This window comes from Clostridium ganghwense (genome assembly GCF_026735165.1).
GTDB classification, from domain to species: domain Bacteria; phylum Bacillota; class Clostridia; order Clostridiales; family Clostridiaceae; genus Clostridium_H; species Clostridium_H ganghwense.
The window spans coordinates 1-57,671 of the sequence record NZ_JAPQES010000007.1 but is presented as its reverse complement, the minus strand read 5'-3'; the positions used below and the strand labels follow the sequence as shown (position 1 = coordinate 57,671).

The 57,671-nt window shown below is 27.7% G+C and carries 55 protein-coding genes and 1 other annotated feature (1 of these 56 running past the window's edge); of the genes, 11 read left to right on the top strand and 44 right to left on the bottom strand.

From position 1 onward, the window contains the following. From ftsZ to OXH55_RS16945, 26 genes are all read right to left on the bottom strand, one after another. On the bottom strand, positions 1–162 hold the start of the coding sequence (ftsZ, locus tag OXH55_RS17065; RefSeq protein WP_268051296.1) for a cell division protein FtsZ. The gene continues 981 nt to the left of window position 1, outside the view; the window shows 162 of its 1,143 coding nt (coding positions 1–162); it begins with the start codon at positions 160–162; its stop codon lies beyond the left edge, outside the window. 16 nt (positions 163–178) lie between these two features. Then, positions 179–1,435: a cell division protein FtsA gene (ftsA, locus tag OXH55_RS17060; RefSeq protein ID WP_268051295.1), complete on the bottom strand. Its 1,257-nt coding sequence runs from the start codon at positions 1,433–1,435 to the stop codon at positions 179–181. A 269-nt stretch (positions 1,436–1,704) separates the two neighbouring features. Next, positions 1,705–2,760 carry a type IV pilus twitching motility protein PilT gene (locus tag OXH55_RS17055; RefSeq protein ID WP_272509103.1) on the bottom strand — a complete coding sequence of 352 codons (1,056 nt, stop codon included), beginning with the start codon at positions 2,758–2,760 and terminating at the stop codon, positions 1,705–1,707. 196 nt (positions 2,761–2,956) lie between these two features. Continuing rightward, on the bottom strand, positions 2,957–3,661 hold the full coding sequence (sigK, locus tag OXH55_RS17050; RefSeq protein WP_268051294.1) for an RNA polymerase sporulation sigma factor SigK: 705 nt from the start codon (positions 3,659–3,661) through the stop codon (positions 2,957–2,959). Between the two features lie 66 nt (positions 3,662–3,727). Further along, entirely contained in the window at positions 3,728–5,386 is a 1,659-nt protein-coding gene (locus OXH55_RS17045) for a penicillin-binding transpeptidase domain-containing protein (protein ID WP_268051293.1), read from the bottom strand. A gap of 62 nt (positions 5,387–5,448) precedes the next feature. Further along, positions 5,449–6,075 carry a uridine kinase gene (gene udk / locus OXH55_RS17040; protein WP_268051292.1) on the bottom strand — a complete coding sequence of 209 codons (627 nt, stop codon included), beginning with the start codon at positions 6,073–6,075 and terminating at the stop codon, positions 5,449–5,451. 5 nt (positions 6,076–6,080) lie between these two features. Beyond that, positions 6,081–7,304, bottom strand: coding sequence for a peptidase U32 family protein (locus OXH55_RS17035; protein WP_268051291.1), 1,224 nt, complete (start codon positions 7,302–7,304; stop codon positions 6,081–6,083). Continuing rightward, a complete protein-coding gene (locus tag OXH55_RS17030; RefSeq protein WP_268051290.1) occupies positions 7,297–7,953 on the bottom strand; it encodes an O-methyltransferase in 657 nt (218 codons plus the stop codon). Before OXH55_RS17030 ends, OXH55_RS17035 begins: the two co-directional genes overlap by 8 nt. A gap of 44 nt (positions 7,954–7,997) precedes the next feature. Beyond that, positions 7,998–9,011, bottom strand: a complete 1,014-nt coding sequence (mltG, locus tag OXH55_RS17025) for an endolytic transglycosylase MltG (protein ID WP_268051289.1) — start codon at positions 9,009–9,011, stop codon at positions 7,998–8,000. Between the two features lie 22 nt (positions 9,012–9,033). Further along, entirely contained in the window at positions 9,034–10,857 is a 1,824-nt protein-coding gene (typA, locus tag OXH55_RS17020) for a translational GTPase TypA (protein ID WP_268051288.1), read from the bottom strand. 142 nt (positions 10,858–10,999) lie between these two features. Next, positions 11,000–11,188, bottom strand: coding sequence for a YlbF family regulator (locus OXH55_RS20065; protein WP_272509099.1), 189 nt, complete (start codon positions 11,186–11,188; stop codon positions 11,000–11,002). Next, a complete protein-coding gene (locus tag OXH55_RS20145; protein ID WP_336296793.1) occupies positions 11,175–11,351 on the bottom strand; it encodes a YlbF family regulator in 177 nt (58 codons plus the stop codon). The genes OXH55_RS20065 and OXH55_RS20145 overlap by 14 nt, the downstream gene beginning before the upstream one ends. 20 nt (positions 11,352–11,371) lie before the next feature. Further along, a complete protein-coding gene (locus tag OXH55_RS17010; RefSeq protein ID WP_268051287.1) occupies positions 11,372–13,039 on the bottom strand; it encodes a ribonuclease J in 1,668 nt (555 codons plus the stop codon). Positions 13,040–13,085: 46 nt separating this feature from the next. After that, a complete protein-coding gene (locus OXH55_RS17005) occupies positions 13,086–13,544 on the bottom strand; it encodes a Fur family transcriptional regulator (protein WP_268051286.1) in 459 nt (152 codons plus the stop codon). Between the two features lie 149 nt (positions 13,545–13,693). Further along, the gene (locus OXH55_RS17000; protein ID WP_268051284.1) at positions 13,694–13,948 is read right to left on the bottom strand and encodes a DUF1292 domain-containing protein; all 255 of its coding nucleotides are present in this window, start codon (positions 13,946–13,948) and stop codon (positions 13,694–13,696) included. A gap of 17 nt (positions 13,949–13,965) precedes the next feature. Beyond that, positions 13,966–14,373: a Holliday junction resolvase RuvX gene (gene ruvX / locus OXH55_RS16995; RefSeq protein WP_268051283.1), complete on the bottom strand. Its 408-nt coding sequence runs from the start codon at positions 14,371–14,373 to the stop codon at positions 13,966–13,968. A 61-nt stretch (positions 14,374–14,434) separates the two neighbouring features. Then, on the bottom strand, positions 14,435–14,689 hold the full coding sequence (locus OXH55_RS16990) for an IreB family regulatory phosphoprotein (RefSeq protein ID WP_268051282.1): 255 nt from the start codon (positions 14,687–14,689) through the stop codon (positions 14,435–14,437). 86 nt (positions 14,690–14,775) lie between these two features. Further along, positions 14,776–17,415 carry an alanine--tRNA ligase gene (gene alaS / locus OXH55_RS16985; protein ID WP_268051281.1) on the bottom strand — a complete coding sequence of 880 codons (2,640 nt, stop codon included), beginning with the start codon at positions 17,413–17,415 and terminating at the stop codon, positions 14,776–14,778. Positions 17,416–17,474: 59 nt separating this feature from the next. Next, positions 17,475–17,672: a binding site (T-box leader), on the bottom strand. 85 nt (positions 17,673–17,757) lie between these two features. Beyond that, a complete protein-coding gene (locus tag OXH55_RS16980) occupies positions 17,758–18,792 on the bottom strand; it encodes an AI-2E family transporter (RefSeq protein WP_268051280.1) in 1,035 nt (344 codons plus the stop codon). Next, positions 18,789–19,280: a PRC-barrel domain-containing protein gene (locus OXH55_RS16975; RefSeq protein ID WP_268051279.1), complete on the bottom strand. Its 492-nt coding sequence runs from the start codon at positions 19,278–19,280 to the stop codon at positions 18,789–18,791. The genes OXH55_RS16980 and OXH55_RS16975 overlap by 4 nt, the downstream gene beginning before the upstream one ends. A gap of 171 nt (positions 19,281–19,451) precedes the next feature. Beyond that, entirely contained in the window at positions 19,452–20,489 is a 1,038-nt protein-coding gene (mnmA, locus tag OXH55_RS16970) for a tRNA 2-thiouridine(34) synthase MnmA (RefSeq protein ID WP_268051278.1), read from the bottom strand. A 29-nt stretch (positions 20,490–20,518) separates the two neighbouring features. Next, on the bottom strand, positions 20,519–20,950 hold the full coding sequence (nifU, locus tag OXH55_RS16965; protein ID WP_268051277.1) for a Fe-S cluster assembly scaffold protein NifU: 432 nt from the start codon (positions 20,948–20,950) through the stop codon (positions 20,519–20,521). 2 nt (positions 20,951–20,952) lie between these two features. Further along, positions 20,953–22,143: a cysteine desulfurase NifS gene (gene nifS, locus OXH55_RS16960; RefSeq protein WP_268051276.1), complete on the bottom strand. Its 1,191-nt coding sequence runs from the start codon at positions 22,141–22,143 to the stop codon at positions 20,953–20,955. Positions 22,144–22,148: 5 nt separating this feature from the next. Next, positions 22,149–22,580 (bottom strand): RrF2 family transcriptional regulator, encoded by a 432-nt coding sequence (locus OXH55_RS16955; protein ID WP_268051275.1) that lies wholly within the window; start codon positions 22,578–22,580, stop codon positions 22,149–22,151. A gap of 104 nt (positions 22,581–22,684) precedes the next feature. Then, complete coding sequence (locus tag OXH55_RS16950) at positions 22,685–23,953, bottom strand: replication-associated recombination protein A (protein ID WP_268051274.1); 1,269 nt, start codon at positions 23,951–23,953, stop codon at positions 22,685–22,687. 125 nt (positions 23,954–24,078) lie between these two features. Next, the gene (locus OXH55_RS16945) at positions 24,079–25,311 is read right to left on the bottom strand and encodes an EAL domain-containing protein (RefSeq protein ID WP_268051273.1); all 1,233 of its coding nucleotides are present in this window, start codon (positions 25,309–25,311) and stop codon (positions 24,079–24,081) included. Positions 25,312–25,595: 284 nt separating this feature from the next. Between OXH55_RS16945 and OXH55_RS16940 the strand changes: the two genes are divergently transcribed. Then, entirely contained in the window at positions 25,596–26,669 is a 1,074-nt protein-coding gene (locus OXH55_RS16940; protein WP_268051272.1) for an NAD(P)H-dependent flavin oxidoreductase, read from the top strand. 39 nt (positions 26,670–26,708) lie between these two features. Here OXH55_RS16940 and OXH55_RS16935 read toward each other — a convergent pair whose 3' ends face one another. Both OXH55_RS16935 and OXH55_RS16930 read right to left on the bottom strand, forming a co-directional pair. Continuing rightward, positions 26,709–27,380: an MBL fold metallo-hydrolase gene (locus OXH55_RS16935; RefSeq protein ID WP_268051271.1), complete on the bottom strand. Its 672-nt coding sequence runs from the start codon at positions 27,378–27,380 to the stop codon at positions 26,709–26,711. 16 nt (positions 27,381–27,396) lie between these two features. Beyond that, a complete protein-coding gene (locus OXH55_RS16930) occupies positions 27,397–28,722 on the bottom strand; it encodes a DUF5050 domain-containing protein (RefSeq protein ID WP_268051270.1) in 1,326 nt (441 codons plus the stop codon). Positions 28,723–29,053: 331 nt separating this feature from the next. On the opposite strand from OXH55_RS16930, the gene OXH55_RS16925 reads away from it, so the two are divergent. Beyond that, on the top strand, positions 29,054–29,887 hold the full coding sequence (locus tag OXH55_RS16925; RefSeq protein ID WP_272509098.1) for a methyl-accepting chemotaxis protein: 834 nt from the start codon (positions 29,054–29,056) through the stop codon (positions 29,885–29,887). A gap of 46 nt (positions 29,888–29,933) precedes the next feature. Here OXH55_RS16925 and OXH55_RS16920 read toward each other — a convergent pair whose 3' ends face one another. Both OXH55_RS16920 and OXH55_RS16915 read right to left on the bottom strand, forming a co-directional pair. After that, positions 29,934–32,189, bottom strand: coding sequence for a type IA DNA topoisomerase (locus OXH55_RS16920; protein WP_268051269.1), 2,256 nt, complete (start codon positions 32,187–32,189; stop codon positions 29,934–29,936). Between the two features lie 126 nt (positions 32,190–32,315). Beyond that, on the bottom strand, positions 32,316–33,641 hold the full coding sequence (locus OXH55_RS16915) for a hemolysin family protein (protein WP_268051268.1): 1,326 nt from the start codon (positions 33,639–33,641) through the stop codon (positions 32,316–32,318). A 224-nt stretch (positions 33,642–33,865) separates the two neighbouring features. Here OXH55_RS16915 and truA point away from each other — a divergent pair, with 224 nt between their 5' ends. Continuing rightward, on the top strand, positions 33,866–34,603 hold the full coding sequence (truA, locus tag OXH55_RS16910) for a tRNA pseudouridine(38-40) synthase TruA (protein WP_268051267.1): 738 nt from the start codon (positions 33,866–33,868) through the stop codon (positions 34,601–34,603). A 45-nt stretch (positions 34,604–34,648) separates the two neighbouring features. Here truA and OXH55_RS16905 read toward each other — a convergent pair whose 3' ends face one another. Together OXH55_RS16905 and OXH55_RS16900 are read right to left on the bottom strand one after the other, a co-directional pair. After that, a complete protein-coding gene (locus tag OXH55_RS16905) occupies positions 34,649–35,614 on the bottom strand; it encodes a YbgA family protein (protein WP_268051265.1) in 966 nt (321 codons plus the stop codon). A gap of 133 nt (positions 35,615–35,747) precedes the next feature. Further along, a complete protein-coding gene (locus tag OXH55_RS16900) occupies positions 35,748–36,071 on the bottom strand; it encodes a thioredoxin family protein (protein ID WP_268051263.1) in 324 nt (107 codons plus the stop codon). A 259-nt stretch (positions 36,072–36,330) separates the two neighbouring features. Between OXH55_RS16900 and OXH55_RS16895 the strand changes: the two genes are divergently transcribed. Beyond that, positions 36,331–36,549: a hypothetical protein gene (locus OXH55_RS16895; RefSeq protein WP_268051262.1), complete on the top strand. Its 219-nt coding sequence runs from the start codon at positions 36,331–36,333 to the stop codon at positions 36,547–36,549. A gap of 112 nt (positions 36,550–36,661) precedes the next feature. Here the strand turns inward: OXH55_RS16895 and trhA are convergent, their stop codons facing one another. Then, on the bottom strand, positions 36,662–37,312 hold the full coding sequence (trhA, locus tag OXH55_RS16890) for a PAQR family membrane homeostasis protein TrhA (RefSeq protein ID WP_268051261.1): 651 nt from the start codon (positions 37,310–37,312) through the stop codon (positions 36,662–36,664). Positions 37,313–37,638: 326 nt separating this feature from the next. Between trhA and OXH55_RS16885 the strand changes: the two genes are divergently transcribed. Next, entirely contained in the window at positions 37,639–38,232 is a 594-nt protein-coding gene (locus tag OXH55_RS16885; RefSeq protein WP_268051260.1) for a DUF1836 domain-containing protein, read from the top strand. Between the two features lie 37 nt (positions 38,233–38,269). Here OXH55_RS16885 and OXH55_RS16880 read toward each other — a convergent pair whose 3' ends face one another. From OXH55_RS16880 to OXH55_RS16860, 5 genes are all read right to left on the bottom strand, one after another. Then, on the bottom strand, positions 38,270–40,474 hold the full coding sequence (locus OXH55_RS16880) for a DNA topoisomerase III (RefSeq protein ID WP_268051259.1): 2,205 nt from the start codon (positions 40,472–40,474) through the stop codon (positions 38,270–38,272). A gap of 65 nt (positions 40,475–40,539) precedes the next feature. Further along, positions 40,540–41,193 (bottom strand): HAD family hydrolase, encoded by a 654-nt coding sequence (locus OXH55_RS16875; RefSeq protein ID WP_268051258.1) that lies wholly within the window; start codon positions 41,191–41,193, stop codon positions 40,540–40,542. 164 nt (positions 41,194–41,357) lie between these two features. Continuing rightward, on the bottom strand, positions 41,358–41,996 hold the full coding sequence (locus tag OXH55_RS16870) for a CAP domain-containing protein (protein WP_268051256.1): 639 nt from the start codon (positions 41,994–41,996) through the stop codon (positions 41,358–41,360). A 143-nt stretch (positions 41,997–42,139) separates the two neighbouring features. After that, positions 42,140–43,678: an MBL fold metallo-hydrolase RNA specificity domain-containing protein gene (locus tag OXH55_RS16865; protein ID WP_268051255.1), complete on the bottom strand. Its 1,539-nt coding sequence runs from the start codon at positions 43,676–43,678 to the stop codon at positions 42,140–42,142. A gap of 176 nt (positions 43,679–43,854) precedes the next feature. Beyond that, a complete protein-coding gene (locus tag OXH55_RS16860; RefSeq protein ID WP_268051254.1) occupies positions 43,855–44,925 on the bottom strand; it encodes an undecaprenyldiphospho-muramoylpentapeptide beta-N-acetylglucosaminyltransferase in 1,071 nt (356 codons plus the stop codon). 265 nt (positions 44,926–45,190) lie between these two features. On the opposite strand from OXH55_RS16860, the gene OXH55_RS16855 reads away from it, so the two are divergent. Next, the gene (locus OXH55_RS16855) at positions 45,191–45,370 is read left to right on the top strand and encodes an alpha/beta-type small acid-soluble spore protein (protein WP_268051252.1); all 180 of its coding nucleotides are present in this window, start codon (positions 45,191–45,193) and stop codon (positions 45,368–45,370) included. 301 nt (positions 45,371–45,671) lie between these two features. After that, the gene (locus OXH55_RS16850; protein WP_268051250.1) at positions 45,672–45,851 is read left to right on the top strand and encodes an alpha/beta-type small acid-soluble spore protein; all 180 of its coding nucleotides are present in this window, start codon (positions 45,672–45,674) and stop codon (positions 45,849–45,851) included. A gap of 111 nt (positions 45,852–45,962) precedes the next feature. Here the strand turns inward: OXH55_RS16850 and OXH55_RS16845 are convergent, their stop codons facing one another. After that, positions 45,963–47,546 carry a sensor histidine kinase gene (locus OXH55_RS16845; RefSeq protein WP_268051624.1) on the bottom strand — a complete coding sequence of 528 codons (1,584 nt, stop codon included), beginning with the start codon at positions 47,544–47,546 and terminating at the stop codon, positions 45,963–45,965. 153 nt (positions 47,547–47,699) lie between these two features. Continuing rightward, a complete protein-coding gene (gene recJ / locus OXH55_RS16840) occupies positions 47,700–49,469 on the bottom strand; it encodes a single-stranded-DNA-specific exonuclease RecJ (RefSeq protein ID WP_268051623.1) in 1,770 nt (589 codons plus the stop codon). A 79-nt stretch (positions 49,470–49,548) separates the two neighbouring features. Here recJ and OXH55_RS16835 point away from each other — a divergent pair, with 79 nt between their 5' ends. Together OXH55_RS16835 and OXH55_RS16830 are read left to right on the top strand one after the other, a co-directional pair. Further along, the gene (locus tag OXH55_RS16835) at positions 49,549–50,367 is read left to right on the top strand and encodes a TIM barrel protein (protein ID WP_268051249.1); all 819 of its coding nucleotides are present in this window, start codon (positions 49,549–49,551) and stop codon (positions 50,365–50,367) included. 391 nt (positions 50,368–50,758) lie between these two features. After that, complete coding sequence (locus tag OXH55_RS16830) at positions 50,759–51,355, top strand: flavin reductase family protein (protein WP_268051248.1); 597 nt, start codon at positions 50,759–50,761, stop codon at positions 51,353–51,355. Between the two features lie 57 nt (positions 51,356–51,412). Here the strand turns inward: OXH55_RS16830 and OXH55_RS16825 are convergent, their stop codons facing one another. Then, positions 51,413–53,299 carry a DUF5050 domain-containing protein gene (locus OXH55_RS16825; RefSeq protein WP_268051247.1) on the bottom strand — a complete coding sequence of 629 codons (1,887 nt, stop codon included), beginning with the start codon at positions 53,297–53,299 and terminating at the stop codon, positions 51,413–51,415. A 160-nt stretch (positions 53,300–53,459) separates the two neighbouring features. Here OXH55_RS16825 and OXH55_RS16820 point away from each other — a divergent pair, with 160 nt between their 5' ends. After that, on the top strand, positions 53,460–54,089 hold the full coding sequence (locus OXH55_RS16820; protein ID WP_268051246.1) for a L,D-transpeptidase family protein: 630 nt from the start codon (positions 53,460–53,462) through the stop codon (positions 54,087–54,089). A gap of 55 nt (positions 54,090–54,144) precedes the next feature. Here OXH55_RS16820 and OXH55_RS16815 read toward each other — a convergent pair whose 3' ends face one another. Continuing rightward, positions 54,145–55,362, bottom strand: a complete 1,218-nt coding sequence (locus tag OXH55_RS16815) for a M16 family metallopeptidase (protein ID WP_268051245.1) — start codon at positions 55,360–55,362, stop codon at positions 54,145–54,147. Between the two features lie 105 nt (positions 55,363–55,467). Between OXH55_RS16815 and OXH55_RS16810 the strand changes: the two genes are divergently transcribed. Continuing rightward, positions 55,468–55,911, top strand: coding sequence for a GtrA family protein (locus tag OXH55_RS16810; protein WP_268051244.1), 444 nt, complete (start codon positions 55,468–55,470; stop codon positions 55,909–55,911). A 140-nt stretch (positions 55,912–56,051) separates the two neighbouring features. Here OXH55_RS16810 and pgtP read toward each other — a convergent pair whose 3' ends face one another. Next, positions 56,052–57,398: an MFS transporter gene (gene pgtP, locus OXH55_RS16805; RefSeq protein ID WP_268051243.1), complete on the bottom strand. Its 1,347-nt coding sequence runs from the start codon at positions 57,396–57,398 to the stop codon at positions 56,052–56,054. An 85-nt stretch (positions 57,399–57,483) separates the two neighbouring features. Further along, positions 57,484–57,671: DUF1667 domain-containing protein (locus OXH55_RS16800; protein WP_268051241.1), on the bottom strand; the 188-nt coding region annotated here is incomplete at its 5' end.

Sequence of the window (57,671 nt, the reverse complement as noted above, 5' to 3'; positions counted from 1 at the left end):
TTGAGAAACTGCTAATGCTTGTTTATCTGTATTTATACCTATAAACTCAACATTTTTAAGTCCTTCTTTAATCATTCTATTAACAGCATTGTTCCCGCCGCCACCACAACCTATTACTTTTATTTGAGCAAATTGTTGAACATCAACATCAAAATCTAGCACAATAATAACCTCCTTACTAAAAAAACTCTGTGAAAAATTCTTTTAGTTTTGACACGAAACTGTCTTCATTTTCTTTTTTATTAATATTAGTTTTTATCTTTGAATTACTACTTACTTCTTTTTTTGCTTCATCTGAATTCTTACTTATTCGTAAAGAACTAACAACATCTTTAATAATACCTACAACTGTAGCATATACTGGACTTGCAGCACCAATGTAATTTGGAAAACCAATCTTAACTGATTTTCCTAATATTTTAGAAGCATACTCATCAATACCTTTGAATAAAGCTAATCCACCCCCAACTATAACTACTCCAGAAATTTCATCATTATACTTACTTTGTTCTAGCTTGTCCTTAACATAATATAAGATTTCTTCAGTCCTTGCTTCAATTACATTCTGTAAATAACCAAGATCTGCTTCTATAGAATGATTGTATCCTGCATTAACAGCTATTTTTCTATTCTCTTCATCATATTTTTTACTTAACTCACCATATTTCGTTTTAAGCTTCTCAGCTTCTGCAAATGGAATTTTTAAGCATATTGATATATCATTTGTAATATTGTCCCCACCGAGTGGTACCATACTAGTATAACAAAGATTTTCCCTTTTATAAATAGAAATATCAGTTGTTTGCGCTCCAATATCAACAAAAGCAACTCCCATATTTATTTCTTCCTTATTTGAAGCAACTTGTGAAATTGCTTGTTGCTGAAGAACTTCTCCTGCAATACTAATACCTGCTCTATTTATACTTTTTCTAAGATTATTTACTACTGTACTCTGTGCCATTACTATTTGGGCATCTACCTCTAGTCTCGTTCCACTCATTCCTACAGGTTCAATTATGTGATCATATCCATCCACTATGTATTGATAAGGAACAACTCCAATAATTTCTTTATCTTGTGGTACAGATATTAATCTTGCAGCATCAAGTACTCTTAATACATCATTCTCTTTAATTTCTTTATCGTCCGCGGACACAGCCACAATTCCTTTATTCCAAACTAACTCACTGATTCCTGCTGGCAAAGTTATATAAACATCAGAAATACTTATGTCTACCATTCTCTCTAAATTTTTAATACATTCTTTAATTGACTGAGAGGTACTATCTATATCTACTACAACAGACTTTTTTAGTCCATTGCATTTTACAGCAGTAATTCCAATTATACGGATTTCTCCTTCAATATCTACTTTTCCAACAGCACCATATACATTCGATGATCCAATATCAAGCCCAACTATATATTCGTGCATCTGGTTTTCCCTCCCTTACAGAAATCCTCTAAAAATATATATTCAACAAAAGATTCATTTTCCCTTTAAATTTAAATAATTTTTTATATTTAATATGATTCTTTTTAAATATATTATCAAATAAAATACTGTTATGTAATTTTTACCCATGTATTTCTTGTAATACACATATAATTTTATCATAAATATTATTTATATACCATCTTTTATAACGAATTAAAACTACAAAATCACACATACTTAAAAATTAATCCTCTGTAATTTATTTCTTATAATTCAATCATTCTTTTTATCATATTTCTATCAATTGATGCCGTCAAAGCATTTTCATAAGATATTAATCCTCGTCTATATAAATCTACAAGGCTCATATCCATAGTTTTCATCCCATATTTACTTCCTGTTTGAATAGAAGATTGTATTTGATGAGTTTTTCCTTCTCTTATCAAATTCTGAATAGCAGAATTTAACACCATAATTTCCAATGCAGCAGCTCTACCTTTGCCATCAATTTTTGGTATTAATTGTTGTGAAATAATCCCTTCCAGTACAGCTGCCAGCTGAATTTTAATTTGTTGTTGTTGATATGGAGGAAAAACATCTATAATTCTATCAATTGTTTTTGCAGCTCCGATGGTATGTACAGTTGATAAAACCAAATGCCCTGTTTCAGCAGCAGTAATAGCTATTGATATAGTCTCAAGATCTCTCATTTCTCCTACAAGAACAACATCTGGATCTTCTCTTAAAGCAGCCCTTAAAGCAGCCTGATAGGATAATGTATCCTTTCCAATTTCTCTTTGATTAATTATAGATTTATTATGCTTATGCATATATTCAACCGGATCTTCTAAAGTTATAATATGTGCTGCTCTTGTTGCATTAATTTCATTAATCATTGCTGCAAGAGTTGTGCTTTTTCCACTACCTGTTGGTCCTGTAACAAGTATAAGTCCTCTTTGCTTATTGGTTAATTCTTTAACTACTGGCGGCATCTTTAATTCACTTAAATTAGGAATTCTTAGTGCCACTACCCTTATAGCAATAGCATGACTCCCTCTCTGTTTATATGCATTAACTCTAAATCTTCCTATTCCAGGTAAAGACAGTGATGTATCTATTTCTCCTCTATTTTCATATTCATCATACATATCTCCTAAAATTTCTTTTACGTATCTTTCAGTGTCAGTACTTGTTAGTTTTTTATCCCCTATACGTATAAGTTCTCCATTTACTCTTATTATCGGTGATATTCCAACAGTTAAGTGTAAATCCGAAGCATTTTCATTTACAGTTTTTTCCAACAGTTCATTTAATGTCATCAACTTGTTTTCCTCCTATATTTTTGTGATTAAGCTTTTGAAATTTCTACATAAATTATTATCTATTGCATTTTTATTTATTATTTATATTTTCGTAAACTATTTATAAATTTTAACACCTAAAATCATTTTATAATAAATAGTAAATTAAAACAATTTCAAATAGTTGGCATATAACGCCAACTATCTTGATAAATGTTTATTTTCTATTGGTGGAGTTAAATTCTTTATATAATTTTTTTAAAGCTCTTTTTTCAATCCTCGACACATAGGATCTGGATATTTCTAAAAGTTTCGCTATCTCTCTTTGCGTTCTAGGCTTTCCATCCGCAAGTCCATATCTCATTTTAATAATTATTTTTTCTCTTTCAGTTAAGCAGTCATTTATTTTATCATAAAGTTTTTTTATCTGTATCCTATTTTCAACAATTTCAATAACCGAATCATCACCGCTGCTTAAAACATCCATTAATGAAATTTCATTTCCTTCTTTGTCTACTCCAATAGGATCTTGAAGATAAACTTCACTCTTAATCTTTTTGGTATTTCTAATAAGCATCAATATCTCATTTTCAATACATCTAGCTGCATAAGTTGCAAGCCTTGTTCCTTTAGAACTATCAAAGGAATCTATCGCTTTAATAAGTCCAACTGTACCTATTGATATTAAATCATCAATATCCTTATGAGGATAAGAATATTTCTTTACAATATGAGCTACAAGTCTAAGATTTCTTTCTATAAGAATACTTTTAGATATAGCATCGCCTTCTTTAAGCTTTTTCAAATAATATTTCTCTTCTTTTTCATCTAAAGGCTGTGGAAATGAAGTTCCATTACTCACATAAGCGGTTAAAAAAGTCATATTTTCAATCATATTAAATAAACAATTAATAAAAAACACAAGGATATCCTCCTAATAGTGCTTATTATTATAATATGATTGACAATAAAAAATTTGCATGTACACCTAAAATTTCTTTAAGTAATTATAAGTTTCTTTTATAATTTCTTTAAAAATAGGTGCAGCTGTATTTCCTCCACTCTTATAATCACCAATATCCTTTACAAAAACAATCATTGAATAATATTCTTCATCTATCTTAAAAAATCCTGCAAACCATCCATCATAAAATTTATCTTTTCCTTCTTCACGCTCGGCAGTACCAGTTTTTCCTCCTATTTCTACACTATCAATATATGCTTTTTTCCCTGTACCATATGGTGCTGTAACTACTTTAATCATTTGTTTTTTTAGTATATTAGCCGTATTAATACTTAAAACTTTTTTTTCATCTGTAGTAAATTCTTCAATGACATTATTGTCTTCATCTACATATGCCTCAATTAAATATGGCTTAACATATATGCCGTTATTTATAACTGTATTAGGTATACTTATTGCTTCTATTGGAGTTATTCTTTGTTTTTGGCCAAAAGATGTTAATTCTACATCTCCAACTTCATTATCATTACCTTCAAAACATCCATGTGTTTCTTCATCAAAGTTAAGCACCTTATCCATTAATCCTTGATTCTTAGTAAACGATTTAATATTTTTAATTCCCACATCTATTCCAATTTGAGCATAAATATCATTGGAAGATTCAATCAAAGCTTCTTCACAATTCATGCTCTCTTTCCTTTCATGCCCCTTGTATCTCTTACTTAAATTAGGATTGAGATTATATATATGATTTAATGATATTTTCGCTGTATCTAATCCAGCTTCCTCTACTATAACTTTAAAAATAGATCCCGGAAAAAAACCATGGTTTGTTGAAATTCCAAGATTAATATTAGGTTTAAAATCATCTTTTTGAACCATAGCTCTTATTTTGCCTGTATGACTCTCCATTAAGACTACCCCAACTTGATTATAGGAATTATAAGGTTTTTTATTTAAAATCTGTTTTATAGTATCTTGTAGATACTTATCCAATGTTAATCTTACATTAACATTATTTTGAGGATGTGTTAAGTATTCATTATATATATTACCATTAACATCTTTCTTAAAAACATTATATACAAATTGGTTATCCTTAGTTCTTTCCTTTATTTTATGTTCTATAGATTCTTTACTCTTTTCTTCTTTTTCTCCTTTAGCATTAATTTTATATATGTTAGTTAGAAGATTTTCAACATTCCACCACCCATTCTTTCTATCCACATTAACATATTTATATGTATAAAAACCTTTTACTCCTTTAATTTTTCTCAATTTATTATAAGTTGTTTCGTCTATACGCCATTTAATTTTTTGGCTCTTATTTTTTAACTCTATATTCTCTATATCATATTCTTTATTATAATTTTTAAGAATTATATTAAGTGCATACAAATCGTCCTTTTTAGTATAGTAATCATTTAAAGTATAACTATATGGATCTATAACTGCATAATATTCATTAGAATAATTTAATAAATCTTTACCATCATGATCTAGAAGTAGGTAATTTAATTCGCTTATTTTTTCTTTATATTGATATTGATTCTCTGCCATAACTTTTAATTCTGCTGAATCAAAATATTGAAAAATTAGTATTTTTCCTACTAACAACATAAGTAGAGATAAAAATATCATAAAAATAATATATTCTCGTCTTTTATAAATTTTATCTTCCATAAAAAAACACCCCTTTAAGCTAAATTCTAACCTAAACCGAGGTGTTTTATTCCATATATTTCTTATTTGTCTTCTAATAATATTTGCTTCATTTTAGATACTAAAATATCTATAGCAACTTTATTTTGTCCGCCTTCTGGTACTATTATATCTGCATATCTTTTTGTTGGCTCAGTAAATTGAGTATGCATAGGTTTAACCACCTGCAAATATTGCTCAATAACAGACTCTACAGTTCTTCCTCTTTCATTTATATCTCTCAACATTCTTCTTATAATTCTAACATCATCATCTGTATCAACATAGATTTTAATATCTAATAGTTCTCTTATAGTAGGCTCTTGCAGTATAAGTATTCCTTCAACAATAATTATTTCTTTAGATTCAACCTTTACAGTTTCCTCTTTTCTATTATGTATTTTATAATCATATATAGGTTTATAAATAGTTTGTCCATCCAACAATTTTTCAAGATGCTCCACAAGTAGTGGAGTATCAAATGCATCTGGATGATCATAATTTGTTTTAACTCTTTCTTCAAAAGTTAAATAGCTTTGATCCTTGTAATATGCATCCTGTTCTATCATAGCAATACATTCTTCATTAAAACTTTCATAAAGCTTATTAGCTACAGTACTCTTTCCGGAACCTGTACCACCTGTAATTCCTACTAAAATTGGTCTCTTCATTCTTCTTATTTCTCCTTAGCTTTTATTAGTATATCTCTTTCTTTCAATTCAAGATTAGTTTTTACAGTAAATATCATTTGTGCTGAACGTGCAGCATCAATCTTTTTACCATTTTTATCTTTCATATCTTCCAAAGCTACTTCAAAGCTGTCTCCTTTTGCTCTTAAAATCTCTACTTTTTCTCCGTCAAACACTCTATTTCTTTGTTCTATTGTAGCTGTAGCGGTATCAGTATTATATTCCTTTACAATTCCTATTATGTCATAATTTCTTACATATGAAGATGAATCATAAGTTTGAATATTCTTATCTCCAAAGTAGAATCCAGTACAATACTGTCTATGACTTGGTTTCATTAAATATTCTAACCATTTTTCTTTAAATTTATATTCACTTGGATTTTCTAAATATGAATCTAATGCTTCTCTATATGCTTTAACTACAGAAGCAACATAATATGAACTTTTCATTCTTCCTTCTATCTTAAACGAATGAATACCAGCTTCAACTAATTCAGGTATATGTTCAATCATACACATATCCTTAGAGTTTAAAACATAAGTACCTCTTTCATCCTCGTATACTGGAAAATATTCACCCGGTCTCTTTTCCTCCATCAAATAATACTCATATCTACATGGTTGCGCACAAAGACCTCTATTAGAATCTCTTCCAGTCATATAATTTGATAATAAACATCTTCCAGAATAAGAAATACACATAGAACCATGTACAAATGCTTCTATTTCACATGTATCTGGTAACTTTCTTCTCATTTCTTTTATTTCTTCTAAAGATAATTCTCTAGCTAGTACTATTCTTTTTATTCCTATCTTATGCCAAAATAATGCCGCTTTCCAATTTACATTGTTAGCTTGAGTACTTAAATGGACTTCTAAATGTGGAACTACATCCCTTGCAGTACTTATAATTCCTGGATCGGAAGCTATTATAGCATCTACCCCCATATCATACAATTCTTTCAAATATTCCTCTAGTCCCTCTAAATCATCATTATGTGGAAATACATTAATTGTAACATAAACTTTTCTATTTCTATCATGAGCATATTTTAAACCTTCTTTTAATTTTTCATTATCAAAATTGTCTGCAAGAGCTCTTAAATTAAGCTTACTGCCACCTAAATATACAGCATCTGCACCAAAATCAATAGCTGTTTTTAATTTTTCTAAGTTCCCAGCAGGAGCTAATATTTCAGGTCTACTCATTAGTATTCCTCCTCGTAGTAACTGCGATACCATCACCCATAGGTATTACAGAAGTAATAAGTTCTTTATCTTTTGATACTAAATCTAAGTAACTTCTCATTCTTTTAACAATTGTAATTTTTCTTCTTTTTACTAATTCATCAGAAGCTACCATTCCTCTGAATAATACATTATCTGCTATAATAACACCATCTTTTTTCAATAACCTTAAACAGTGAGGTAAAAAATGATTATAGTGTCCCTTTCCAGCATCCATAAAAATCATATCATATTCATCTTCTAATTTTTCAAGGACTTCCAAACATTCCCCTTCAAGTATATTAATATTATTCTCAAATCCATACTTTTTTATATTCTCTTCAGCTATTTGAATCATTTTTTTATCTCTTTCAATTGTTGTTATTCTACTTATGCTTTTTGAAGATAAATACATAAGAATTGATGAATATCCTATTGCTGTACCTAATTCTAAAATCTTTTTAGGTTTTTGCATATTTATCATAAATTTTAAAAAATTAGCAACTTCTTTTTGAACTATTGGTACTCTATTTTCTTCTGCAAATTCTTCTAATTTTTTTAAAATCCCTTCTTCTTGTGGAATTAATTCCCTTATGTAATCAGTCATATAGTCATGTGCTATTCCGCTCATTAACTTTCCTCCAAACTTAAGCACTTACTCTATTATTACCAAAATTACTTAATCTGCTTTTTATATAAACTTTTAGCTTTTAAAAATTCTTTGTAATTATTAGTAAAATAATGCTTTTTTTTATCTTGTAGTACATAATAAATAAAATCTGTATTTTCTGGATTCAATGCTGCTTTAATACACGCTATACCTGGAGAGCATATTGGTCCAGGTGGAAGCCCTTTAATTGTATATGTATTATATGGTGATTCAACTTTTAAATCTTTTAAAGATAATCTTCTGTGGTCTTCAAGTGCATATAAAACAGTAGCATCTACTTGCAGTTTCATTCCTTTATTTAATCTATTATAAAATACAGAAGCAATCTTAGCTCTATCCTCGTCTACTCTAGCCTCTTTTTCTATTATTGATGCCACAGTAATCAACTCTTGTAAATTATCTATTTTTTTATTTTCCTCTTTTCCAATATCCTCTATCACTTTTTCAAATCTACTTAACATTATATCAAGTATTTTTTCACCGGTAATACCTTTTTCAAATTCATAAGTATCTGGAAATAAATATCCTTCTAAAGCGTACCTTACATCTTTTTCAGCTTTTATAAAAGAAGGAATAGTATATTCTTTGCAACTTTTAAGAAATTCATTCTTAGAAATTATACCGCTTTCATCCATTATATTAGCTATACGTTCAATATCATACCCTTCTGGAATTGTTATGCGCATTGAATTTTTTTCCATTTTACCTTCATTTAAAATCTCCACAAATTCTTTAATAGAAACATCATTAGAAATCAAATACTTACCAGGTTTAATATTAGTATCTAATTCTTTATTCTTTATATAGAACTTAATTAAATACTCATTTTTAATTACTCCTTTCGTATTTAAATCACTAATGACATTAAATAAAGAATCTCCTTTATGGACAAAAACTGGTATTTTACCAGTTTTTGCATTAAAGGGATGCTTTATATTATTAAGAAATTTAAATGATATTAAACCTATTACTGATAATACAACAATTACAGCTACGGCAAATACTTTCTTATTTTTCATGCATTCACCTCATAAAAAATTATTATTTTTTTCTTGAAGCTCTTTTTCTTTCTGTACTATCTAATATGCTCTTTCTCATTCTTATGTTTTCAGGAGTTACTTCAACATATTCATCTGAAGCAATAAATTCAATACACTGTTCAAGGCTCATTTGAACTGCTGGAACAAGTTTCAATGCTTCATCAGCACCTGAAGATCTCGTATTAGTTAATTGCTTTTTCTTACATACATTTACATCTATATCTTCTGCTCTTGAACATTCTCCAGCTACCATTCCCTCATAAACTTTAGTTCCTGGTGTAATAAATAATCTACCTCTTTCTTGAGCATTAAACAATCCATATGTTACTGCTTCTCCCATTTCAAAAGCTACAATAGACCCTCTTGTTCTCTCAGGTATGTCTCCTTTATAAGGTTCATAACTATCAAAAACGTGATTCATTATACCATTACCTTTTGTATCAGTCATAAATTCATTTCTAAATCCTATTAAACCTCTAGCTGGTATTTTAAATTCTAACCTTGTATATCCATTAACGGCTGAAGTCATATTTATCATTTCAGCTTTTCTAGGTCCTAATTTTTCCATAACCACTCCCATAAACTCTTCTGGGACATCAATCGTTAAGAATTCAATAGGCTCAAGTTTCACTCCATTTTCTTCATGGTATATAACAGATGGTTTTGAAACTTGGAATTCATACCCTTCTCTTCTCATAGTTTCAATTAATATTGAAAGATGTAATTCTCCTCTACCACTTACTTTAAAAGAATCTGCTGAATCCGTTTCTTCAATTTTCAAGCTTACATTAGTCTCTAATTCCTTAAACAATCTATCTCTCACTTGTCTAGATGTTACAAAGTCTCCTTCTTGTCCTGCAAAAGGTGAATTATTAACCATAAAATACATACTTAACGTAGGCTCATCAATTTCTACAAAAGGTAAAGCTTCTGGGCAAGATGTATCAGCTATAGTCTCTCCAATATTTATATCTGGTATACCTGCAACAGCGACTATATCACCAAGTTTTGCCACTTCCACTTCTTCTCTTTTTAGCCCACTGTAAACATATAGGTTTGAAATCTTAACATTCTTTTTAGAACCATCTCTTCCTAGTACACTTACTTGTTGATTCTTCTTAATTTCTCCTCTTTCAATCTTACCGATACCTATTCTTCCTACATACTCATTATAATCAATTGTTGTAACTAATAGTTGAAGAGGTTTATCTATATATCCTGTTGGAGCTTTTACATTCTTTATTACAGTATCAAATAATGGTATCATATTTTCATCTGCATCACTTAACTCTTTCTTAGCATATCCACCTTTTGCTGATGCATATACTATTGGAAAATCAAGTTGTTCATCGTCAGCTCCTAATTCAACAAATAAATCAAATACTTCATCAATAACCTCTTCTGATCTTGCATTAGGTTTATCTATCTTGTTGATTACAACTATAGGTTTTAATTTTAATTCTAATGCCTTTTTTAACACAAATTTAGTTTGAGGCATAGCCCCTTCATAGGAATCAACAACCAAAATAACACTATCAACCATTTTTAATACACGCTCAACCTCACCACCAAAGTCAGCATGTCCTGGAGTATCAACTATGTTTACTTTAACTCCATTATATGAAATAGAAGTATTCTTAGAAAGTATTGTTATACCTCTTTCTTTTTCCAAATCATTTGAATCCATAACTCTTTCTTCAACTTGCTCGTTATCTCTAAAAACATGACTTTGTTTTAACATAGCATCTACCAAAGTAGTTTTTCCGTGATCAACATGCGCAATAATTGCAATGTTTCTAATATCGTTTCTTGTAAATAATTCCATTTCGTTTCCTCCATATTTTTGCACTTTAGCACAAATTCTATAATTGTACAAATAAAAATTGGATACTTTATAGTACCCAATTTTACACTTATCATAATTATTCTAATATTATACGTTTAAAAAGTCAACATTTGTCAAAAACTTACTTTTCATTTCCTAAGGAAAGATTAATTCCTATTGAGTCATTCAATATTTTCATAATATCTTCCCATAGCATTCCAAATCTTGCTTCAGCTTGCAAATATTCATTAACAACAGGATTCATAGAAACAACCGAACCCATATTTTGTAATTTTTCCTTAGTTCCTTTTGATATTTCACCTTTTTTCAATTTGTTCAGAATAAGCCTGAAATTGAATTTTTCTAAAATCATCTAGCATTTTTTTATTTTTATCATTTGTTTCAATTTTTTTAGAAGCTTCTCTAAATTTTTTTACTTCATCACAATCTTTTAATACATTAGCAAGCTCATGCACCTTATCATAAACATTCACAGCAGTCCCCCCACTATTATCTATATTTCCATAATTATTGGAAGTATCATTGGTTTTCTCTTAGTCTTTTCATATAAGAACATTCTAAGAACTTCTTTTACCTTTGATTTTATGACTGCCCATTCAGTAATATGCTTTTCTTCACATGTTCTTAAGGCATTTCTAACTATTCTCTTAGCTTCATCCATTAAATCCTCTGATTCTCTTACATATACAAAGCCTCTAGAAATTATATCAGGTCCAGCTATTACCTTTCCATTTTCCTTTGCAATAGTAACTACTACTGTCAGAATTCCATCTTGTGATAAATGTCTTCTATCTCTTAAAACAATATTTCCTACATCTCCAACACCAAGTCCATCAACGAAAACCTGTCCTGATGGTACTGTACCACTTTTCTTTATATAGTCTCTTGTAACTTCAATTACGTCACCAGTATCAGCTATAACAACATTCTTCTCTGGTAGTCCTAACTTAATAGCTAAATCTCCATGTTGTTTTAACATTCTATATTCACCATGCACTGGCATAAAAAACTTTGGCTTTACAAGAGTATGAATCAATTTTAATTCTTCTTGGCAAGCATGCCCTGAAACATGGACATCAGCAAGTGCTTCATATATAACATTTGCACCTTGTTTAAATAATTGATTTATAACCTTAGAAACTAATTTTTCATTTCCAGGTATAGGAGTTGCTGAAATAACTACCATATCTCCTTGTACTATATTAACTTTTTTATGATCAGAGGATGCCATTCTTGAAAGAGCTGACATTGGCTCACCTTGACTTCCGGTCGTAATGATTATCACCTTATTATTGGGATATTTTTTGATATCATCTATCCCAATTAATGTTCCCTCTTCAAATTTTAGATATCCAAGTTCAGAAGCTACGCCTACAATATTCTCCATACTTCTTCCAGAAACTGCAACTTTTCTTCCAAATTTAGATGCTGCAGAAATTATTTGTTGAATTCTATGAATATTCGAAGCAAATGTTGCAACTATTATTCTACCTTCAGCCTTGGAAAATAAATTTTCAAAAGCTTCTCCTACCGTTTTTTCAGACATTGTGTAGCCTGGTCTTTCAACATTGGTACTATCTGCAAGCATAACTGTAACACCTTTTTTACCAAGTTCCGCAAATCTTGCCAAGTCTGCAACTTGACCATCTATAGGTGTATAATCTATTTTAAAATCACCTGTATGTAATATAACACCTAGTGGTGTATGAATAGCTATTGCAACCGAATCTGCAATACTGTGGCTAGTTCTAATAAACTCTATAGACATATTATCAAGTTTAATTATATCTCTAGGTTTTACTCTATTTAATTTACTAGAACTTAAAAGTCCACTTTCTTTTAATCTGTTTTCAACTATTCCTAAAGTTAATTTCGTTCCATATACAGGCACATTTAGTTCTTTTAAAACATATGGTAATGCCCCTATATGATCTTCGTGACCGTGAGTTAAAAATATACCTTTGATTTTCTCACTATTTTTAACCAAGTATCCGATCTCAGGTATAACCACATCTATACCCAACATTTCATCATCTGGAAAACTAAGTCCACAATCAATAACAACTATTTCATTTTTGTATTCAAAAGCTGTTAAATTTTTACCAACTTCATTTAATCCACCTAAAGGAATAATCTTTATTTTATCTTTTTCTCTTTTCAATACCCTACCCTCCTTCTTTCTATAAATATTTGCAATTGCAATTGATCTATTTTGACTTTTTTAAACATTCACTACAAATTCCAAAAAATTTAACACTATGATTTTCTATTTTAAATTTATATTCTTCTTCAACTTTTTTTTCTATAACATCAAGCAAATCATCTTCAACCTCTATAACGTTTCCACATTTATTGCATATTAAGTGATGATGCTGATGTATCTCATCTTCATTAATTAATTCATATCTGTTGCATCCATCATCAAGATTCAATTTGTAAATAGCGCCAATATCTTCTAATAATTGTATAGTTCTATATACTGTGGCTAATCCAATTTCTGGACACTCTATTTTTACAAGATCATATAATTCTTCAGCCGTAAGATGACTCCCTTTATTTTCCATAACTATATTCACTATAGCTCTTCTTTGTGGGGTCAATTTATAACCTTTCAACTTTAATTTCTCTTTTAATTTTTCAATTTGTGTTGGAGACACTTTAGACATTTTAATACCTCACTTCTTTAAAACATACTCATACATTTTTCCTCAAAGAATACATCTACATTAAGTTTAATATTATTTCGCTGTTTTGTCAATTGATAATCATTATTGAACAATCACTTTCTCCTTTTGGTCTAGATATATTCTTTCTATTATTGTTCTAAACTTAATGTTTCATAAGCTTCTGTAACCATTCTAAATTCATCATCATTTTCTATAGTTACAAATATATCTTCATTATTTTCATCTTTATCTATTCTAAAAGCTATAGCTTCCTCTTCATCACTTTCCATTGGTGTCACTATTACATAGCCTTTATCTTCTATATCAAATTTCATTATTAACTCAAACTCAACTTCATTATTGTTTTCATCTCTTAATATAATTGTATTAAACTCATTCTCCATTGTCCTATCTCCTTTTTCTATAAACTATCTAAATATCCTTGTAAAATATATACAGCAGCTAGCTTATCAACTATTTTTTTTCGTTTTGCTCTAGATAAATCGGCTTCAAGCATTGCCCTGTGTGCAGCTGCAGTAGTAAGTCTTTCATCCCACATTTTTATAGGTATTTGTATGTTTTGTTTTATTATTTCGCAAAATTCTACAACCTTTTCTCCTTGAGTTCCTATTGTGCCATTCATATTTTTAGGCAATCCACAAATTATGGATTCCACATTATATTCTTGACAAATTTTAGATAACTCTTTTATATCATATTCTTCATTTTTTCTTTGAATTGTAGTTATTCCTTGTGCCGTAAATCCCAATGGGTCACTAATTGCAACTCCAATTGTTTTATCTCCAACATCTAAACCTAATATTCTCATAAAGTTTCTCCTCATTTATATTATGCGTAATGTTAAAATAAAAATGCCCAAAAGGGCATTTTTATTTAATTGATAAATAGGCTTTTAGAACTTCTTCAAGAATCTCATCTCTCTCTAATTTTCTTACTAATGCTCTTGCTCCATTATGGTTAGTAATATAAGTAGGATCACCTGAAATTAAATATCCAACCAATTGATTAATAGGATTATATCCCTTTTCTTTTAATGAAGCATTTACTTGAGTTAAAATTATTCTTGTCAAATCCTCTTTATTGTTTTGAATATCAAATTGCATAGTATTTTCGTTAATTCCCATAACTGCCTCACCCCTTTTTTAAGTATGCAGTTTACAATTCAACCTTCTTTTAATCTTATTATAAACTAAATTTATTAAAAAGTATACTATTTTACTAAATCTTCCATAATTTTTTGTACTTGCTCTATCGCTTCACCAAGTTTTTCAGCATTTTTACCTCCTGCTTGCGCCATATCTGGTCTTCCACCGCCGCCACCGCCAGCGATTTTTGCAACTTCTTTAATAATTTTTCCACAATGAACTCCTTTAGATACTACATCTTTCGTAGCCATTGCTACAAATTGAACTTTTTCTCCACTTTTACTTCCAAGAACAACAAGACCGCTGCTCATTTTATTTTTTATCTTATCAGCTAAATCTCTTAAAGCCTCTCCATCAATGTCCTTTAATACCGTTGCAGTATATTTCACACCGTTTATTTCTTTAATATTATTTAATATTTCATCTTCTGAACCACTAGCAAGTTTAGCTTTAAGAGCAGATATTTCCTTATCTTTCTCTTTTAATTCATTTGATTGTTGTTCTAATTTATTAATAATTTCCTTTTCAGAACATTTAAGTGTTTCAGAAACCATTCTTAAAACTTCATTTTTCTTATCAATAAACCTTAATGCATTTTCACCTGTAACAGCTTCTATTCTTCTTATTCCTGCAGCAATTCCACTTTCAGATATAATTTTAAATAAACCTATCTTACCAGAATTATTAACATGTGTTCCACCACAAAGTTCTGTACTAAAACCACCGATATTTACAACTCTAACCCTATCTCCATATTTTTCATCAAATAAAGCTACAGCTCCTGATTCTCTAGCTTCTTCTAATGTCATAACTTTAGTATCTACTTCATAAACTTCCATAATTTTTTTATTTACAAGATTCTCAATTTCTATTAATTCCTCTGTAGTAACAGCTGTAAAATGAGTAAAGTCAAATCTTAATCTTTCATCATCAACATATGATCCAGATTGATGAACGTGGTCTCCAATCACCTGACGTAATGCTGCATGAATCATGTGTGTAGCACTATGATTCTTTTCAACTTTTTCTCTTCTAATCTTATCAACTTTAAGAGTTACGTCATCTTCTAAACTTATACTTCCTTTTTCTACTTCTACAAAATGAACTATTTTGCCACCAATATTCTTTTTACAATCTTCAACCTTTGCTGTAAAGCTATCAGTATAAATTATACCTTTATCTCCTACTTGCCCTCCCATTTCAGCATAGAAAGGCGTAGCTTCCATAACAATAATACCTTTTTCTCCTTCTTCAATAGAAGAAACAAACTCATCATTTTTGATTATCACTTTAACTTTAGAAGTCAATTCTAAATTATTATACCCATCAAATGTTGTTTCTATTTCTACTGGTATTGTGTCAAGAACTTTTACATCAGTTCCCATATAAGTATTTTCACCTCTAGCAGCTCTAGCTCTTTCTCTTTGTATCCTCATTTCTTCATTGAATCCATCTAAATCTACACATATTTCTTTTTCTTCTAAAATTTCTTGTGTTAATTCTACAGGAAATCCATAAGTATCATATAGCTTAAATACTTTATCTCCAGATAACACGTTCTCATTTTCTTTTTGAATTTTTTCTATATATCCTTTTAATATTTCCATTCCAGAACCAATAGTTTCACCAAATCTTTCTTCTTCTATTGCTATAACTTTTTTGATGTACTCTTGTTTATCTTTTAATTCTAGATAAGCTTCTCCTGAATTTTCTATTACAGTATCAACTATTTTATTTAAAAATGCTTCTTCCACTCCAAGAAGTCTCCCATGTCTTGCTGCTCTTCTAAGCAATCTTCTTAAAACATATCCTCTTCCTTCATTTGATGGAAGTATACCATCACTTATCATAAAAGCAACACTTCTAGTGTGGTCAGTAATTATTCTTAATGATACATCTTTAACTTGATCTTCTCCGTATTTTATACCTACTAATTCTCCACTTTTGTCTAGGATGCTTTTAATAGTATCCACCTCAAAAATCGTTTCAACCCCCTGCATAATAGTAGCCATTCTTTCAAGTCCCATACCAGTATCAATGTTAGGAAAATCTAACTTATTATAATTTCCTTCTTCATCTTTATCAAATTGTGTGAAAACAAGATTCCAAAATTCAACAGCTCTATCTGCATCTGATTTTTCAACAAAATCTTCTGCTGATACTATTTCCCCTTCATCTTTATAAAAATGTATTTCAGAACATGGTCCACAAGGTCCAACTCCATGTTCCCAGAAATTATCTTCCTTACCTAGTCTAAATATGTGTTTAGGGTTAACATCTGTCTTAGTAGTCCATAACTCATAAGCTTCATCATCATCTAAATATATAGTTACATATAATTTTTCTTTAGGTATACTTAAGACTTCTGTAACAAATTCCCAAGCCCAAGGAATAACTTCATTTTTAAAATAATCTCCAAAAGAAAAATTTCCAAGCATTTCAAAGAAAGTAGCATGTCTTGAAGTTTTCCCTACATTTTCAATATCACCTGTTCTTATACATTTTTGACAAGTAGCAATTCTCTTATTTGGTGGAGTTTGAAGACCAGTAAAATAAGGTTTTAGCGGTGCCATACCTGCATTTATCAATAATAAACTTTTATCATTTTTAGGAACCAATGAAAAACTATTTAATCTTAAATGTTCCTTACTTTCAAAAAATTTTAAATACGCTTCTCTAATCTGGTTTAATCCCATTTTTTCCATATATAATTCCTCCATATTAAATTATTTTTTGTAAAAACAAAAAACTCTCATTCCCTAAAATAAGGGACGAAAGTTTTTCCGCGGTACCACCCTAATTATATATAATAGTACATAGTTTTCGTAGAATATGCACACAATATATCTCTCAATAAATAAAGACTCCTAGATAGCTTCAATATTTGTTTTAAGAAGTTTTCACCAACCACTTCCTCTCTGAATAAAACATAATATTTACTCATTCTCGTCATTGCCCTACACTATTAATTTGTAAAATACGATATTTTGATTATAAGAAAAAATAGTATTTATGTCAATATTATAAGTTTAATATGGTAATATATATCAAAATAAATAATAATTTAGGTCTTCATAAATAACCTTTATTATAACACTTATAGGTACTGCTAAAACCATTCCTAAAAGCCCCCCAATTTTCTCTCCTAAAAGCAAAATTATTATAACTCCTATAGGATGTATACTTACACTTTCCCCTGTTACTTTTGGAGAAATGATATTCCCCTCTATTAGCTGAATTACATATAAACATCCTGCAGTATATAAAGCTGTTTTAGGCGATGTTAGAAATGCCATTATCACAGCAGGTACTGCACCTAAAATAGGTCCAAAATATGGTATAATATTGAAAATCCCATTTAATATAGAAAGTATAATAGGAAGTTTTACACCTGTAAGGATTAATGCTATAAAGGTAATTATACTTATCATTATACAAAGCATAAACTGACTAACAATATATCTACCTAAGATTTTATCTACATCTCTATTTATCTTCCTTATTATTCTTCTACTATTCAATGGACAAAATAATAATATTTTATTGAATAAATATTCACCATCACATAAAAAGTAATATGTGATTATTGGAATAACAATATATGACAATGCATTTTCACCAAATTCAGCTCCTAATTCTAATACTCTATTGAATAAATCAATAAATCCTTTATTAATCTTATTATTTATATTATTAATAAGTGTATATATTATTTTATTATCACCTAGAGGTTTAAACCTATGATAAAATTCACCAAAGTATTTACCAATTTCATCAATTGTATTACCAATATTTAAACTTTCTCTAAATATAGATGGTATTAAAAGTGTAAAAATCATTATCACTGTTACAAATAAACCTAATATCAATAGAATAGCTGAATGTTTTAGCTTCATTCCCCTTTCTAGCAATATCTTTTGAAGTGGTTTTAAACTATATGCTACAACAAATGAAATTAATAATAGAAAAACTATTTCTTTTAATATGGAGATTTTCAAAATGATGAAAATAATAAAAGTAATTATGCATATATATACTGCACTCTTTATTAATTTATTTTTAAAAATTTCATTTATTTTCATCTATTTTTACCAACCACATCATGAGGCATAGTTTTAAAATTCATTTTTTTATCTTCTCCATAATACAAAATATTTTTTTCTCCTAATATTAACTCCTTGATTAAAAATATTTTCTTTCCATTAATGAAATTACGTATTAACCCTTTTGAAACTACCACTCCATTAATTTTAAAGGTAATGTTATCAAAAACAATATCTTCCATGATTCCTATATCATTTCCAAATTTATCTATAACATCTATACCTTTTAAAGGAAAAAATTTAAGTTTTTCTTCCTTTCTGCTTCTTTTTATTATCATTTTATAATTAAAAGATATTATATCTTTTTTTGAAATACTAACACTTTTATGAAATAAGCTATAAGAAGATATACTAAATCCTGTAACAACTCCTTTATTAAAATCAATCAAAATGTCTTTTATAAATCCTATTTTTTTACCTTTTATATCTACTACTTCCATCATTAAAAAATCTTTACTTCTATACATATCATCACCATTTCAACATGACTATTTATGTCTAGTATTTCCACTTACACTAAACTTATTACAGTTTTAACTATATTTCTACGTAAAAAAAGACAAAATACAGTCTAATCTGTAATTTGCCTTTTTTTATTCTTTAAAATAATTCTTTTATTACTTTTTCTTTATTTAATCCTAAATTATTTCATCAATAGTTCCGCCACCTAAAAGTAGATCTTTTGAATAGAAAACTACACACTGACCTTTAGTAATAGCTCGCTGTTTATCCTCAAATTCTACTTTCACTCTGCCATCATTAAGCATATTTATAGTAGCTTTACTTTTAGAAGTAGAATATCGTATTTTAGCTTCTACCTCCATAGGATTTTCAAGCTTATCAAAAGGAATAAAATTTACATCCTTAGCAATTAAAGTAGTTTTAAATATTTCTTCCTCTTTTCCTATTACAACTTCGTTAGTTTCTGGACGTATATCAATTACGAATACAGGTTCTCCTAAAGCTAATCCTAATCCTTTTCTTTGACCAATAGTATAATAAATTATGCCTTTATGTTTACCTACAACTTTCCCATTTTCATCTACAAAATTTCCATTCTCAACATGTGTTGGTATCAATTTTTCAATGTATTTACCATGGTCATTATCTGGAATAAAGCATATTTCCATACTTTCTTTTTTATCATGAACTTCAAGTCCAATTTTCTTCGCTATTTCTCTTATCTTACTCTTAGAATATTCTCCACAGGGCATTAAAACATGTTTTAAAATTTCTTGGCTTAAACTATATAACATATAAGTTTGATCTTTTCTTTGATCTTCTGCAGCAACAAGTATATATCTTCCATTATGCTCTTCTATTCTTGCATAATGCCCTGTTGCTATATATTCAGCCCCAAGTTCCTTAGCCTTATCCAACATTATTCCAAACTTTATATGTTTATTACATACAGCACAAGGATTAGGAGTTCTTCCACTCAAATATTCATTAGCAAAATTATCAATTACATACTTTTTAAATTCATCTCTTAAATCTATAACATAATGAGGAATATTCAACTTCTCTGCAACTTTTTTGGCATCATCTGAAATATCAACTTCTGAACACAAACGTAATGTTACACCTATAACATCATATCCTTTTTGTTTTAACAGATATGCTGCAACAGAACTATCAACGCCTCCACTTAATCCAATTGCTACTTTTTTCTTCATCTAATCACCTGTTCTTCATTTGTTTGTGTTTATTCATGTCCATGTACATGCTCATGAATATGCTCTGAATGATGCTTCATTTGCCAAGGCTCAAGTCCTTTTTTTATTCTATAGTCATTTATTGCTTTATGAATAGCTTCTTCAGCAAGAACTGAGCAGTGCATTTTAACTGGTGGAAGTCCATCTAAAGCTTCTGCTACTGCTTTATTAGATAATCCCCAAGCTTCTTCTAAAGTCTTTCCTTTTATAAGTTCCGTAGCCATACTTGAAGAAGCTATAGCAGAACCACATCCAAAGGTTTTAAATTTAACATCTTTAATAACATTGTCTTCTACCTCTAAATATATTTTCATTATATCTCCACATTGTGGATTACCAACTTCTCCTACTCCACTTGGCTTTTCAATTTCTCCAACATTTCTAGGATTTCTAAAATGATCCATTACTTTTTCACTATACATAATTATCTTTCTCCTTTCTCAACAAGAAATTGTTCCCAATATGGTGACATTTCTCTTCTTCTTTTTATTATTTCTGGTAGTACTTCTATAACATAATCCACTTCTTCTTCTGTTGTTCCTTCTCCTAAACTCAATCTTAATGAACCATGAGCAACTCCATGTGATAATCCTATAGCTAGAAGCACATGTGATGCAGATAAATCTCCTGAAGCACAAGCACTTCCTGTTGAAGCATATATTCCTTTATCATCTAAATCCAATAATAAAGTTTCTCCTTCAATTCCAATGAAACTCATATTTACATTACCAGGAAGTCTTTTATCTCCAGTAGGTCCATTTAATTTTGTATGTGGTATTCTAACCATAAGTTCCTTTATAAGTTTATCTCTAAATCCTTCCAGTTTCTTATTTTCTTCATTCATGTTTTTAATAGCAAGTTCAATAGATTTTCCTATACCAACAATTCCCGGAACATTTTCAGTACTTGCTCTTTTGCTTCTTTCTTGACCACCGCCATGAATTAAGTTTTCTATCTTTACACCTCTTCTTATATAAAGAGCTCCTACACCTTTAGGCCCATAAAACTTATGTGCAGCCATAGATAATAAATCAATGTGCATATCCTTTACATCAATTGGTACATGCCCAACTGCTTGAACTGCATCGGTATGAAATAAAATCTTCTTTTCTCTGCATATTTCTCCAATTTCTTTTATTGGTTGTATAGCTCCTATTTCATTATTTGCAAACATAACTGAAACCAATATTGTTTTATCAGTAATAGCTTCTTGAAGCTGCTTAATATCTATTAATCCATATTCATCAACTGGTAAATAAGTAACTTCAAATCCATTTTTCTCTAAGAATTTACATGTATTTAAAACTGCATGATGTTCAATGTTAGTAGTAATTATGTGATTACCTTTATTTTTATGGGCAAAGGCAATTCCTTTAATAGCCCAGTTATCAGCTTCTGAACCACCTGCTGTAAAATAAATTTCATCTTTTTCAGCATTAATAGCTTTTGATACCTTTTCTCTAGCTGTAACTACAGCTTTTTTATTTCCATTAGATAAAGTATATAAAGATGATGGATTACCAAAGCTTTCAGTAAAATAAGGAAGCATTTCTTCTAATACTTCTGGCTTTGTGTATGTAGTTGCTGAATAATCCATATAAATTTTCTTTGTCATTTCTGTCACTCCTTATCTTTTAACATTTTATTATAATCATCTACCATATCTTGCAATGTAATCGATTGTGTTATGTCTTCTATACTCTTTTTTATTTTTCCCCAAAGAAGTCTTGTTGAACAACAATCTATATTGCTGTTACTGCATACTCCTTCATCAACACATGAAGATATTTCTATAGGCCCTTCTAAAACCGCAATGACATCTGCTGCTGTAATATCTTTAGGCTCTTTATTTAATACATAACCACCTTGTGCTCCTCTAATACTTTTTATCAGTTTTGCCTTTCTTAGTGGTGAAAAAAGCTGTTCTAAATAACTCTCTGAAATCCCCTGTCTCTCTGCTATACTTTTTATAGAAACTGGTACTTCTCCATAATGTATTGCTAAGTCTACCATAGCCCTAACACCATATCTACCCTTAGTTGATAATTTCATTTAATCACTCCTTTTGAATTCCGAGTGTTTTGCTAGGCTTTCTTTATTATATTATCAATTCCTACTATATTTGTCAACATTAATATTTTCGCTTAAAACATACTTTAATATTCATTTTTTAATGAATTTAAGTATCCTTTTATAGCTCGTTCCATCTTATTATCTCCGGGAATATAATAGTTTCTCCCAATCAATTCATCTGGTAGATATTGCTGTTCTACATAATTACCTTTATGATCATGTGGATATTTATATCCTGTTCGTTTAAGCTGTTTAGCTCCATAATAATGATTATCTCTTAAATGTATTGGAATTTCCCCTATATTTTTATTTTCTATATCTAAAAGAGCTTTTTTTATAGCTTTATACGATGAATTTGATTTAGGTGATGTAGCTAATAAAATTACTGCTTGTGCAATTGGTATTCTCGCCTCTGGTAAACCTAACTGCATTGCACTTTGAACTAATGAATATGTAATACTAGCTGCTTGTGGGTATGCAAGACCTATATCCTCTGATGCTATAACCAGAAGCCTTCTACATATAGATAAAAGCTGACCACCTTTTATAAGCATACTGGCATAAAATATAGCTGCATCAGGGTCACTCCCCCTTATACTTTTTTGAAGTGCACTTAATGCATCATAATAATTATCCCCATATTTATCAAAATTAAATGCTTTGCCCTGCATACTTTCTTTTACATCATTCATACTTATTTCCAGCTTATTTTCCTCATTAGGATTAGTAGAATATACTAAAAGTTCTAATGCATTTATAGCTCTTCTTAAGTCACCATTACACATTATTGCAATATATTTTAATACATCTTCTTCAGCCTTTATTTCTGTATTTTTAAACTCATCATTCAGCAATCTTAATCCTCTCATTAAAGCTTTTACTATATTTTCTTCTTTTAATGGTTTAAATTCAAAAATAGTAGCTCTACTTAAAATAGCATTATAAATATAATGATAAGGATTTTCGGTAGTGCTTGCTATTAAAGTTATCCTCCCATCTTCCATAAATTCTAATAAGGACTGCTGCTGTTTTTTATTAAAATTTTGTATCTCATCTAAATATAAAACGATTCCTTTAAAAGTCATTAAACTGTTCAAATCTTTAATAATCTCTTGTATGTCTTTTACAGATGCCGTCGTTGCATTTAATTTATATAGTTTTTTATCAGTAAATCTAGCTATTAAATTAGCTACAGTAGTCTTACCCACTCCCGGTGGTCCATAAAAAATCATATTAACCACTTTTCTATTTTTAATTAACTTATTTAATATTTTATCTTTGCCTAATATATGCTCTTGGCCAACTATCTCTTCAATATTATCAGGTCTAATTCTATCTGCTAATGGTTTCATTTGTAACCTCCAATACTTTTTATGCTTTAATTTAATAATTGAGTTTTAAATCAATAAGTTTCATCATAATAAAGCAAGTAAATAATAATAAGCCAGCAGTAATTGCTGACTTTTATTATTACTAATTAAATGTTTATATGATTTGGATTAAAATCTATACATAATATATATTTTTTATTATCCTCACTTTCAAATACTGATGATATTGTTGTACATAGATTTCCAGTAGCTAAGGATATATACGGCTCTGTTATATACTTATTAAGTCCCATATTTTTTAAAAAATAATAGTATTTTTTTAAAGAATGATTTGTTCCTTTCTCTGCTGGCTGAAATATAAGGGCTTTTTGCTGAAGCATATTTTTACAATAAGTAAAAGTATCACTTACTTGAATTCCTTTATTATTCAACACATAAATACATTCAAAAGCCTCATTATCACCAATAACACTTTGTAAAATATCATTAAATTCCTCTTCAATTCTATTTGATAATTCCTTTAACACATTATCCATTATAGCTTCATAACCCTTATGTTTTGACTTTTCTAAATTAATTTTATCTATCATATAATTCTCATATTGTTTAGCTACATCTTGAACTTTAACTCTTGCCTCACCAATAAAATCACTATCTATTGCATTGCAATTTCCAAAATATTTTCCTTGAATCATATCCGCCCCTAATTCTATTACACATAAAGTTTGTTGATAATTTTCTATACCATCACCAATTACTAGCGCACCAATGCTCTTGCATAAATTTACTAATGATTTAAAAATCTCTTGTTTATAATAATCATATTCTATATTTTCAGTTATAGCTCCACTTATTTTAATAATATCTGGTTCAACATAGGATATCTTATCTAAATTTGCAAATCCATATCCTATATCACTTAAAGCTACTAAAAATCCCTTATTTCTATAGTCATTAATAAACTTCTTTAAACTCTCCATATCTTTAACATTATCTTCTACAATTTCTAAAACAATATTTTTAGGATTAATATTAAACTCATTAACTAAATCCATAATAATTCCCGATCCTACAAATTTAGAAATTATAGAAGCATTGATATTAAGAAATAAAAGCATTTCCTTATTCTTTTCATATATCTTTGTAAAGTTTTCAACTGCTTTTTCTCTATATAGTCTATCTAAATCAATAACAACATTCTCTTCTTCTGCATATTTTATAAGAGTTTCCATAGAAATAACATTATTCCCATCAATGCATCCTTCACTAGAAACCTCAAATCCAATAATTGATTGCTTTATTACTGAAACTACTGGTTCAAAGCAAATTTCTAAGTTCTTATTTTTTATAATATTCTTAATTTCTATTTTACTATTCATGATAAGCCCGCCTTCCTTTTGTAGAACATATTTAATAATTATATTTAATCATATAAAATACATTATTAAAATAGATTTAAAATTATTATAACAAATTTATTATACTAAAATTCTTAAATTAATTTAAAATGTACTTCTTTTATAAATTATAATACTCATTTTATCTACATATTTCAATAGAAAGAACTTTTTATTGACATACTGTTATTTATCTCCTATACTTTGATTATCAAATATTTTGCAAATCAAAGTATTAATATCATATATAAAAAGGAGTAGATATCATGAAATTACCACCTTTAAAAATAGGTGAATTAACCGCTAAACTTCCTATTATTCAGGGAGGCATGGGAGTTGGTGTTTCTCTCTCTTCCTTAGCATCAGCAGTTGCAAATGCAGGCGGTATAGGGGTTATTTCCGGAGTCCAGATTGGTTATAAAGAAAAAGATTTTGAAGAAAATACTCTTAATGCAAATATAAGAGCTTTAAAAAAAGAAATAAAAAGAGCTAGAGAATTAAGTCCAAATGGAATTTTAGGAGTTAATATTATGGTGGCAGCAACTCACTATAAAGATTTAGTTTTAGCTGCTGTTAAAGAAAAAATTGATTTAATTATATGTGGTGCAGGACTTCCAACAGACTTACCTAAATTAGTAAAAGGTTCTACCACAAAAATAGCTCCAATTGTTTCTTCAGGCAAAGCTGCCTCAGTTATTACAAGGATGTGGAAGAAAAAATTCAATTATATTCCTGATTTAATTGTAGTTGAAGGATCAAATGCAGGTGGTCATTTAGGTTTTTCTGCAGAAGAATTAGAAAATTCTAAAGCAAAGGATTTACATTCTATTGTAAAAGAAGTATTATCCGTTGTTAAACCTCTAGAAGAAGAATACAATAAACCTATACCTGTAGTAGCTGGTGGTGGAATATATGATGGAAAAGACATTGCAGAACTTATAAAAATAGGTGCTGCTGGAGTTCAAATGGCTACTAGATTTGTGGCTACTGAAGAGTGCGATGCCCATATTAATTTCAAAAAAGCATATATTGATGCTGCTGAAGAGGATATTATTATAATAAAAAGTCCTGTTGGAATGCCTGGTAGAGCTATTAATAATTCGTTTATTAATTCTTTAAATGATAGTAAATCCTTAATTGAAAAATGTTATTCATGCATAAAACATTGTAATCCTTCACAAACCCCATATTGTATATCTAACGCATTGATTAACGCAGTTAATGGAGATGTAGATAATGGATTGATTTTTGCTGGTACTAATGCATATAAACTAGACAAAATTATAACTGTTAAAGAACTTATGACAGAATTAGCAAAAGAGGCTGAAGCTAATCTATAATTAAGTTAAACTTCAATAAAAAAGTGTGCAATAGCTTAATTAGCTATATGCACACTTTTTTATATATTTTAAATTCTTTCTTACTAAGTCATAGTTCGCTACATCTCCATGACCTGGAATTATGTAATCAGCCTGTATTTCTATATACTTATTTAAGGTTTTTTCATATATGTCAAAATTATTACAGGTTAGATAAGGTTGAGGATTTTCAATATTATCGCCTACAAATAAAACATTATCTTTTCTATCGAAACAAGAAGCTGAATTATTTGTATGTCCTGGCGAATAAAAAAATTCTATATCCTCATCTATGAAATCAAGTCTTTCTTTAAAAGTTAAATTTGGAATATATATTTTCACTTCTCCTTGACAATGCTCTTTATATTTATTAAGTTCATACAATGCATTTTTTTCTATGTCTTCCCTACAGATTTCATGTGATATAATTATAGAATTCTTGAAAAAACAATTTCCCCAAATATGATCCCAATCGGAATGAGAATTAAAAACTATTATAGGTTTTTCATCTAAATGTTTATTAATAAATTTTTTTATTTCTAGCATTGATTTAGGTCCCAAGTAAGTGTCACACAAAAATAAATAATCTTTACCATCAATTAAATATACATTAGTAGAGCAATCAAATTCTGTATCTACCAATTCAAAAAAAGTAAACATATATCCTCGTGAACCTACTCTTTTTATTTTCATCAACTTCCTCCTAATTCTATTTTTTGTTAGTAATATTACTTAAATGTATTCCTCTTTTAACTAGAGTATTTTTTAATTCTTCCTTTAATTCATCATCAATTTTATATGAAGAATTTATAAGCTGCACCCCTTTTCTTAGTAACTTATATATATCTGATCTTTTAACTATTCTTGATTTTTTTATTAAAGCTATATATTTTTTAGCATCTTCGTTAGTCAATTCTCCATGAATCCCATTTATAAATTTGTTTATATTACGTATAGAAATCATTTTCCATATTTCAAGGCATGTCCCCACTGCAACAATAAGTAGCGTTATTATAATAGTTGATATATTTACTTCTCCTTCTCCACTCTCTTCTTTTACTTTTGCTATTTTCACTACTTCCTTAGACGTACCATCATTCTTTATCCTAAATAATTTAGTTGAATCTAATTTAATACCATTAGCTCCATCCTTGATCCCCCCCCAGTAATATATATAGTCATCAATAATATTTAATTCTCCACCACATTCTTCACTTAATTTAATTTTATTTGTACCATCCATTTTTATTTTATATAATTTAAAATCATCACTTTCATTTGCATAATATATCCAATCATTTGATATATTTATAAATTGAGAATTATCATCATTTATTTTTGTATTATTTTGCCCGTTTATACCTATCTTATATATTTTTTTTCCTTTAGAATAATTTTGATAATATACATCATTGCCCACTATATCTATTAAAAAAGATTCATCATTATTTAATTTTATATCTTGTGACCCATCTAACTTCACTTTATAAATCTTATGTTTATCAGATTCATTTGAATAATAAGCCCAATCACCTTTTATAGCAAAACCATATATCTTATTTTTTGTAATTTTAGTTTTTTCACTTCCATCAATCTTAATTTTATATAGTTCTTGTCCATCGCTCACTCTATTAGCATAGTAAATCCAATCACCTGTTACATAAATCCAAAAAGAGCTATCATTATTTAATTTAACTTTTTCAGTACCATCTTTTTTAACTTTATATATTTTAAAATTATCCTTTACATTAGAATAATAAATCCACTCTCCTATTACGTTAATGTAGTTAGGTATATCATCGCATATTTTAGTTTCATCCTCACCGTTAAACCTACACTTATATAAACGACTTTCATCTGCAATATTAGAGTAATAAATCCAATCACTCTCCTTATCTATATATCCTAAGTTCAAAATATTAGATCTTGTATTACCTTGTCCATTCACTTGTCCATAAACAACCTTGTTAAAACTGCAAAACATACTGGAAATCAAGAAAAATAAAAGAAATGTAATCGTTAGTTTTTTGTTCAAAATATTTCCTCCTCATATCGTTTTATGTATTGGATAAAAGCATCATCCTTTTTGTAAATTTTATCATAGAGAATAATATTTTACAAATTACAAGTGCAGTATTCAACATTATTTTACAATATTAGTAGTTATCTATTTTTTCACTAAAATCATTTAAATTTTGATGTTTGTTAACAGAGTACTTTTATACCTTTTATCTATTTGAAAATTCAATTTTAATTCTCTTATATATTTTTACATTTTTTAAGTATAAATCATTATATTTGAAATTTTTCCATTATAATTGTATAATTTTATTATCATGTAGTTTTTTCAGGAAGGATGATATAAAATGATAACTGATTTTACCCAAAATAAACTTATGAATTCATTTAACACATTAATTCCTTATTTTAAATATTTTATTGAAGACGATTTTGTACTTTCTATTACAAATACTGAATATTTCTTAAAATATATTCCAGGTGAAAAATTAAAATTAAACATAAAAACAAATGACCCAGTTCCTCATACTAGTGGTGCATATCAATGTATGAAAGCTAAAAAACCAATTATTAGAATAGTACCAAAAGAAGTTTTTGGTACTGATATTAAAGTAATTGGAATTCCTGTAATAGTTGATCACAAAGTTGTAGGTTCTTTTAATATAGCAAAAAGTCTTGAGAGACAAACTGACATTTTAAATCTATCTAAAAACTTATCTAATTCCTTAGCTCAAATAACCCTAGCAATTAATAGTATTTCTGCTAATGTTCAAGATATAGTAAAATCTAATTCTGAAATACAATCAAATGTTGAAACAACTCGTAAAGAAACAGAGAACACAGATGAAATTTTAAAATTTGTAGGAAATGTTGCACAACAAACTAATCTTTTAGGTTTAAATGCTGCCATTGAGTCAGCTCGTGCTGGTGAATATGGTAAAGGCTTTAGTGTAGTTGCTCAGGAAATAAGAAAATTATCTACTTCTAGTAAAGAATCTATAAGTCAAATTAATTCTATTTTAAAAACTATTCAAGATTCAGTAATGAATATTGAAAATAAAATAAATAATTTTAATGATATTTTTGAGGAACAAGTTAGCTCTATTGAAGAAATTACAAGTTCTATAGAAACCTTAAATTCTTCGGCAGAAATTCTTAAAGAAATGGCTTCAAAAATATAATAAAATTGCTAGGATTATATATAATCCTAGCAATTTTATTATATTTTTATTCAAATCTAAATTCAATTTTGTTGTTATTTATTATTAGTCTAGCATTAAATAAATTTCCTTTTTTTGACTTGAAACCGTTAATTATATCTGTCTTACCATATCTTATCAATTTTTTAATCTGATTTATAGGTATATTGATTTCACATATAGTACCTAAGAAAAATTTACACCCACTTTTCCAATTATCACAACCATATCCTTTGCTATTTCGTACTACTCGTCCATTATTACATATGGGACATACTCCTATTACCTCATTTATTTTACTTTCATCTAAGTCTATTGATTTTTTATCTTTTACTAATGAAATTAAATATTCAGTATTTATAACATTATTATGTTTCACTACCTTTTCAACATTCTTTTTTACATATCCCTCTAGTTTATCCATAAAAATTTCTGAAGTTATATTTCTCTCTGAGACCATAGAAAGTCCTTTTTCCCAACTTGCGGTTAATGTAGGATTTAAAAGACTGGGTATAGATGTTCTTATAACTCTGTAAATAATTTCTCCCTTTAAAGTTGGTGTTAATATTTGAGTTTTTGTATTTGTTTTTATATATTCTATTCGTTCTAATTTTTTTAATATTTCAGCACGAGTAGCACTTGTACCTATGCCTGAACCTTTAATTTGCTCTCTAAGTTCCTCATCTTCAATAAGCTTCCCGGCATTCTCCATAGCAATAATTATAGAACCTGATGTATATCTTTTAGGTGGAGAAGTTTTACCTTCCTTTATATCTAAACTATTTAGTTTTATTCTCTGTCCTTTTTTTAAATTATTTAAAAATGTCATATCTTTCTTTTTAACATTATCACTATTCTCTTTTTTTATAACATCTAAATATCCGTTTTGAATACAAACTTTATCAGTTGTAAAAAAGCTTTCTTCTCCTATCTTTGTTTCCACTTGTATCTTGCTATACTTAGCAGGCGGATAAAATATTGATAAAAATCTTCTTACTATTAAGTTATATATATCTTTTTCTAATTTTGTAAGAGAAGAATAATTTTCAACACCTTCTCCTGTAGGAATAATAGCATAGTGATCTGTGATTTTACTATCATTAACATATTTTGTTTTTTCTAAGTTTTTGTAACTTTTTTCTTCAAGTATTTTTTTTGCTATATTACTAATTTCAGTATCTTCTTTTAATAAAGTTAATTTTTTTATATTTTTATGTACTTCTTTTGCTACCGCCTTAGATAATACTCTGGCATCCGTTCTTGGATAAGTTAGCATTTTCTTTTCATATAAATTTTGAATTTTATTTAAAGTTTCATCAGGATTTATTTTAAATCTTTTAGAACATTCATTCTGCAGCTCTGCAAGGTTAAATAAAAGTGGCGGATTTTTGTTTTCTTTTTTCTTACTAATATTTTGAATTACAACATAATCTGCTGCAACTTCTTTCAATTTACTAATCAAATTTTCTGCATCTTCAATTTTTTTAAATCCACTTTCATTATATAATAAATTTGTTTCTAAATACTTAGACCCTTCAACTGCTTTCCATTCTCCATCATAACTTGCAGTATCATCAATTTTAAACTCACCTGTAATCTTATAAAAGGATGTCTGGATAAAATCTCTTATTTCCATTTCTCGCTCTACTATCATTCCAAGGACACAAGACATTACACGTCCTACAGCTATTACAACAGATTCTTTTCCTAAGATATTTGATACAGTTTTTCCATATATGAGAGTCAATAATCTTGAAAAATTAATACCAAGTAAATAATCTTCTTTTGCCCTTAGATATGCTGAGTCTGAAAGCGCATCATATTCTGAAAGTGGTTTTGCTTCTCTAATTCCTCTTTTTATCTCTTCTTCTGTTTGAGAATCAATCCATACTCTCTTTTTCATCTTATCTTTAACTCCAACCATCATATCTACTAATCTATATATGTACTCTCCTTCTCTACCTGAGTCCGTACAAACATATATTGTATCTACATCTTCTCTTAAAAGAAGAGATTTAACTATATTAAATTGCTTTGCTACAGCTGAAATAATTTCGTACTTATATTCTTGAGGTAAAAATGGAATTGTTTTTAAAGCCCACTTTTTTAACTTTTCATCATAAGCCTCTGGATAACTCATTGTTACCATGTGACCTACACACCAAGTAAAAACTTCATTTTTACCTTCTATAAAACCATTACCTTTATTCCCTTTTACATTTAATAATTTAACAAATTCCATAGCCACAGAAGGTTTTTCCGTAATATATAAAGATTTTCCCATTAAAAAGCCTCACCATCTAAAATTTATTTTGTTATTCTAATAATCAACTTACAGAAAAGTTAATTAGATAATTATTATAGAATATTGCTCTCTTTTTATCAAGGCAAGGCCCTAGGTATTTATACTCTAAGTAATACGTATTTGAACTAATTCAATTCTTTTATCTATTACCTTTTCTACTTTAAAGATAATATTTTTATATTCTGTTGAATATACTTTATCTTCTTCTGGAATAATGCCAATTAAATCTAATATAAATCCTCCTAAAGTATCAACTTCATCATCTGGCAAACTAATACCTAATTCATCATTTATTTTATTTATAGATACTGCTCCATTTGCAAGATAAGTACTATTATCTATTTTTACTATGCTCTCATCATTTTTTCTAAGCTTATCATATTCATCAAAAATATCTCCTAATATTTCTTCAATTAAATCCTCAATTGTAACAATTCCTGAAAACCCTCCATATTCATCGATTAGAATTGCTAAATGATTATTGCTTTCTTTCAAGTCTCTAAATAATATGTTTATATCCTTTGTTTCTGGAACAAAATATGGTGGTCTTGCTATCTCCTCTAAAGAACTATATGTTCCTTTATTACCTATTACATATTTGAGTAAATCTTTCATATTCACAATTCCTATAATATTATCCATACTATCTTTATAAATAGGCACTCTAGAATACTGCTTTTTTATAATCATATTTATTGCTTTATTTATTTCCATATCTACATCAATAATAAAAACCTTAGTTCTTGGTGTCATTACTGCTTTTGCAACTTTATCATCAAAATCGAAAACACCTTGTATCATTTCTTTTTCTTCTCTATCTAATACACCTTTTTCTTCTCCCTCATTTATTATTCTTCTTATCTCTTCTTCCGTTATTTTTTCTTCTACATTATTATGCTTAATTCCAAATAAAGAAATTATGAAGTCAGTAGAATACGTAAGAATTTTAACAAAAGGCAAAGTAATCTTATATACTAACATTACTGGTCTTATGGCCGTCATCGCAATTTTTTCAGATTTCTGTACCGCTAAACGTTTAGGTACTAATTCTCCTAAAACTAAAGTAATATATGCTAAAATAACAGTTACAATAATGATAGCTATTTGACTGCTAGCATCTGCAATAAATCTAATATTAAGCCTTTTTAATAATGTTCCTAATCTTCTTGATATACTAGCTGTTGCTGTAGCACTAGCAAAAAAACCTGCTAAAGTAATTCCAACTTGAATTGTTGCAAAAAATTTGCTTGGTTCATCAACTAACTTTATTAATAAACTTGCTTTTTTATCACCTTTAGCAGCTAAATTATTTATTTTATTTTTATTTAAAGAAATAATTGAAATCTCCGCTGCCGCAAAAAATGCATTTAAAAAAATTAATAGTAAAATAAAAATTAATTCTAACATAATACTATTATTGCTACTGTTCATCGCAATTTCCCCTCCTGACAGCTAAATTTTTGAAATATATAAATATTATTTCATTAATAGTTACATATTATTAAAAAATTTTGTTATCATATTAATTATTAATATATATCCATTTATTTTGATAATTTATATTTTATAAATTTTTATTATAATTTGCTTATTGAATCTAAATCATTTAAAATGATTAAGGTAGATTATTAATATTAATAATAAGGAGATAAACTATGCGAAATATAAAAATTACTATTCAGTATGATGGTTCTAGATACAAAGGTTGGCAAAGACTTGGAAATAATACTAATACTATTCAACACAAATTAGAAAAAACTTTAAGTGAAATACTTAGAGAAGATATTGAACTTATTGCTTCTGGAAGAACTGATGCAGGAGTTCATGCAGAAAATCAAGTAGCAAATTTCTTTACAAATTCTAATATTTCTATTGAAAAACTTTTAGATTTCTGCTATAGATCTTTACCTCAAGATATTGTAGTAAAAAAAGTAGAAGAAGTAGAAGAATCCTTCCATTCAAGATTTAATGTTTCACAAAAAGTTTATACCTATAAAATACATAATTCTAAAATTCACGATGTTTTTAATGGTAAATATACCTATCATGTTAAAGAGAAATTGGATATAGAAAAAATGAAAGAAGCAGCGGAATTTTTTATAGGTGAACATGATTTCAAAAGCTTTACAGCTCTAAAGTCTAAGAAAAAATCCACAGTACGCAAAATATATTCTATTGATTTTAAAATATCCGGAGAAAATATTGATATAATTTTTACTGGAAATGGTTTTTTATATAAGATGGTTAGAATTTTAGCTGCAACTTTAATTGAAGTAGGACTAGGAAAATTCCCACCAGCAGATGTTAAAAGAATAATTAATGAAAAAAATCGTTCTTTGGCATCTGATACTGCACCAGCCCACGGACTATTTTTAACTAACGTTATATATTAAAAGAACTAAGCCGCTGATAAATAGCGGTTTAGTTCTTTTATTCTATTATATCAATGCTTTTCCTGAATCTCTCATTTCAACTAATTCCTCTGGATAAGGATTAAATAAACTCTGACTAATTATATTTTTATCATTAAATCTTACAGCATATGATTTGAGTAAATATAATGGAACATTATAAGGTATATGTCCATTTTTATATTTTTCAATAGTCTCTACTGTAAATTTCTTTTCTTCTTGCGAAAGATATTTAGAAAAATATTCATAGCATTCCTTTAATGTACTAACTTTAGATGTATATCGTGCATTTCTAGCAAGTATTAATTTTAAATATTCTTCATATTCTCTTAATATCTCTGATACTTTTTTTTGTTTTTTGTTTTCTAAAACACTATTTAAATTTTTAAACTGTCTTCTATTGTACATAGAAAATAAAAGCTTATTCCTTTTATGAAAATTAATAATTTCTTCTATTGATTTTAAATTCTTTACATATCTGAAATCTCTAAGAATAAATATTTTTGTTAAAAAGTGTTCCCTTATATTAAAATCTCTTAGTCTTCCTTCATCTTCTATAGCTGCATTTGTAAATTTCTCTATAACAACTCCTCCAAATATTCCTTTTCCTTTAGAGCTAGAAGATCCTTTCTCAATTCCAGTATACATTTTTACATCCTTTGTTCCACAAGAAGGTGATCTACTCTTTAAAATAAATCCATCTACTTCTTCAATACTATTTAAAAATTCATTTGAAAATTCAAACATAACTTCTGTATAATCTTTTCCTGTTTTAGGTTGAATAAGCTTAATATTATCCTTTTCTTTAACTATTCTTATACACTCTCTAGGGGTTTCTAGTCCAATTTCCACTTCAGGACATACTGTTATAAACTCAACATAATTTTTAAGATTATTAACGAAATCATCTTTTGCCATTTGTCCATTATATCTACATGCTTCAAAACCTAAGCATTTACTAACTAAAATAGTAGGTCTTTTAAATTCATACATATTTCCACCACCTTAGAAATTCCTTAACATATATGATTTGTAATATAGCTTTATTTATTCTAAATATTAATACATATTCATATATAAGTGTAAATAATTATATCTCTAAGGAAAATAGTAAAAAATAAGTTTTTTAAATAAACATATTATAATATCTACTTATATTTTGTTCCAATTCTTCCACACTTATAAATCTTGCTTTTCTAATAACTTCTTTCCCCTCTACATAAAAAAGTATAGCTGGTATTGTAAAAATAGAAAACTCACCTGCAATTTCAGTACATTCATCTATACTTATTTTTTTCCCTTCAATTTGTGGATATTTTTCAATCATTGCTTCAATTTTAGGTAATAATGCATGACATACATTACAATTTTCAGAAGAAATATATACCATTGCCAATGTTTTTTTATCTATAAATTCTTTCAATTTATCTAAAGAATGTAATTTTTCCATAAGTTAAATTCTTCCTTTCTTTTTTATTCTCTATTATTACTAATATTTTAGCATATATGTCTACTAAATATTATAGTAGATAGTTCTAAACATAATAATCTATAATAACTTTCTTACTTATAATAAAAAATGAAAAACTAAAAAAAATGTTGGTTTAAATAAGTAAAAGAATTGAATACTTAAAGGTATTTATTGTATAATATATCAAATAATTAATTACATAATAGTACTATTGTGTAATTAAAATGGGGGGGTAAATATGGATATACAAAAAATAATAGGATTATTTATTATTTCTATTGGTTTATTAGTATCTGCATTATCAATACAACTTGCTCAATTAACTATGTATACAGATCAATTATCAAATGATTTTTGGACTGAATATACAAAATATCTCCCTTTAATTGTATGTTTGCTAATTTCCATAGCCATAATTATTGGGATTTTTCTTGTTATTAAAAATTCTAAAAACTAATTCATTATATTTGATTATTGCAAACAAAAAAAAAATCCGTATCTTTTTATAAAAAGATACGGATTTTTTTTATTTTGAAAACTAAATATATACTTACAATTATTTTTCGTAATTATATTACATATTTAAAAACCATAAAGTAATGACAAAAACTACCTGCTAAAACAAACAAGTGAAATATCTCATGAAATCCAAAAATTTGAGATTTAATTTTAGGCCATTTTGTTGCATATATAACTGCTCCTGTAGTATAAAAAACTCCTCCTAACACTAGCCAGATAAGCCCTTTAATATTCATTGCTTTAGAAAGTGGTGAAATTAAAAATATCGAAATCCAGCCCATCAATACATAAAATAATGTTGATAACCATCTTGGACAGTTAAACCATATCATTTTAAATAAAACTCCTACTAATGCAAAACACCATATAGATATAAATATTATCCATCTCAGATTTCCATTTAGAGAAATAAGACATACAGGAGTATATGTACCCGCAATTAAAACAAATATCATTGAATGATCTAATCTTCTTAGAATACTAATAACTTTATCTGATGATTTAATAAGGTGATAAACAGAACTTGCTGTATAAAGTAAAATAAGGCTTACTCCAAACATTATTACTGCTGTCAATCCTAGTGGTGTTGAATTAGGAATAGTAAGTTCATACTTTATTAATAATATCAATCCTACTAACGAAACTACAGCTCCAAATAAATGTGTTAATCCACTTACTGGATCTCTAAATATATTCTTCATACACCTTCACTCCTAACTTTTTTAATACAAAGATATTTTTTAAACATCCTTGCTATATGACGTAGTTTTAAATACTACGTATTGCATTGCAATTATTTTACCACAAGAATATTTTAAATATAAGTGTCATATTTAAGCAAATTTATAATTTATTGCTTAATATCCAAACTTATATTGCATTTTCTTGATTTTTCTTTAAATTTCTATTAACGTCATATTATGAATTATTAATATGTCATAACGTAGTTTAGATTACTATTTGTTGAATTATAATTATTTATATGATAATATTTTTTTAAACCCATTAAAGTGTTAGGAGTGTTTTTATGGAATTTACTGAAAAAGAAATCGATTTATTTATAGAAAGTCTTTCATTTAATAAAAATCTTATGCTCTCAGATATACCTATATTAGATTTATATATGGATCAAGTAATAACTCTTTTTGAAAATAAATTAAATCATCTTAAACGAAATGAAGATGATAAAATTCTAACTAAAACAATGATAAATAATTATACAAAATCCAAAATACTAATGCCTCCAAACAAAAAGAAATATACTAAAGATCATATAATTTTACTTATTCTTATATATAACTTAAAACAAAGTCTATCTATAAATGATATAGGTTATTTACTTAAACCTATAATAAAAAATTTAAATGAAGATAGCCTAGATAAAATTGAAATTGATAAACTATACGAATCCTTCTTAAAACTAAAAGAATTAGAAGCTAATAATATAAATAAAGATTTGCAGGAAAAAGTATCATTAATTAAAGAACATACTCAAAATTTAGATGCACACAATAAAGATTTATCTCAAATGCTTATTACAGTTCTTACCCTTATAAATGAAGCTAATATGAAGAAAAGATTAGCTGAAAAAATAATTGATGAGTTTTTTATGAATCTTTAATAAAATAAAAGCAGCTTAACAATTAAGCTGCTTTTATCTATTGTTCTTTCCATTTAGCTAATGCGTCCGCAAGTGCTGAATTTATTGGTTCATCTACCTTTTGCTTTTTCAAATATTTATTAACCTCTCTTTTACTAATTTTTTTATTTTGTCCCTCTTTTCTTTTCTTAAATGATGACATTTTCTCTCTGTATCCACATTTAGGACATATAAATATTTGACCTTCTCCCTGTCCTCTTAATTCTAATTTCTTATGACATTCAGGACATCTAGCATTAGTTACTTTTGCTATGCCTTTCCTATACCCACATTCTCTATCCTGACATACAAGCATCTTTCCTTTTTTACCTTTAACCTCAAGTAAATATTTACCACATTCAGGGCATCTTGCTCTAGTCATATTGTCATGAATATATTTATCTGTACTAGATACAACATCTCCAACAAGTTTTGAAGCATAATTTCTCATATCTCCTATAAACTTCTTGTCATTTAAATTTCCTTTACTTATTTGTGATAACTGCTTCTCCCATTTTGCTGTTAGTATAGGGGATTTTAAATCAGAAGGTACAAGTTCTATAATCTGCTTTCCCTTAGATGTAGGAATTATTTCTTTTCCTTTTTTCTCTATGTAAAATGTATTAAATAATTTTTCTATTATATCTGCTCTTGTGGCAACTGTACCTAATCCACCAGTCTCTCCTATAGTTTTCATAAGTTCTTTATTATTAGTTTGCATATACTTTTGAGGATTCTCCATAGCTGAAAGTAGTGTAGCTTCATTGAATCTTGCTGGAGGTTTAGTCTGTCCTTTAACAACTTTAACCCCTATTAACTTTATCTTATCTCCTTTGTTTATCTCAGGTAGTACTTGATCTTTTATAATATTTTCATTATCAATGTCGTAATCTTCATCCTCTAAGTCTTCATCCTTATCATATACAGCCTTCCACCCTTTAGCCTTAACTATTTTCCCTTTAGCCAAAAATACTTCTCCATTAACTAAAGCCTTAGTGCTAATCTGTGTATATTCAAAAGGAGGATATAATACTGATAAAAATCTTCTTACAACTAAATCATAAATATTTCTCTCTTCAAAACTTAGTGCACCTAAGCTAACATTCTGTTCCGTTGGAATTATAGCATGATGGTCTGAAACCTTGCTATTGTCTACAAAAGCTTTATTAGCTCTAATCTTTCCTTTAAGTACAATAGTAGCCGCCCTTGCATATGGTCCTACGGCTATATTTTTAATTCTTTCTTTTAAAGTATCTACTATATCTGTAGTTAAATATCTTGAATCCGTTCTTGGATAAGTCAGTACCTTATGATTTTCATATAATCTCTGCATTATTGATAATGTTTGCTTTGCAGAATATGCAAACTTCCTATTGGCATCTCTTTGAAGTTCTGTCAAATCGTATAATAAAGGTGAATATTTTTTCTTAGGTATCTTTTTAACTTCTATAATTTCCCCAACTTCTCCATTAGTTTTTGAAACAATCTTGTCAGCTTTGTCTTTATTGAAAGTACGTGTTTGCCCTCCTTTTGAATCTTGCCATTGAAGTGTAAATCCATCAGCACTTCCTCTTACAGAATAATAATCCTTAGGTACAAAATTCTTAATTTCCTCTTCTCTTTGAACTATCATAGCTAGTGTTGGAGTTTGAACCCTTCCTGCTGAAAGCTGTGCATTGTATTTACATGTTAATGCTCTAGTTACATTAAGCCCTACAAACCAATCAGCTTCTGCTCTACACACAGCAGACTTATATAAATTTTCATAGTCTTTCCCTGACTTTAAATTATTAAATCCCTCTCTAATAGCTTTATCTGTTTGTGAAGATATCCATAATCTTTTAATTGGTTTTCTAAATTTAATTTTTTCTATAATCCACCTAGCAACAAGCTCCCCTTCACGTCCAGCATCTGTAGCTATAACTAACTCATCTATATCTTTTCTGTTCATTATTTTCTTTACTTCATAAAAATGCTTAGCTGTCTTTTTAATTACAGATAACTCCATTTTTGATGGCAACATTGGTAGTGTATCAATACTCCACTTTTTATATTTATCTCCATAACTTTCTGGATCAGCCAATGTAACAAGATGTCCTAATCCCCAAACAATAATATATTTAGAACCTTCTAAAAAACTTTTTCCTTTTTGATTACATTTCAATACCTTTGCTATATCTCTAGCCACTGATGGCTTTTCTGCTAAAACCAAAATTTTTCCCATATTATATCTTTATCTCCCATCTTTTAGTTAAAATAGTAATATAAATTATATTTATATACAAAAACTTATATCTTTTGTAATTCATCAAATCCTATTTCTGAATAAGAATGTATAACTCTATCTGCCATTGATAAATCTTGTTTTCCTGAATTTAGATTCTTATAACCTATACATTTCATTCCTGCTTTTTTAGCTGCTCTAACTCCATTATGAGAATCCTCAATCACAACACAGTTTTCTGTTTTAGCTCCTAGTTTATTTGCAGCATATAAAAATATATCTGGTTCTGGCTTACTCTTTTCAACAAAATCTCCAGTTATAATAAAATCAAAGTATTCACTAATTTTAAATTTTTTAAGAACCAATTCTATAACATCTAAAGGAGAAGATGAAGCTACTGCAATTTTTATTCCTTTTTCATATAATTCTTTAATCAAATTACACACTCCTTCAATTGGTTCAGTATCCAGTGAACTAGATAATAACTCAAAATATTCTCTTCTATCCTTTTGTACTAATTCTTCTAAATCTTGAGAAAGTTTATATTTATTTCTTATAGAATCCCACATATAATATGAAGTGCTACCTATAAAAGTATCATGTTCCTTAGCACTTACTTCAATTCCATAAGATTTAAATAACTTCTGTTCTAACTTAAAATGAATAGGCTCACTATCTATAATAACTCCATCCATATCAAAAATTACGTATTTTATCATGTTTATCCTCCTACCTATTTATGATAAACTTTTTCATTCTTATATTCTACACTAATAAAAAGCTTTTTCAACATAAAAAATAAGATACCTTGGAAAATTTTTTCTAAGATATCTTATTTTTTAACTTTTTACTCAATTAATTTACTAATACATTTTCTCATATACTACCATCCTATAAACATTTGAGTCCAATATAACTGTCCTTTACTATTCTTAGAAATACCTACTCCTATTTCAGCATAATTTGCACTTAATATATTTTGTCTATGTCCTGCTGAATTCATCCATGAAGTCATTACTTCATTAGGTATTCTTTGTCCATAAGCAATATTTTCTCCAGCCTTTCTATAATTAATTCCAAAATTACGAATCATGTCAAAGGGAGAGCCATATACAGGAGATGTATGAGAAAAATAATTTTTATTAATCATATCCTGTGATTTATATCTTGCTACCCTTGATAACTGCCAGTTGGCTTTTAATGGTTTTAAGCCCTTCTTACTTCTTTCTACATTAACTAACCTTATAACCTCATTTTCCAATCTTTTTACTTCACTTAAATCAGGTATTTTAATTACATGATTAGGATATATTAAAGCTGGATCTACAATTTGAGGGTTTACAGATAATACTTCTGAAATTCCAATTTCATGTTTTACACATATCTTCCATAAGCTATCACCTGGTTTAACCATATAATCAAAAGTTTTGTACGTAATTTCTTTTGCTAATACACTCATACTCATGCTTAATAACATAAATACTGTTATTAGTAAAACCTTTATGCTATTTTTCTTTTTCATATTTTTACCTCTTTCCATAAATATTTTTGCTATATATTCCTCATAATTTATTTTTTGCAGAATAATAATTTTTATTTTTATAATTTATGGAATTTTATCGCACAATAAAATAGAAGCCGCTATTAAACAGCTTCTATTTGCAACTATTTATCTTTTATGAACTCATCTCCATTTATGACTTTACTTAACTGATTTAGTAATACATCTTTACTTATATTTTCAATATTTTCAATAGAATTTAATTCTTTTATTATTCTATATTTAATATTTTGATCATTAAGCTTTAAATGTTCATTTATATAATAAGTTTGTCCCATTTCCATTATTCTTGCCTTATACCCTTTTGATTGTAAAAGAGTTTTAAAGTTTTCTTGAGCTTTTGTATCCCCATGAACTAATAATATTTCCTTTGGCTTTTCCATAAACTTATCTACCCAAGTTATTAGTCCTTCTCTATCTGCATGTCCTGACAATCCTTCAAGAGAATATATCTTTGCATTAACAGCTATAGTCTCTCCAAATAATTTAACCTTTTTCTTTCCATCTAATATAGCTCTTCCTAAAGTACCTTCCGCTTGATATCCTACAAATACAATTGAAGACTCTTTTCTCCATAAATTATGTTTTAAATGATGTTTAACTCTTCCTGCTTCACACATTCCACTAGCAGAAATAATTACAGCTCCTCTTTCCATCTTATTTATTTTTATTGATTCTTGTGGAGAACTTGTAAATACTAATCCTTTAAATCTTAGAGGTTTAATTCCTTTATACAATAACTCTTTAGTTTCTTTATCATAATACTCACTAAATTTTTCAAATATTTTCGTAGCACTTACAGCAAGAGGACTATCTACAAAAACAGTCATATCCTCTAATTCATTATTCTCAACATATTTATTTAATGCATATAAAACCTCTTGAGTTCTTCCCACAGAAAAAGATGGTATAACTACATTTCCTCCCCTTTCAAAAGTTGCTTTTATGATATTTGCTAATTCTTTAAAGGACCAATCTATATCTCCATGAATTCTATCCCCATAAGTTGTCTCCATTATTAAATAATCTGTATAATTAATATACTCGGGATCCTTTATTATAGGCTTATTGGTATTACCTAAATCGCCAGTATAAACAATTTTAATTTCTTTTTCATATTCTTCTTGTATATACAATTCCACTATAGCTGACCCCAATAAATGACCTGCATCTCTAAATCTTATTTTTAAACCGTCAAAAACTTCTATAAGCTCATCGTAATTAACTCCTTTAAAAAGATACATAGATAATTCAGCTATTTTAGCAGTATATAACGGTTGTATAGGTTGAAGCCCTTGTCTTATTCTTTTTCTATTTTTCCACTCACTTTCTGTTTCTTGTATATATCCACTGTCAGGAAGCATTATACTGCATAATTCTTTTGTTCCTATAGTACATAAAACTTCTCCTTTAAAACCTTTTTTATATAATAAAGGAATTCTTCCACTGTGATCAATATGTGCATGAGATAAAATAACATAATCTATTGTTTTAGGGTCAAAGTTAAATTCTTCATTTCCTATTTCCTTTTCATCTTTTCCTTGATAAAGTCCGCAATCTAAAAGAACAGTTTTATTATTTATCTTTAAAATATGACAGGAACCTGTTACACATTGGGCTGCACCATAAAATTCAATTTTCATATTTATCCCCCCTCATATTCCTTATATTATTGTTATACTTATTATATTATATAAAAGGATAAATTTCAAAATTTTCTGATATTTTCTTTCAATAAATCTTTAACATATCACTTAATAGAATTAATGTAAAAATAAGAACAGTAACAAAAACTCAACTTTGTTACTGTTCTCATTAATTATCTAGTATATTTTTTTATTAATTTAATTATTTCTTCTACTCCATTACTTATTGAACTAGAACTCATATTTTTCTTATATTTCTCTTTCTCATTATACAATTCATCTAATTTTTTAATTAGCAATTTGCTATTAATCTCTTCTTCTTGTATAACCATACTATATCCACTTTTTTCAAATGAAGCAGCATTTAAAATTTGATCTCCTCTACTTGCCTTTGCTGATAATGGTATAAGTAAATTAGGTTTTCTTAAAGCTAACAGCTCAAATATAACATTAGCTCCAGCTCTTGAAACAAATATATCTGTCGCTGCCATTAAATGTGGAAGGTCTTCTTTTACATATTCAAATTGCATGTACCCTTTTTTATTTTTAAGTTTCCCTTCTAAATTTCCTTTACCACAAATATGAATTATATTGAATTTTACTAATAAATCATCCAATTCTTCTCTTATAGCATCATTTATAACTTTAGAACCTAAACTTCCACCTATAACCAACAAAATCGGTTTTTTATCTTCAAAACCACATATTTGTCTTCCTCTAATTTTACTACCATCAAATAATTTATTTCTTATAGGTGTCCCTGTAAGTACCCCTTTATTATTTTTTATTTTATTTATAGATTCTGGGAAAGTAACACATACTTTTGTGCAAAAAGGAGCAGCTATTTTATTAGCAAGGCCAGGAGTCATATCAGATTCATGTGCAATAACAGGAACTCTATTTAAGTATGCTCCAATAACAACAGGAACAGATACAAATCCTCCTTTTGAAAAAACTATATTAGGTTTTTCTCTTTTTATTATATTTTTTGCTTCAAATACTCCTTTAATAACCTTAAAAGGATCTGTAAAGTTTTTTATATCAAAATATCTTCTTAATTTTCCACTTGAAATAATATGGTATCTTATTTTTTCATCTTCAATTATCTTTCTTTCAATTCCATTTTCAGTGCCTATATATTGTATATCATAACCTAATTCCTTTAATTTAGGTATAAGAGCAAGATTAGGAGTTACATGTCCAGCCGAACCTCCTCCAGTCATAATTATTTTAAGCTTTTTCAAATCACCATCTCCCAACTTTAAATCACCATAGTATTTATCTTTTATTCCATTATAATTGTCTATTATTCATTATTCCTTGTCAATTATAATATTAAAAATTTTTTAATAAAAAATAACATATGATATTCTATTTACTAAAATAAGTACAAACTTCAACTTGTACCTCTAATATACTAATATAATATTTCTATAAAAGGTTAAGATACTAGTGTAACACAAATTATACAAACTTAAAAAGAAACAAACTATAAAGGAGGAATATAGAATGGCACAAAAATTAATACCAGAAGCTAAACAAGGATTAAACAAATTTAAAATGGAAACAGCTCATGAACTTGGAGTAAACTTTACAGATTATAACGGAAACCTTACTTCAAAACAATGCGGCAGCGTTGGTGGAGAAATGGTTAAAAAGATGGTAGAACAATACGAAAGAAATCTATAATCAGCTATATATACTAACTAAATTAGAAGAGTAATACCAAAACCCACATGTTATAAAAAACGTGTGGGTTTTCAAACAGTAAGATAGTTAGATTTAAGTCTAACTATCTTACTGTTTTATAGTATATTTATTTCAAATTAGGGTATTATAATTTATGTAGCTCATAAATTGAAAAAACTAGTTTATAAAGTAATTACTTTTAACTTTGGTGTGTCATACCTTTTTTTCCTTTAATCTTCTATTATATATATCTTATTATTGGATAAGCTATTAATACAAAGGAAAAAGGAGGTGAAAATAAATGGCACAAAAGTTAATACCAGAAGCTAAACAAGGATTAAATAGATTTAAAACAGAAGTAGCTAATGAAATAGGTGTTCCTTTCACAGACTATAATGGAAACCTTACTTCAAAACAATGCGGCAGCGTTGGTGGAGAAATGGTTAAAAGAATGGTAGAACAATATGAAAGAAATTTATAATAAATATAGTCTATAATTAAAGATTAAATCTATCTCTTAATAATTTAATCTATGATTAGAGACTAGGTAAAAATAAGACGTATAAGGTTAAACCTTATACGTCTTATTACATTACTCTATATCAGAGAATTCAATGTTCACCTTATTATCTATATTTTCTTGTGTATTTATAGAATCTCCATCATAATTATTAGCTATAATATTGTTATTAAATTTTATACTAAACTCTGTTCCTTCTCCCACCTTACTCTTTACCTCTATTTTTCCCTTCATAAGTTCAACAAACTCTTTTACTAATGCTAATCCTAAACCAGTACCTTCTGAATTCCTTGAAAGTGAGTTATTTACTTGTGCAAATCTATCAAATATATTGTTTATCTTCTCTTTAGGAATTCCTATACCTTCATCTTTTACTTTAATAGAAATTTCTTCATCATTAATATGAGTTATAACCATTATTTCTTTTTCATCTGGTGTGAATTTTATTGCATTAGATAATAAATTTAATATAATTTTTTCATATTTATCCTTATCTAGTTTTACAAATTTCTCTTCCTCATTAGTATCAAATACTAAATTTATCCCCTTACTTTTAGCGTAAAAATTAACTGAAGAAACAATATTTTCTGTAACAAAAACTATATCAAAAACTGAATAATTTAATTGCAAAAATCCCGCTTCTGCCTTAGAAATATCTAATGTGTTATTTATTAATTTTAATAATCTACTGCAATTCTCACTTATTTTTATCAATATTTTTCCTATATTAAGCGTTATTTCATCACAATAAATATCATTTGCTAACTGAAGTGACGAATGAATAATTGTTAAAGGCGTTCTAAGCTCATGAGATATCATATTGAAAAATTCATCCTTCATCTTAGTTATTTTTTCTAGCTCTTTATTTTGATTTTTCATCATAATTTCATTATTCTTCATTACAGTAATATCTTTAAGAGATACTACTGTATACATCAATTTATTTTTATTATTCGTAACATGGTTATAACTTACGTCTATGTATTTACATTGATTTATCTTATCGTCTTTAATTTTCACAATTAAACTTTTTATATCTTTAGAATTATCATCAGAGTCATCTTCCTTAATTATATCTATGTACTTTTTCATTTCTTTATAATTCTTCATCTCTTCTATACTAAAACCTGTAATTTTGAGAGCAGATTTATTGCAGAAACTAAATTCTCCATACTTGTCTAGCACCACTATTCCCTCTGAAATATTGTTTACAACATCTCTTAAATGCATAAGATGTTCTTTTTCAATATTTCTTATACTCTCAATGATATCACATTTTGTTTTCATTTCCGTTGAAATGCTTAAAAACTTTTCTCTGTCTTTTTTTACTTTAATCTCTTTATCAACATAATTGCTAACCTCATATGTAAAAACTATTAATTTATTATTATTATATTTAATAATAATGTCAAAGTACTTATCTATAATATTTATTTTTTTTAAGTTTTTACATAATTTATGTACAAAACACTTAGTTAAACTATTATTAATAATATTAAAGTCCTCTATTTGCTCTATATTTTTACCTATCATATTATAACCAACTTTAAAAATATTACTAAATTCCTCATTATAATATTCAATTTTTAGTGAACTACCTTTAAGGATAATTATACTAAAAGGTAATTTATCGTACTCTTTATACAAATTAATCACCTCCACCACTACCATTTATTAGTATACATTCTATAAAAATGTTATTTTTCCTTTTTTTATAATTAATATTAAAATAAAAAATCCTTCTTTATATGTAAGAAAGATTTTAATATGGTTTATTATAAACATAATTACAATAATTTTTATTTAAATTTAATTATTTGAAAGTCTGAAATCTTTTATTCTTAACTGTTCTCTTTTATATCCATTAAACTCATTAATCATAGGATAAAAAATCATATCTAACTTCAAATCTGACGGATTTGTTAATATTTTTTCATAACTATTTCCATACTTATTTTTTAACATTTCTTTAAATTCATCTACCCTATTAAAACATATTGCATCTATTTTACTGCTATTAAATACGCTACAGGTTAACTTAAAAGTATTTTGATTCTTTCCTAATATTTTTATATCAGAAATTTTTATATCTTTCTCTGCAAAACAAGGAGTTGAATTTCCTTTTCCAAAAGGTTCTAATTCTTCAATTTCTCTAATAAATTCAAAATTCACTTCACTTAGATGAATTCTTTTATCTATTTTTATTTTAGGTATAATATCTTTGTCAGTAAGAGGACAATTTTTATTTAATCTATCTCTTAACTTTGGAATGTTTTCTTCTTGTATAGATAATCCTGCTGCCATAGGATGACCACCAAACTTATCTATTAAATCCTTACACTTCATTAATTCTTCAAATAAATTATATTCTTCTATTGAACGCCCAGAACCTTTAGGCATCTCCTTACCTTTTGTTAAAATTATAGTTGGAACATTAAATTTTTCTCTAACCTTCCCTGCAACAATACCAGCTATACTTTCATGTACATCTTCTTTATACACTACAAGTACTTTATCATTCTTTAATTCCGAATTTTGTATAGAATAAATAATTTCTTCAACATTTTTCATTGTCATTTCTTGTCTTGTTTTATTTAATGAATATAAGGTATTGGCTAATTCCTCTGCTCTATTACTATCATTACAAGTAAGTAATTCTACTGATAAAGCTGCTGTATCTAATCTTCCTGTTGCATTTATGCATGGTCCTATCATAAATCCTATATTATAAGATTTTATCTCTTTATCTTTGATTCCTAATACTTGTATAAGTGCATTAAGTCCTATATTTTTAGTATTACTTATCATTTTCAAAGAATTTTTAGCAATAATTCTATTTTCTCCAATTAGATCAACTACATCACATATAGTACCTATTCCTGCAAATTCTATAAATTCATAAGCTTCTTCTTCTTCTATTCCTAATTTTATGTATAAAGCCTGTACAAATTTAAATGCTATACCTGCTCCACATAGTAATTTAAAAGGATATGAACACTCATCTTGTTTCGGATTTATAATAGCATCAGCCTCTGGTACAATATAATTTCTTTTATCCTTCTCTTCTATAAAAGGTAGCTCGTGGTGGTCAGTAACAACAACGTTTATTCCAAGACTTTTAGCAAACTTTATTTCCTCAATAGCACTTATACCATTGTCACAAGTCAAGATAACGTCTGCTCCCTCTTCTTTTAAAATTTCAATTCTTTCCTTGCACATTCCATATCCTTCTGCTTCTCTATCAGGTATGTAATATTCAACATTTGCTTCTAATTTTAAAAGCGCTTTATATAAAATAGCTGTACTAGTAACTCCATCAGCATCGTAATCCCCATAGATTACTATCTTTTTATCTTCTTCAATAGCATCTAAAATTATATCTGTACCATTATCCATGTCTTTCATTAAAAATGGATCATACATATTACTTAAAACGGGATTCATAAATTTTTTTATTTCTTCTATATCTTTAATTTCTCTGTTGATCAAAATCTTAGCAATAGTTTTATTAATATTTGCTTCCTTTGATATGCTTTCAATATCACAACTTGTAACTTTTAATCTCCATTCAGTTTTCATCATTATCACCTTCTCCTTAGCTATTATAACATACCAATAATAAATTTTGTGCTATAATATTTTAATGAGGTGATTAATTATGGATACTTTATTATTTGGAATATCAGGTCTCCCACTTGGTGATGAAAATAAGAAATTTAAATATAAATCTGGTATTGAGTATTTAAAAGAATTAAGTTTAGATGCTATGGAACTTCCTTTTGTACGTTCTGTAAATGTAACTGACAAAAATAGCGTTGAAATATTAGACACTAAGCTAAAAAATAATTTCTATCTTTCTGCTCACGGCTCCTATTTTATAAATTTAAATGCTGATGAAGAAGAAAAGCAAGTAAAATCATTAGAAAGAATTGTTAAAGGTGCAGAAGGATTAAAAAAAGTAGAAGGTAAAAGTTTAATTTTCCATCCTGGTTTTTACCTGAAAGATTCTAAAGAAGAAACTTTTGAAACTATAAAAAATAACCTTTTAAAGTTGCCTGATCTAGGCATAGATTATAGATTAGAAACTACAGGTAAAGGTACACAATTCGGTTCTCTTGAAGAAAATGTTAAGCTTTGCAAAGAAGTTCCTACTTGTAAACTTTGTATAGATTTCTCTCATCTGCACGCTAGACATAATGGTATATTAAAAAACTATCATGATTTTGCAAAAATATTAGATTATGTGGTCACGGAGCTGGGAGAAGTTGCTTTAAAAGACATGCATATACATATGTCTGGAATCAATTATACTGTTAAGGGTGAAAGAAATCATCTTCCATTTGAAGAAAGTGATTTTAACTACAAAGCTTGTATAGAAGCTTTTGTTAAGTTTGATATTAAAGGATGTATTATCTGTGAAAGTCCTATTTTAGAAAATGATGCATTACTTTTAAAAGAATACTATAAATCACTTTAAAAAAGCGGCATATGCCGCTTTTATTAATAATACTATGTATAATATATACTTTACAATTTTCTGTTACTCTTTATTATCTATCTCTTCACCTTCATGATTTTCCTGAATCATTACTTTAATATCTTGTAATTCTCTTAAAATTTTTTCTAATAAAACTATTTCCTTTTCGCTCATTATTAATACCTCCATCCTTACTTTTGAGACAAGCTCTATACGCTAATTATATTATTTATTACTCATTAATTACATAGTGTTATAGAGGTAAAATAGTTCTATTTATCCTAAGCTGTTTAAATTATCCCAACACTTGATTATTTTAAGCTTTACTTGATATAATTATTATGTTTTTGTAAAAAATAATGTCAACTTATAATTTATAGGAGAGATTGAAATGACTAAAAAAATTTTTAAAGGAAGTGCAATGTTAAATCCAGTTCCTTCCGTACTAATTACCTCTAAAAATAATGAAGGAAAAGTTAACGTATTTACTGTTGGATGGATAGGTACTGCTTGTACAAGACCGCCTATGATTACAGTAGCTATAAGACCTGAAAGACTTTCATATGAATACATAAAACAATCTAAAGAATTTGTGGTAAATCTTCCTTCTAGGGATATGGTAAAAGCTGTTGATTTTTGTGGGGTACGTTCTGGAAAAACTATTGACAAAATTAAAGAATGTAAATTTACTTTAGCCCATTGTGAAAATATAGATACACCCTACATAGAAGATTGTCCTATAGCTTTAGAATGTAAGCTTAAAAATATTACTCCTCTAGGATCTCATGATTTATTTTTAGCTGAAGTTTTAGCTGTTCATGTTGAGGATAATTTAATTGATGAAAAAGGTAAAATCCATTATGAAAAAGCGAATCTAATTTGTTATTCTCATGGAGAATATTTTGGACTTTCTAAAAATGCTATTGGCAGCTTTGGATTTTCAATTAGAAGAAAGAAAAAAGTAAAAAAAAATAGAAATAAAAAATAATGATAAAAATAAAAGCTTACAGGCTTTAAACCTGTAAGCTTTTTAAATTGATTGTATTTAGATTTCTGTATTTTTTATAATAAATTGCTTTTTATCTCTAGAAGCAAACTCATAATAAATATATTGTCCTTCTATATTTATAAAAGAAATATGTCTATTGTTGAAAATTCTTTGTTTTTCAGAACCATCTATTTTTATTCTATACAATTTGTTTCCATCTGTACCACATTTATAATAAATCCATCCATCCTTAATTGAGACTAGATATATATTATCTATCTTTCCATCTAAAATTTTAATATTTTCACTTCCATCTAAATTCATACGGTATAACGCTCCTGAATCTGATAGAATGCCATAATAAAGGTATCCTTCATACTCTACTAAATTTGTTATAGTGTCTTTACTAATTAGTTCATTATATCTTCCATCCATATTTACTCTATATAAATAGCTAAATATTTTAGAACCTCTAATTTCCTTGACTACAGAATAATATACCCATTTATCTGTAACAGCATTAATAACTATATTCTTTTCATTTTCAAAACCAACTCCGCTTAAATATTCACTTGAATTTTCTATTAATTTAATAGATTTTCCTGTGCCTATCTTTTCTGTATATATAGCACAACCTTTTTCATTCCCACTATCTACATAGTACAGATAACCACCTTTTATCTTATCCTGAAATTCATCAAATTTTCTAGGAATTTCTTGTAAATTATCTCCATTAATTTTCACACGATAAAATTTTTCTTCTATCTTCTCTTTATTAACACTCACTTTTATAAAATATACCCATCCGTCTTCTACCTTTACTATCTTTTGCCATCCACCATCAACATATGAAAGCATTTTTTCTTTTTTACTATTTACTTCTATACGATTTAAGTTACCTCTACGCTTATCTCTTTTAATATCTGTTGTGTAAACTACTTTACCATTATATACTTGCATGCTGCTAGGATTAGATTGACTTATTTTTTCCTTTTTCTCAGTATCCATATTCATTCTATATATTTCCCCATGTACATCCTTAAAATAAAAAATATAATCTCCAACAACACTAATTCCACTAATTGGACCTTCTTTTAATTTTCTTCTTTTGGAACCATCTGTTTTTATGGTATAAAGAGAATCTTCATCAAATTCGTTAATATAATATATATCTTCTCCATGTACATTTACTTCTTTAACATTTTCATCAGTTAACCTTTCAAACTTAAAACTTTTCAAGTCTGTTTTGCATAAGAATTTATCTTTATCTTCATGCCCTATGTTTGTAAAATAAATGTTTTCTCCTTGAATTTGAATATAATTTCCTAAAATAACTTCATCTTTAAACTTATTTTCCCTATACAATCGTTTCCCAAAATGTCCATTTACAGTTACAGAATAAAATCCTTCTTTTTTTAAATAGTAAATTTTGTCATTAATAATATTAAATCCATATACACAACTATTTATAATTTTTCTATTTTTATTTCCATCAACTCTCATTTTATATAAACAATTATCATCTTCTCCATTACTGTAATATATATAACTTCCTCTTACTCTAATATATTCAGCTATGGAATCTCCCAGTTTTTTACGACCGCTGCCATCACTCTTTATTTTATAAATCTTTTCTCCATCACTTAAATTTGAATAATAGATATATCCATCTAAAATATTTATATAACATGCAACATCATCACAAAGCTTAGTAAGTTTTTTTGTATTCTTGTCCATTCTGTAAAGCTTCCCCTGTTCATCATAGTTACTAAAATAGATATATTTCTCATCTTCAGCAGCATTTCCTCCACTATACATATTTCCTGAGATACTTCCCAGTTTTACATTGGAGTGTTCAAAATATCCATAAGATTTTAATTGAAATGTACCTATCACTATTATAAATAATATAACACTTGAAAATATTAAAAATTTCTTTTTCATATACTTATTCACGTCCTTAATTTTAGCCTACAGACAATATCATATCATATTTTTAAGATTAAAAAAATATGATATAGTATTGTCTTATTTTTGTAATCAAATGTATTACTGGATTATGCTATAATTTTTAGCAAGTACAAATGTCAGAGGTGAGCTAATAATGATAAAAAAATCACTTTTATTCTTTATTATAATTTCAACTACATTCTTAATAATTATTGTAACAAACATTTTAAAAAAAGATATCCCTACTAAAAACATTGCACATACTTTATCAACAGATGACACTGGTAATAATTATTTTTTCAAAGAGCCTCAAAATCCTCCTTCATCAACTTGGATTAAAATATATAAAACTTCAAGAACCTTAGAACTTTACGGTGATGATAAACTTATAGGAAGATTTAAAATTGTTCTAGGACAAAATCCAAAAGGAGATAAAAATAAAGAAGGGGACTCTAAAACTCCAGAAGGTAAATACTATATTTGTACCAGAAATGATAAAAGTAAATTTACTCTCTTTTTAGGACTGAGTTATCCAAATATTGAAGATGCTAAAAGAGGATTAGAAAATGGACTAATTGATTCTTATACCTTCAATAAAATAAAAAAAGCTATTGAAAATAAACAGCAGCCCCCTTGGAATACATCATTAGGTGGTGCTGTTGGTATACATGGTGGTGGAGATAACCATAATTGGACAGCAGGATGTATTGCTTTATCTGATGAAGCTATACATATCATTTGGAAATATACCAACTATGGGACTTCTATTGAAATACTGAAATAGTAGAACAAAAGTGCGGCGTAAAAATTACTAGTAATTTTTACGCCGCACTTTTGTTCTATTCTGGTCTTAATACCTGTATACTAGGACTTTTTAAAATTTTATTAATTACCCTTAAAATCTTTTCTTCATTTATTTCAAGATTACTAAATTCATTAAATACATTATCAATTGAATTATACATAATTTTATGAGTAGTTAATTGCTTCGTTAATTGAATGGATCTTTCTATACTTAATTCTTTCTTTAGATTTAGACTTTTTATTATTTTACTTATGTTTTTTTTATTAAAAATTCCTTTTATACCTTTTATTTCTTCTATCTTATGATTTATGAGTTCAATAGCTTTATTTATATTATGTATAGATGTTCCAAGCTTTATTGTAAACAATTTTATTCCACTTTCATTCTTTATGCTACTTGAAATATCATAAACCAACCCATTTTTTGTTCTTATTTCATCATATAAAATACTGCTAGTTCCTTCTCCAAATATAAAATTAAATATTTTAAGTAATTTTATTTCTTCTTCATTTAACATATCTATAGGAAAACAATATTCTATTTTTGCCCCATTTAAATCCTTTCTAATCTTATGAAAAACACCTTCATTATTATCCTCATATTTTTCTTTATGTATATAAGTATAATCATTGTTAAAAGCATTAAAATATTCATTTGCAATTTGTAGAACTTCCTCAAATTCTAGTGAAGATACTACACTTATTACACAATTTTGGGGAGCATAATGTTCCTTATAAAACCTTTTAATATCTCCTAATCTTATATTTTTTATACTTTTTTCATTACCAATTATTAATTCTTTTATTCTTCTGCTATTAAAAGAATTATAATATAGTTCATCTTCACATTCTTGATAAGGTTCATCCTTCCATTCTTTCAGTTCTTCAAGGATTACATCCATTTCTTCCTTAAAGCCCTCTTTACTAAAAATAGGATTCAATATTATATCAGAATATATTTCAAAACCCTTTTTAAAATCACATGATAAAGTAGTACCATAATAAATTACATAAGGATAATTTGTCATTGCATTATGAAATCCAAAAATTTCATCAGAAAGTTTATTAATCTCTTCTTCTGTTCTATTTTGTGTTCCTTTAAATACCATATGTTCAACTGCATGCGCTAGTCCAAATTCATTTTCTTTTTCAACTAAGGCACCAGCATTAAATCCTATACAAAATGAACTTATATTTCCATTTCTTTTTATATATTGAATATCTATTCCATTACTTAACTTATATTCTATCATAATTAAGCCCTTCCTTTCTTTATTGTAATAGTAAAATAAGATTTAAAAACTTCAAATATCTAATGTGTTATAATTGTAATATGTCTTGCATTAGGAGAAATTAACATGTCAGAAAACACTTCTATACTTAGAAAAAATTTAGTTCAATTTATTACTTATTCCTTAATAGGTGGAAGCAATGTAATTATAAATTTTTTAGTACTAAATATATTATCTTATTTAACAAATATATATTCTGCAATAGATACTTATTCTAAAATAATGTTATATTTATTTGAAATCATAGCCTTTATAGTATATTCTCTTAATGGGTACCATCTTAACAAGAAAATTACCTTTAGAGCAAACAAAAGCTCTTACCTTAAATATACTTTAGTTCTTGGAACTTCAGCCTTTTTTAATATTAACATATTTGTATGGCTTACAGCTCATAATATATTTAATTTTCCTATAAAACTTTGGTTTAATTTATCAAAACTAACAGCTTCTATAACGGTAGGCATAATAACATTTTTAGTAAATAAATTTTTTATATTTAAAAATACATAACATTATAATCTCTAAATATAATAAAGAGTTAAGTAATTATATAAAATAATTTACTTAACTCTTTCTATTATATCTTATTTTTTTGGAGCGCATAATCTAAATTTATTGGCTTTTTCATTAAATAATAATTCTTCTAGAAATTAGCTAGCAAGTTCTTGTTCTTCATCTTCTGATCTATCATGTAAGTTCCATGTGAATGATAGGAATATTACTGAAAGTACAGAAGCTGCAATTAGTAGCATAAATCCTCCATCCCATCCGAATTTATCAAAGATAGCTCCTAATAACACTTCTGCTAACACAGCTCCACCCATATAACCAAATAAACCAGTGAATCCAGCAGCAGTACCTGCAGCTTTTTTAGGAACTAGGTCAAGAGCAGAAACACCTATAAGCATAACTGGTCCATAAATTAAGGCTCCTATTGATGCTAATGCTATATTTATAGCCATCATGTTTGTACTTTTCCAGTAAATATAAGTAGCAACTGCAACACCTAACATACAGAATACACCAGCTGGAGCACGACGTCCATGGAACACCTTATCACTTATCCAACCAACTATAATTGTACCTGGAATAGCAGCATATTCAAATAATGCGAAAGCTAATCCTGCCTCTTTTGTATTAAATCCTCTTACTTCCTTTAAGTAAACTGGAGCCCAGTTAAGAACACCATATCTTACTAGATAAACAAATAAGTTAGCTACTGCAATCATCCATAAGAATTTATTGTTTAATACATATTTAAAGAATATTTCTTTTGCTGTTAATTCTTTTTCTGTATCTTCTACTTCTACTTCAAATTTTGGGTAATCGTTTTTATACTCTTCTATTGGAGGTAATCCAACTGATTGTGGAGTATCTTTTGCAAATATCATAAATAATATTCCAGTAACAATTGCTATTATACCTGGTAGATAGAAAGCACCTTTATAGCTTCCACCAAACATAGTAACACCTATAACAGCTACTGTAGCTATTAATCCTCCTCCTAAATTGTGAGCAGTATTCCAAATAGCCATTTTAACTCCACGTTCTTTATCGGAGAACCAGTGTGTCATTGTTCTTCCACATGGAGGCCATCCCATACCTTGAACCCATCCATTTATTGTCATTAACATAAATAATATTGGTACACTTGCTGTTAATCCTAAACATAAGTTAGCAATTCCAGATAATATAAGTCCTATTGCTAAAAAATATTTTGGGTTAGATCTGTCTGAAAAACTACCCATTACAAACTTACTTATTCCATAAGCTATTCCTAACCCTGAAGCTATAATTCCAAGTTCTGTTTTTGTAAATCCTAATTGTGTTATCATGTAACTTTTAGCAATTGAAAAGTTACTTCTAACGAAGTAATAAATCGCATATCCAATATAAATACTTATGAACATTTGAATACGATACCTCTTATAAGTAGAGTCAATTTTGTCCTTTGGCAAACGCTCAATATGAGGTGCCGGTTTTAAAAATCCTATCATTTTTTTACCCCTTTCTTTGGTTAATTTTTATAATTAAAGTGAAATTTATAAGTTTCACTAAATTATCACATTAGTAACTTTCTAATTAAATTGAAGCTATTTTTTTAGTAGCTATTACATTTACACCAGTATCTGCAAAATTTTCTACAATAACATCTCCAATATTTACAGGTGCTTTAACACTTAGTCCTTTTAATGCTTTTACACATTCAAAAATCTTATCTTTTGGTATATCGCCTTCTGTTTTTACAGGAACAACAGTAAGTTGTCCTC

What these genes read in the sequence shown, in the direction of transcription:
- ftsA (WP_268051295.1), bottom strand. Translation starts at nt 1,435, where the DNA reads ATGCACGAATATATAGTTGGGCTTGATATTGGATCATCGAATGTATAT.
- OXH55_RS17045 (WP_268051293.1), bottom strand. Translation starts at nt 5,386, where the DNA reads ATGGAAGATAAAATTTATAAAAGACGAGAATATATTATTTTTATGATA.
- udk (WP_268051292.1), bottom strand. Translation starts at nt 6,075, where the DNA reads ATGAAGAGACCAATTTTAGTAGGAATTACAGGTGGTACAGGTTCCGGA.
- OXH55_RS17035 (WP_268051291.1), bottom strand. Translation starts at nt 7,304, where the DNA reads ATGAGTAGACCTGAAATATTAGCTCCTGCTGGGAACTTAGAAAAATTA.
- OXH55_RS17030 (WP_268051290.1), bottom strand. Translation starts at nt 7,953, where the DNA reads ATGAGCGGAATAGCACATGACTATATGACTGATTACATAAGGGAATTA.
- mltG (WP_268051289.1), bottom strand. Translation starts at nt 9,011, where the DNA reads ATGAAAAATAAGAAAGTATTTGCCGTAGCTGTAATTGTTGTATTATCA.
- typA (WP_268051288.1), bottom strand. Translation starts at nt 10,857, where the DNA reads ATGGAATTATTTACAAGAAACGATATTAGAAACATTGCAATTATTGCG.
- OXH55_RS17005 (WP_268051286.1), bottom strand. Translation starts at nt 13,544, where the DNA reads ATGTCTAAAGTGTCTCCAACACAAATTGAAAAATTAAAAGAGAAATTA.
- OXH55_RS17000 (WP_268051284.1), bottom strand. Translation starts at nt 13,948, where the DNA reads ATGGAGAATGAGTTTAATACAATTATATTAAGAGATGAAAACAATAAT.
- ruvX (WP_268051283.1), bottom strand. Translation starts at nt 14,373, where the DNA reads ATGAGAATATTAGGTTTAGATGTTGGAGATAAAACAATTGGAGTTGCA.
- OXH55_RS16990 (WP_268051282.1), bottom strand. Translation starts at nt 14,689, where the DNA reads ATGGGAATTAACGAAAATACTATGCAATTTGATATTCAAAACAATAAA.
- alaS (WP_268051281.1), bottom strand. Translation starts at nt 17,415, where the DNA reads ATGGAAAAAATGGGATTAAACCAGATTAGAGAAGCGTATTTAAAATTT.
- OXH55_RS16980 (WP_268051280.1), bottom strand. Translation starts at nt 18,792, where the DNA reads ATGAAAATAAATGAAATTTTTAAAAATAAATTAATAAAGAGTGCAGTA.
- OXH55_RS16975 (WP_268051279.1), bottom strand. Translation starts at nt 19,280, where the DNA reads ATGTATAGAAGTAAAGATTTTTTAATGATGGAAGTAGTAGATATAAAA.
- mnmA (WP_268051278.1), bottom strand. Translation starts at nt 20,489, where the DNA reads ATGAAGAAAAAAGTAGCAATTGGATTAAGTGGAGGCGTTGATAGTTCT.
- nifU (WP_268051277.1), bottom strand. Translation starts at nt 20,950, where the DNA reads ATGTATAGTGAAAAAGTAATGGATCATTTTAGAAATCCTAGAAATGTT.
- nifS (WP_268051276.1), bottom strand. Translation starts at nt 22,143, where the DNA reads ATGACAAAGAAAATTTATATGGATTATTCAGCAACTACATACACAAAG.
- OXH55_RS16955 (WP_268051275.1), bottom strand. Translation starts at nt 22,580, where the DNA reads ATGAAATTATCAACTAAGGGTAGATATGGTGTTAGGGCTATGGTAGAC.
- OXH55_RS16950 (WP_268051274.1), bottom strand. Translation starts at nt 23,953, where the DNA reads ATGAAACCATTAGCAGATAGAATTAGACCTGATAATATTGAAGAGATA.
- OXH55_RS16945 (WP_268051273.1), bottom strand. Translation starts at nt 25,311, where the DNA reads ATGAATAGTAAAATAGAAATTAAGAATATTATAAAAAATAAGAACTTA.
- OXH55_RS16940 (WP_268051272.1), top strand. Translation starts at nt 25,596, where the DNA reads ATGAAATTACCACCTTTAAAAATAGGTGAATTAACCGCTAAACTTCCT.
- OXH55_RS16935 (WP_268051271.1), bottom strand. Translation starts at nt 27,380, where the DNA reads ATGAAAATAAAAAGAGTAGGTTCACGAGGATATATGTTTACTTTTTTT.
- OXH55_RS16925 (WP_272509098.1), top strand. Translation starts at nt 29,054, where the DNA reads ATGATAACTGATTTTACCCAAAATAAACTTATGAATTCATTTAACACA.
- OXH55_RS16920 (WP_268051269.1), bottom strand. Translation starts at nt 32,189, where the DNA reads ATGGGAAAATCTTTATATATTACGGAAAAACCTTCTGTGGCTATGGAA.
- OXH55_RS16915 (WP_268051268.1), bottom strand. Translation starts at nt 33,641, where the DNA reads ATGAACAGTAGCAATAATAGTATTATGTTAGAATTAATTTTTATTTTA.
- truA (WP_268051267.1), top strand. Translation starts at nt 33,866, where the DNA reads ATGCGAAATATAAAAATTACTATTCAGTATGATGGTTCTAGATACAAA.
- OXH55_RS16905 (WP_268051265.1), bottom strand. Translation starts at nt 35,614, where the DNA reads ATGTATGAATTTAAAAGACCTACTATTTTAGTTAGTAAATGCTTAGGT.
- OXH55_RS16900 (WP_268051263.1), bottom strand. Translation starts at nt 36,071, where the DNA reads ATGGAAAAATTACATTCTTTAGATAAATTGAAAGAATTTATAGATAAA.
- OXH55_RS16895 (WP_268051262.1), top strand. Translation starts at nt 36,331, where the DNA reads ATGGATATACAAAAAATAATAGGATTATTTATTATTTCTATTGGTTTA.
- trhA (WP_268051261.1), bottom strand. Translation starts at nt 37,312, where the DNA reads ATGAAGAATATATTTAGAGATCCAGTAAGTGGATTAACACATTTATTT.
- OXH55_RS16885 (WP_268051260.1), top strand. Translation starts at nt 37,639, where the DNA reads ATGGAATTTACTGAAAAAGAAATCGATTTATTTATAGAAAGTCTTTCA.
- OXH55_RS16880 (WP_268051259.1), bottom strand. Translation starts at nt 40,474, where the DNA reads ATGGGAAAAATTTTGGTTTTAGCAGAAAAGCCATCAGTGGCTAGAGAT.
- OXH55_RS16875 (WP_268051258.1), bottom strand. Translation starts at nt 41,193, where the DNA reads ATGATAAAATACGTAATTTTTGATATGGATGGAGTTATTATAGATAGT.
- OXH55_RS16870 (WP_268051256.1), bottom strand. Translation starts at nt 41,996, where the DNA reads ATGAAAAAGAAAAATAGCATAAAGGTTTTACTAATAACAGTATTTATG.
- OXH55_RS16865 (WP_268051255.1), bottom strand. Translation starts at nt 43,678, where the DNA reads ATGAAAATTGAATTTTATGGTGCAGCCCAATGTGTAACAGGTTCCTGT.
- OXH55_RS16855 (WP_268051252.1), top strand. Translation starts at nt 45,191, where the DNA reads ATGGCACAAAAATTAATACCAGAAGCTAAACAAGGATTAAACAAATTT.
- OXH55_RS16850 (WP_268051250.1), top strand. Translation starts at nt 45,672, where the DNA reads ATGGCACAAAAGTTAATACCAGAAGCTAAACAAGGATTAAATAGATTT.
- recJ (WP_268051623.1), bottom strand. Translation starts at nt 49,469, where the DNA reads ATGAAAACTGAATGGAGATTAAAAGTTACAAGTTGTGATATTGAAAGC.
- OXH55_RS16835 (WP_268051249.1), top strand. Translation starts at nt 49,549, where the DNA reads ATGGATACTTTATTATTTGGAATATCAGGTCTCCCACTTGGTGATGAA.
- OXH55_RS16830 (WP_268051248.1), top strand. Translation starts at nt 50,759, where the DNA reads ATGACTAAAAAAATTTTTAAAGGAAGTGCAATGTTAAATCCAGTTCCT.
- OXH55_RS16825 (WP_268051247.1), bottom strand. Translation starts at nt 53,299, where the DNA reads ATGAAAAAGAAATTTTTAATATTTTCAAGTGTTATATTATTTATAATA.
- OXH55_RS16820 (WP_268051246.1), top strand. Translation starts at nt 53,460, where the DNA reads ATGATAAAAAAATCACTTTTATTCTTTATTATAATTTCAACTACATTC.
- OXH55_RS16815 (WP_268051245.1), bottom strand. Translation starts at nt 55,362, where the DNA reads ATGATAGAATATAAGTTAAGTAATGGAATAGATATTCAATATATAAAA.
- OXH55_RS16810 (WP_268051244.1), top strand. Translation starts at nt 55,468, where the DNA reads ATGTCAGAAAACACTTCTATACTTAGAAAAAATTTAGTTCAATTTATT.
- pgtP (WP_268051243.1), bottom strand. Translation starts at nt 57,398, where the DNA reads ATGATAGGATTTTTAAAACCGGCACCTCATATTGAGCGTTTGCCAAAG.